We start from the raw sequence: 49,743 nt of genomic DNA on the forward strand, positions 1-49,743 counted from the left end.
GTATTCCTCCTATGTCTAATTTAGTCCAGTTTACTCCATAGACTATTTTAGCTTATCTAATTTAGTCTATGGAGCTGCTTAGACTTTATTATACACCAGATTCCTTTTGGGAGGAATACGTCCTTTATTTGACGCTTACATAAAAAGGCTGGTTTTTGAGTCCAGCCTTTCTATTTTCAGACCTGATCATTTTTTCCTGCGCTCATTGTCAGCTTCTACAGAACACTTCCAGGCTTTATTGAGGCCCTTTTTAGCTCTTACACTGCTTACAGCGCAGCCGACAGCTTCGTAAAGCACTTCTGTACCGCAGCAATCAGCATGATAATCAACTGCATTTTCAGCTCTGATACCGATAGAGCCTGCTGTCTCGGCTGCGTCAATATTAGCTCCGAGGAATACGAACTCCCAGCCCTTTTCCTCCTGCACTTTTTCTATGAGCTTCTTCACATCCTTGTGACTGTACTTTCTGCTGGCGTTCTCCATACCGTCCGTCGTAATTACGAACAGCGTCTTTTCTGGAACGTCTTCTTCACGGGCATACTTATGGATATTAGCGATATGATGAACTGCGTCCCCCACTGCGTCAAGAAGTGCCGTACATCCTGAAGGAACATAGTCTCTGTCGGTAAGCTCGGGAACATCTTCCAGCTTTACTCTGTCATGTATCACTTTTGAATCATTGCTGAAGAATACAGTAGAGACAAGTGCTTCTCCCTCTTCTTTTTTCTGCTTTGCTATAAGTGAATTGAATCCGCCGATAGTATCAGCTGTAAGTCCGCTCATGGAGCCGCTTTCATCAAGAATGAATACCAGTTCAGTTAAGTTCTTTTTCATAATAATACCTCCGTTTTGATTTTTTCGGAACCGCTTTATCGTTTCCTTTACTGTAATTACAGTATACATCATCACGGAGGTATTTTGGTCGCTTCAAAGGCGACAAATCATGAACCTATGAGACTCTGGTCAAAAGCAAACAATGCTTCGTTTATCTCATAGATATTATAATTGCTGCGTTCGATAAAATAACGGATTATCAGATCGAATTTCAGGCTGTCTGACAGGGCAAATCCCGCTTTTTTCAGAAGCTCTTCCGTTTCGCCGAGATCAAGTTCAAGGGCGACAGCAAAAGCAACTGCGGTCTGCTTTTTAGGCTTATAGTTCTTGTCACTGCGTATCTTTGAAAAGAGCTTGCGATCGATATTAGCTTTTTTATAGGTCTCTACATCTGTCATGCCCTTTTCGTCTATGAGTCGGAGCAGCGCTTCCGAAAATGATTCATCATGGGTTTTCAGAATATTTTCAAGATCATCGCTGGTCTCACAGCAAATATCTTCCTCGAGCATGATATTTGCAGCGTTTTCTTTTATGCTTTCCTTTTTTCTGCCGAATAATCCGAGAGGTTTCGCTGCTTCGGCGGTATGGTACATTCCGAGAACTTTATCGCTGTCTCTGTTTCTTCTGTCTCTATCAGCACATTTTCTGGCGTAAGCGTCACTTATATACTGTCTTATCTCACCGACAATACCCGAGCTAACCTCAAATGAGTCCTTATCGAATATGACAAGTGTAATATCCATTTCATTTTCGTCAAGGAAGCTTCTGAATTCGGAAACCGCCACATCAAGAGCTTTATCCTTGGGATAGCCGTATATACCCGATGATATAAGCGGAAAAGCCACGCTCTCACAGCCGTTTTCCCTTGCAAGCTCAAGGGAGTTCCTGTAGCATGAACGCAAAAGCTCTTTCTCACTGCGGTCACCGCCGTGCCACACAGGACCTACGGTATGTATGATATATTTACAGCCGAGAGCATAGCCCTTTGTAAGCTTTGCCTCACCTGTTTTACAGCCGCCAAGAGTTCTGCATTCCTCCAGCAGCTGCGGACCTGCCGCATGATGTATAGCACCATCAACTCCGCCTCCGCCCAGCAATGAGGAATTTGCAGCATTGACGATAGCGTCGGCTCTGACCTTGGTAATATCGTTCCTGATTATCCTAAAAGGCATATAGGCAACCTCCGTTTCAATCTGATTTATCAAATTATAGCATATAATTTAGAAAATAGCAACAATCGCGGCAAAAAGGTGATGCAGATATTTATTCCAGCGCGAAAATGGCGGCGCGGGCTCCGCGCTTATAACATACATGACGCAGCTTATCAATACTTACAGCCAAAAACAAAAAACCTGCCTGTTTTAAATAACAGGCAGGCTTATTAATTACTTTGCAGTAAATTTCAGCATATTCCATGAACGCGGAACAAGGCTTACTTCACCGCTTATTTCCTGCTGTACAGGTGAGACCGCATTTGGTTCATCTGCACTGTTGCAGCGTTTCATATCATTATCTGTCAGAACTGTATGGGATACAAGCTTATATCCGTCAAATCCGTCGAGTTCAAGCTCACAGCTTTCGTCAGCCGAGCGGTTGACTGCAAACAAAGTGACATCACTGCCGTTCGCTACTGCAATACTCTCGATATACGGCACATTGCTGTGATTTTTTGTGTCATATTTGCCGCATTCGCAAACAGTATTCAGAGCCTTTCCGCGTCCGTTCACCGAACAGTGAAGGAACGGATAATAAATGGTCTGGATCCACAGTCTGCCTCCTGTCTCGGTCATGATAGGAGCAATTACGTTGACAAGCTGAGCAAGACAAGCAGTCTTTACCCTATCGCAGTGACGCAGAAGCGTTATCAGCAGAGTGCCTACAACAAGTGCGTCCTCAACATTAAAGATGTCCTCTAAAAGCGGCGGAGCTATCTGCCAGCGGTCTATCTGCTTATCCTGCTCCTTGCTGTGGAACCAGATGTTCCATTCATCAAAGGCAAGCATAATGACCTTGTCAGACTTCTTCTCCTCTTTTATCTCATCGCATATCTTTGCAGTATCTATGATAAACTGCTCCATATTCATTGATGATGCAAGGAAATCCGCGGTATCATCGTCGGTATTGCCGTAATAGCTGTGCATGGAAAGATAGTCTATCTGATCGTAGCACTCGCGCAGTACAGTTCGTTCCCATTCGCCGAAGGTAGGCATTTCGGGGCTCGAACTGCCGCAGGCAACAAGCTCAATGGTGGGATCAGTCAGCTTCATCAGCTTTGCTGTCTCACAGGCAAGACGGGCATACTCCTGCGGAGTTTTGTGACCTATCTGCCATTCGCCGTCCATCTCGTTTCCCAGACACCACATCTTTATGCCGAAAGGTTTATCAAAGCCGTTTTTGCGGCGCATATCAGCATAATATGTATCTGTGTCAAGGTTACAGTATTCTACGAGATTCCGTGCCTCGTCCGCACCTCGTGTACCCAGGTTCACCGCCATGATTATTTCGGCGCCTGCACGTTTTGCCCATTCCTGAAACTCGTCGATGCCGATCTCATTGGTCTCGATACTGTTCCAGGCGAGCTCCAGCTTTCGCGGACGCTTTGACCTGTCACCGATACCGTCCTCCCAATTGTAGCCCGATACGAAATTTCCTCCGGGATAGCGTACAACAGGTACATTCAGCGTCTTAACGAGCTCTAATACGTCCTTGCGGAAACCCATATCGTCAGCGCTTTCATGTGTCGGCTCATAAATGCCGCCATAGACCGCACGCCCGAGGTGTTCGATAAAAGAGCCGTATATGCGCGGATCAATATCACCGATAGCATCCGAGATATTTATCGTTATTTTTGCTTTCATAGCTTAAACTCCAGATCTTATTACGTAATCAATATAATAAATAAGCTGTCCGTTCAAATACAACGATATGCTTATTTAATATCCCCCAAACACGCTTTGATCAGCCCTTTACAGCACCTGCTGTAAGACCGTCAACGATCTTGTTGGAGAATGCACAATAAACTACTATAGTAGGAATGATAGCGATCACAATAGCCGCAAACATCTGCGAATAGTTAGTACCATGAGGTCCGACGAACTTTGACAGCGCTACAGGAAGCGTCTTCTTGGCGTCATCTGAGATGAATACCATAGCCATAAGAAGCTCATTCCAGTTGCCGACAAAGGTCATAAGTCCTGTTACAAAAAGACCTGTCTTACTGAGCGGCAGGCATATTTTGAAGAATATCTGGAAGATATTCGCGCCCTCCATACAAGCACATTCGATAAGCTCGTTCGGGAGTCCCTTAAAGAATCCTGTCATAATGAATATAGTTATTGGAAGTGAACAGGTAAGATAGGGGATTATAAGTCCTAAAAGTGAATTTGAAAGACCTAATTTTGAAAATCTTGTAAACAGCGGGATAAGTACGCAGTGTACAGGTATCATCATACCTGTAAGGAAATAAGTCATTGCGAGCTTTGAGCCCTTCCAGCGCAGACGGGCAATGGCAAATGCAGCCATAGAACCGATGATAGAGCTTAATATAAGAGCAACAACGCATACAATGAAAGAGTTAAGTGTAGCTACGCCAAGCTTTCCTGCTTTCCATGCAACTGTATAGTTCTCAAATAATAGCTTATGAGGAAGTGCAAAAGGATCTGTAAATATCTCCATTTTCGTCTTGAATGATACATTTACCACCCAAAGAAGAGGTAAGATATAAACTAAGCAGATCAGTATCAGAAATACGTATATGACTATCTGGACAGGCGAAAGCTTATTCTTGGAGGTAGGCTCCAGTTCAGCTGCAAATGATTTTGAAGATTTCATCTGACCGTACCTCCTTACATTTCATACTGTTCGGTCTTTATGACCTTATTGATAAACAGTGTTACCAACAGACAGAGCACAAGCAGTACTACACCTATAGCACTTGCATAACCGTATTTGAAGAACTTGAAGCCCTGCTGGTAAAGATGAGTTGCAAGAACCTCTGTTTTGTGGTTTGGTCCGCCCACGGTCATATTCCATATAAGATCAAAGAACTTCAGAGAACCTATTGCATTGAGAGACATAGCTGTAGCAACCATTGGCTTGATGAGAGGGAGAGTTATGTATCTGAATGACATAGGCTTTGTACAGCCGTCGATATAGCTTGCCTCCATGAGAGACTTGCTTATACCTGATATCTGAGCCATATAAAGCATCATTGACTGACCTACATACTGCCAGAGAGCAACAAATGCGATCATCCACATCGGAAGCGGCATAAAGCCTTTTGTAGACATCAGCCAGAGAGGCGGATCTTCAACGCCCCATTTTATAAGGAGCTGATTGATACCGAGCTTCGGATTGAATATGAACAGCCACAACAGACCGAGAGCTGCCGAAGAAAGTACGCAGGGAAGATAAATAATATTCTTGAACAGATTTCTTCCTTTCTTTATGTTTGTCAGTACAGCTGCATAGATAAGACCTAAGATAAGCTGTGACACACATGAGAAAACAAGGAAGAAAAACGAGTTCTTGAGAGCAATGCCAAAGGTCTGATCGTGAAGCAGATTCTTGTAATTATCAAGTCCGATAAAAACCGGTTTGGTCATGCCTTTATAATCACATAATGAATAATACACCGACTGAATGATCGGTATAAAAAGCACCAGTGTGAACAAAAGAAAAGCTGGAAGCATGAAAACAAGCAGTGCTTTCTTGTTCCTGAGCATTTTGTCCATCCTGGACCAACTCCTTTCAGAAAAAAAAATAATAAAAGATTAAAACAAAATAGGGGCGCAGGCTACGCGCCCCTATATTTTTCGGAATTAGTCAGAAATTACTTTCTGCAGTTAGCTTTGTAGAAATCTTCCATATCCTTTGCAGCGTCTGCAGGCTTCATATCGCCGAGGAATACTGCAACCATTGTATCGTCAAAGTGAGAACCTGTCTCAGTTGTAGGTAATGACTCGTTGTAGAAGCCGAATGTACCTGATGCCTTGCCGAATACATCCATAACGTATGAGAGCTGCTTAGGAGCAACGTTTACATCATAGTCAACCTTTGTTACAGGGATCTTACCACCCTTTTCAGCAGTGTACTTCTGAGCTGTGTCATCTGTGAAGTACTTGATAAGAGCTGCTGCGCCATCTGGATTCTTAGAAGATGAGCTCATGCAGAGTGAGTCAGACTTAGCGATGATTCTGTCAACGCCAGGGAACTGGAATACGCCGCACTTTGACTCAAAGCCAGCATTTGCACCGTTTATCTGAGCGATAACCCATGAACCCTGAATAAGTATAGCAGCCTCTTCGTTGTAGAAGTTTGCTGTAGCAACATCGTTTGAATCACCAGCTGCTGACTTCTGGAAGTACTTGGATAACTCAAGGAGCTTATCGCAAGCACTCTCAAGCTTGCCATCTTCCCATGAAGCAGAACCGTCAGCGAGCTTAGCAAGGTCTACGCCCTCTGCCTCGCAGAGATAACCTGCTACCATTGAGAGGCACCATGCAGTACCAGCTGAAATGGATATAGGAGTATAGCCAGCGCTCTGGAGCTTATCACAAGCTGTGATCATCTCGTCCCAGTTTGTTGGAACCTTAGCGCCTGCCTTCTCAAACATCTCTGTATTGTAGAAGCAGCAAGCAGCAGCAGTGTTAAGCGGTATAGCATATATCTTGCCGTCGTATGTCTGCTGTGTGAATACAGCGTCGCTTGCAAATGTATCCTTCCAGCCGTCCTTGCTGAGGTAATCATCAAGTGGAGCTGCAACGCCGGGCTCAACATAGTCTGTGAGCTGTGGACCAGGGCTTACGATAAATACGTCAGGTGTATCGCCTGCTGCAACAAGAGCGTTGAGCTTGTTGTAATATTCTTCGAGGTTTGTTGTGATAGGCTTTACGTGATACTCGCCCTCGTGATCCTTGTTGAATCTCTCGATAGTATCCTTATAGCCGAGTGAGATAAGGTCCTCGGTAGCGTCAAGGTCGTCCCAGAACATCCATGTGAGTTCCTGAGCACCTGAGCTTTTTTTAGAACCGCCGCTGTTGTTTGTAGAAGCGCCGGTATCGCTTGAACTGCTTGATGAGCTGTTACCGCAGCTTCCAAGTGTAGTAGCGAGCATTGCTGCTGTCATAAGTGTTGCGAAAATTCTTCTTTTTTTCATTTCTCTTACCTCCTGGTTAAGTGCCGTATACTGCATACCATTTAAGTTCTACATTATATGCTGCACGGCAAGTTTTACGGTTTTACCGTTTTTGTTCTGGCACCTCTCTGATGCCCTGTGTAAATTTTACCATATTATCTACTGGTTGTCAATAAATATGTGCGATAAAAGCAAAAAAAGATAAGCGGACGGATTTTTTTCATAAAATGATAGCAAAAAATGGTTGGAAAATCTGAAATTTAACCTTTTTGTAACGGTTTTTTAATAAAATCGTCATTATTATTTTGTCGTAAAGGTCAATAAAATCATTCCATAGTGAACGAACCAAGTGACAATGAACAAAGGTCTGAGCTGCCTTTACTCTTGAATGTGAACCATATTGCGTTCACTCCGTCAGGTATCCTTATGTCAGCAGATGACCTCTTCCATACGTTACTGTTTTCTATCTGTATCTCTCCAAGCTCCTCACCGTCCCATGCAGTCTTGACTGCAAAAACTCCGTCGCCGTAGCCGCGTGTAGTAATACTTACCTTAGTTATACCATTGCAGTCAAAGTACTTGAAGCCTATGTTGGTGCCATCTTTGATATTGTAGATATATCCTGTCTCCTCATCGCCGTCTTTGCCGTCCTGCATTATGCGCGGCGCATTGAGGTCGCCGATATAGACCTCGGGCTTTCTGCCGAAGATATTGCAGGCGATATAAGCAGGATATTCGCCCCTGCCCACAAGAGGACCGCCGTTCAGACCGCAGGAAGTGAGCTCAGCCTGCTCGAAGCTTCCGTCAGCATTGAGAGTTAGCTTTTCTGCGCAGCCCTGTCTGGAGAACCATGTACCGTTGGTATGCCTGTGATAGAAGATATACCACTCGCCGTTTATCCCGATTATACTGCCGTGATTGTTTGCACCGCGGTTCGATGGCATATCTGCCGGCTTATATGTGCCGATATGCAGATCGGTATTGCTGACCAGCACTCCGCCGTATCTGAAGCCGCCGAGGGGCTCGTCGCTGACAGCATAACAAAGCTCATGCATGACCTCTGATGAGTATATAAAGTAATACTTGCCGTTCACCTTGCGTATGGAAGATGCCTCGAAAAAGGCGTGTCCCTCGAACTGAGTACCTGCGCTGTAACAGCTGCCGGGGACTACGGTCTGAGGCTCGGTGATAACAGTCAGCATATCCTTATCCAGTGTGACGACCTTTGCGCCTGTTCTCGCCCTGTCTCCACCGGGGCAGAATCCGCTGTACATATAGGTCTTGTCCCCCTCAGTAATGACACCGGGATCAAACTGGGGCTCATCGCCCTCTCTCTCTCCGAGGCGTGTACCGTCCTGATAGTGAACATAGCCGTAGAATTCGTACCTGCCGGCAGGCTCATCACATACAGCAACAGACATAACGCCCACCTTATCAAGCACATAGTAGAGGTAGTATCTTCCGTCGGGACCAACTGCAACATCAGGCGCATAAAGGCACATATGACCGTCACGATTCATAGGATCGGCATTTCTGGGGTATATAATGCCCTCATAGCGCCAGTTCCCGAGATCGTCAACTGGTGCTGACCAGCACACATAGTCGCCCATACAGAATACATAGCCGTTCCAGAGATCGTGAGAACCATAGATGTAAACGCGGTCACCGAATACATAGGGCTCACCGTCGGGTATATACTCCCAGCTTGGGAGATAGGGATTGAACGCCTGTTTCTTGCTCATAAAAATCCTCCTTATTATTCATATCATATCCAGCAGGAACGTAACAAGACCGTTCTGCTCAGCGGATAGCTTTGCACCGTCACCGGTGAACAGCATTTCGCTGCGGTCGGTATCAGTATAGGGCTTCCATTGAGGGAGCTTATTTCCGTTGACATCAAAGCCGTTGGGGTCTCCTGTCCTTATGAAATTAGCCCAGTAATCGCACATCTGTCTTGCAAGATCATAATGTCTGCCCTCAAAATGTCTGCTGGATTTTGCAAGTGTCTCGAAAAAGAACCACAGATCAGAAGAATGGAATGTTCCGGGAGCATCTTCGCCGGGTATATCAGGAATAAAGCGGTAATAGTAGCAGTTTTTCGGCTTATTCTGTCTGTTCTCGCCGAGAAAAGCTGCTTTCACACCCAACTCGGGTGAGGAAACAGGGGCATAACCATGATCTGTTCTGTTTTTTGCTTCTGAAAGCGCCAGAAATTCTTCAGCCCTGCTGCCGAAGTACTCCTTAGCCTTCATTTCCAGCTCGTTGTCATCTGACGCATTGATGAACTCAATGAATTCATCGCCTGTATTGCCGCCCATAACAGGTACACGTATCCGTGTGCCGTTCCTGAAAGCCGCCATAGGGTCCTGTGTGCAGAAGCAGCCGTCCTCAACTATTGTGAAGAACATCTCGCCTCTGCTGCGAAGCTCGGAATATTTGCTGCGTATATAATCAGCGTCCAGCCTTCTTGCTTCTTCAAGAGTATTGACGCCCAGATACTCAAAGAGCCTTTCTCCCTTTTTTCCTGCCTGTTCAAGGCTCTGTGGAAGAAAGAAGTCATTGACCTCATAGGGCGAGCCGAACATACCGCTCATGACCACTGCCCTTTTGAAATCACCCTCATTGTCTCTGCAAGCCATTTGTGCCATTACACTTCCGCCGCCTGCGGACTGACCTGCTATGGTTATATTATCGGGGTCACCGCCGAAATTAGCAATATTGCGCCGAACCCACCTGAGACCTGCCTGCTGGTCGAGACAGCCAAAATTACAAGGCGCATCGGGCTGCTCACTTATCAGCTGCGGGTGACAGAGAAATCCCAGCGCACCCAGACGGTAATTCACAGTTACTACGACGATACCTCTCCTTGCAAGGCGTTCACCGTCAAATTCCATCTCAGCGGTATAGCCCCACTGAAAAGCGCCGCCAAAGAACCATACAAGCACAGGTCTGCGCTCATCTGCGGACTTGGCATTCGTCCATATATTAAGGTAGAGGCAGTCCTCGCTCATGGGTATATCAGGATCGACGTGCCATTCACGGCAGTATATATCATCACCTATGCCCGGGGTATCCTGAACGGATATAGGCGCGAATTCAAAGCAGTCGCGGACACCATTCCAGTTTTCGGCAGGCTGAGGAGCTCTCCAGCGGTTCTCACCCACAGGCGGAGCTGCAAAGGGTATGCCCTTGAACACGGTTATACGCGGATCGGCTGCGGGCAGACCTCGGACCTGTCCGTTTTCTGTATTTGCTGTCCTTAACAAAAAATCAACTCCTTTACCATGAAACGGTTCATAACATACCTAAGAGCATCTCTAAAAACCACTTTTGAGAAAAAACAGCTATGCACAGCATATGCTGCGTCAAACTCCCTCGGAGTGCGTCAGCACACCTTCAGGAGCTTTCCTTGCCTCTGCCGCACCTATCTGTTTTTTCCTTAACCAAATAGTCTTTAGAGATGCTCTGAAAACATTTTAACATTAAAATGTACAAATTGCAATACCAAATGAGAAAAAATTATGTGCGCTTGACAGCTAAACCTCTTGAGATCAGAAAAAAGAATGCGCCGATATTTCCGCGGAAATATCGGCGCTTGTATTATTATGCTGCTTGTCTGCTTACTCGCCCTTTTTATCCTGCTCCTCAGCAAGCTTATCAAGGTCTTCAAGCTTTTCGGTCTTGCCCTGACCAGCCTTTACAAGGACTTCATTGATATCTCCAACAAGTGCGATAATGTCGTTGATAGAATTATTGATAGTCTCTGAGCTCTCATTTGTGATGGTAACATTATCATCAAGAGCGCTGAATGCATCAATGGTAGTCTCAAGGATAGATGTGAGCTGTGATACACTGTCTGCATCCATAGTTGAGTTATCGTTACAGAAGGTAACAACATTCTCAAGAAGGTCCTTAACTACAGCAGCTCTCTCACTGGTAGCTGATGTGGATTCGCCGATATTCTCCATATTATCGGTGATATTTGCAACATTCTCCTTGAGCTTGTCAGAAAGTGCGAGAACTTCCTCTGTAATCTCAGCAAGCTTCTCATTCTGTCTGTTCAGTACAGAGTGTCTTGCAAGGAGTACCGACTTTGCATGAACGATACAGTTATCGGGAGTATTGAGACCTCTGTATATAGCGATAGCCATATCACGGCAGGTGTCATAGCCGCAGGCATGACAGTCGTAAGAACGCTCCTCATCGGTATGCATACCCATTTTCTCGAATATGGGCTGAAGCTGATTGATATTCGGGATAGGGGAGGGCATAGATGGCTTGTAGTTTCTCAGGAAGTCAGCCACACGGAGCTCGTCATCAAATCTCTTGAAGAGCTTGTCGTCGCCTCGTCCCATGATACCGCCTGACTTGCGGCGGCTCTTAGCCTCGTTTTCTACAGCTCTCATAGTTGTCATAGCATCGAAAACTGTCTGCTTTGTGCCCGAAGCAGGTCCGATATTACAGCCGAACTCACATGAGAGAACATCGAATATCCTCGGGTGGTTTGACTCAGGCATTCTGCTGTACATCTCGATCTCGGAATAAACCTTGTGTACGCCTTCTGAGTTTGTGATATTGAGCTCAGGATCGTGGAGCCACATATTGTCTCTCAGTCCGCCGGGACGCGAATAGATAGCGCCCATCTGACCCTGCGGCTCGTCGAACTTATACTCATAGTCCTCTGAGGTGTCTATCGGGATATTGATATCGTTTCTGTCAAAATATTCAAGGAGCTTCTTTATAGTAACGTTGTACTCAAAGAGCTCTGTATCCTGTGACTCATACTTCTCTGCGATACACGGAGAGATAAGAGCGATAGGATTATTTCTTCTCAGGTACTTCTTTATGTATATAGCACTGCACGCAACGGGGCTGTGGATAGGTGAAAGGTTCTGAAGAAGCTTAGGCTGGTACCTCTCTATGTACTTTACGATAGCAGGACATTGCTGAGTAACGATATTGCCTATCTTATCCTGCTCCATTGTCCTTATATGAGCCCATGTGCAGATATCAGCACCGAATGATACGTCAAATATTGTACAGCCCTGTTTCTTGAACCAGTCAAGAACGCCCTTCCACTTGGTAGGCAGAACTGTCTTTATAGCAGGAGAAGCCATGATTATAAGCTTTTCCTTGATAATATCGGAGATACAGTCATCTGTATCGTCAATATAGTCTCTTGCGCCGTGAGTACACTTCTTTACGCACTCGCCGCAGCCGATACACTTGTCATGATTTACCATAGTTATGAAGCGTCCGTCCTCAAGCTGCTTTACAATATTAGCCTCAGGAGCGGGACATTCTCTTACGCAGGCATTACAGCCGACGCACTTTTCTGGTTTTACAATGATCAGTTCACTCATAATTATATAAACTCCTTATGACATTAAAAATCAAACTGCTTTACTTATTCTTCAGAGAATTTGCCTTTGCAGCCAAAGCCGCAAGGTCAAGCTTGCCGCTCTTTTTCTCGCCGTTCTGCTGATTATCGGCTTTCTGCTCTGCGGCATCATCTGAAGGCGACTTATCGCCCTTGTCATTCTTTTCGTCCTTTTTGCTTCCGATCGATTCAGCCATATGCTTGAGCTTATCCAGCTCTTCCTGCTTTTTGCGCTTATCCTCGTCGTCGTGTATCTTTTCGGAAAGACTCATAGGTCTTTCGGGTATATCGGGCTGTACAGCCTCAGGTATCTTGAATACGGGAACTCCGCCCTGCTTCAGAGACTCCTCAGTCTTGTTTAGACATTCATCAGCCTCTACAAGCTTTGTTATGCCCATATTGCGGAAGCCTTCAAGGGCATCTCTTACCTTGCCCATATGTATTTTAAGTGTATTTACGTCCTCAAGCACAGAAGCTCTGAGATTATTTGAAGCCGCGCTCATCTGCTCGGCTTTGGTCTGAGCCTCTGCGATAGTCTCGGCAGCAGTTCTCTCTGCCTCAAAGATTATCTGCTGAGCCTCAACATTTGCGTCCGAAACGATATTCTCAGCCAGTTTTTTAGTCTGGAACTCTATTTCCGCAGCCTTAGCCTTTGCAGCGCCCTCCAGCATAGAGGAGGATTTCTGCGCCTCAATGAAAACATTGCTCAGCGCCATTGCCTCGTCCTGAGCCATAAGAGCTGCGCACTTTGATTCGGTAGCCTTGAGCTGATCCTTCAGACCTGCTATCTCATCGTTGAGGTCTTTTACCTGCTGAACATATTTTTCATTCTCGTCGTCTGTAGCCTTTAGCTTCAAGTTAAGGGTATTATTCTGGACCTGCACCTGAGTGAGCTTTGCGCGCTCCTCTGAAAGCACAGTTTCAAGTGCTTTTTCTGCATCTGTTCCTTTTTTATACGCTTCAAGCAGAAGCTTTGTTTCTCTTAATTCGTTTCTTAGGTCATGCACCTGCTCGTTGAGGTACTCCATGCGTCGTATAACAGATTCTTTTTCATATCCACCGAAGGTGACTGTTTTTATAAATCTTGTTTCTGCCATATCAATATCCTCCTTGAACCACCCGACCGAAACCTAAGTCCGCGCACTTATCGAGTATGATATAGTAATATTATACACCAAAAAGACAATATAGTCAATAAAAAAACTGCACAAAAAAGAGGGCGGTTTTATGTAAACCGCCCAATATATGTCAACTAATTTTTTGCCTTCGGTTTCAATCTTCTTCTCCCAGTATTTTCTGGACCTCTTCATTATAATATAAACCCAGATCAAAGAGCTTATCCGCCTGTTTACGGGTTATAATGCCGCGGTCTGTAAAGACGAACTGTCCATGCTGGCGCTCCTTGCCGTTCCATGAGTCTATTACCTGTAGCCAGCCCTTTTTGTCAAGAGCAGTCTCGGGGAATCTCATATCGGGGTAGAATTTCTGAGCTATCATCTTGGCACATTTTGCGTGATTCGTAAATGCGCAGGAGTAGGTATCGCCCTCGGGAGAGATCCAGCCCAGCTTGAAATCCGGGGAATTCTTGGCAAACATATCCTCAAGCTCCAGCGGAGATTCTTTGTCTGTTTCGACCACTTGCAGGAAATGGGGATCATTTTCACGGAACCTGAAATAACCGCCTCTGCCGTCGAATACTACGGGGAGCTGTTCCTCGGTTATTATTTCCTCAAAGCCTGTGCCTTCAAGAGCTTCTAAAGTATCAGCATACTGATAGCAGTATTTTCCAGTAGCCGATCTGTACACTGCGAACTTTTTCACTCTTAACACCTGCCTTTCCCGATAATAGTAACTCAAACATATCAAGTATATGAAAAGAATAAAAAATCCGTGTGTGTATATTTTACCACCTTTCCGGTTATATGTCAATCTTTTTTACCCGAAAGGTGCAAAAAGCGGCTGTCATTGCTGACAGCCGCCGTTTTACTATAATTCAGATATTCATTACAGTAGTGATCATGTTACCGCCGTTCATCTTAGCGTTTCTCATAGCAGTATCAAGCTTAACGAGAACGGAGTTGACGTTGAGGCAGTCACCCGGCAGGTAGTGGTAAACAGCGCCTGAGCATGGGAGCTGAACCGTAAGGTTGAGCACCTCATACGGGCTGCTCATTACACGCTGGATATTCTGTGCAATACCTGTTGCCTGGCTCTCAGAGATATTCTTATTGAATACGAAGCAGAACTCGTTACCTGTGATGTTGTATATCTCAGCAACATCGCTGAACTCCTGCTTGAGTCTCTCAGCAACAGCTGCAAGGTACTCATCACCGAAGTCATAGCCGTAGGTATCGTTGATGCTTCTGAAGTTATCCATATCGAATACAGCGATCTGGAATCTGCCTGATTCAAGTCTGTCGCTGATATCATTATCAAGAGCATAACGGTTCTTCATACCTGTAAGAACGTTCATAACAGCAAGGTCGCTTGCCTTCTGACGTGTATTCTTGAGCTTTGCATCGACCTCTGCAAGTCGCATCTCTCGCTCCTCCAGCTCGATCCTTGCCTTCTTTGATCTTCTTGCGAACAGCCATACAGCAAATTCAGCGAGAATAGCAACGATCATCATAACTGTCATGAGGATATATGACTTTGCAGTATTCTTTGCGTTCATCTTTGAAGCCTCGATATTTACTATATCAATAGTAGATGTAAGCATCTCTGAAGCTGTGATCTGAAGTGAGTAAAGGTCAAAGTTCATGACATCTGACATTGCGTTCTGATCACCGCTCTCAACAGTGCCTGTACCGAGAGCCTCAAGCCTCTTCTTATAGGTATCGATCATAGCCTTAGCGTAGTTGTATCTCTTGATAGTATCGGGAGATATGCCTTCAAGAGACTCAAACTGCTGCTCAGCGTCCTGTATATTTGCATACAGACCGTCTGTCTGAGCGATGAGAGCCATAGGGTTTCCAACGCCTGCAGCGATACTGAGTGAGTTCTTGTTAAGCTCTGAAAGATAGCTGTTGATTCTGTTAATAGAGTTCATACACGTTGAGGTTCTTCTTGAGTTTTCAGAGTTGCTCCAGTAGATATTCTCAACGAGGAACGTATTGATTACATAAATGACAGCGATAAGGATAGCAGCGAAGACATATCCGCTTGTGCCCTTTTTAGATGTATTTTTTGCCATACTTATCCACCTCCATTAATATTTATCAGGATACAGAAGGAGCTGAATGTAATCATCATTCATGTTTCCTGCGTTTACATAAGTAACGCCTGTATCCAGTGTAGGAGCTGTGCCGCCTCCATTAATGTGCTGCTTAGCATATCTTACGCCAACGTAGCCGATGATGTAAGGGTTCTGAAGGATAACACCGTCGAGAACGCCTCTTCTGATGTAAGCAAGCTCTTCTTCATCGGAGTTATATCCAACAATTGTGATCTTGCCTGTGAGGCCAAGCTCTTCAACAGCTGCACAAACACCCAGTGTTGTGTTTGTATTTGTTGCGAAAAGGATAGAGAAGCCGTTTCCGTCAGTGCCAAGAAGCTTCTTTGTTTCTTCCTTTGCTTCGTCTACTCTTGCACAGCGCTCTGGCTGTACGAAGTTCTTCTTGATCTGAGCCAGCTTGCGCTCGCCTTCAGCCTTTACCTCTTCCTCGTGCTTTGCAACAACAAGCTCAGCTTTTTCGAGCTCTGTGAGGTCCTCTTCATTTACCTGAGCTGCACCTGCATTATCGTTTCCTGCAGGAGCACCTGTCTGTGCGCCGGCAGGAGCACCACTCTGAGCACCTGCGGCAGCACCGGTCTGAGCACCTGCGGCAGCGCCGCCCTGAACACCTGCGGGAGGACCGCCCTGTCCGCCTGCTGCTGCGAGAGCTGCATACGGATTCTCCTCAGGTACCTCGATACCATTGGCCTCTGCAATTTTATTTGTCATTCTGGTTATAAAGCCGTTGATACGGTTCTCTGCTGTACCTGCGGTATGTCCTATGATACCGATCTTGCCAACATTTGCAAGGTCGCCGCCCTTGTTCTTATAAGCAGCTATTGCATTCTTAGCAGCAACGGTACCACCGTCAGACTCTGACGAACCGATACGTGATGCCAACATACTGTACATTGAAGAATCGATCTCTGAGTTGATGACAACGACCTTGATGCCCTTGTCAACAGCCTTTGTCAGAGCCTCATTAAGATCCTTTTCACTGTTAGGAGCTATTACGATAGCCTTTGCCTTTTGGTTTATAGCATCATTGATAGCAGCGATCTGTGTAACGTAATCGTTATCACCATCGGCAACGGTATATACCATATCATAGCCGAATTCGTCGCAGGCGTCCTGAGCGCCCTTCTTTACGTCATCCCAGAAACTGAGCTGCTGCTTAGTGATAACAGCTATTGTGCCGCCTCCCTGTGAACCGGGAGGGCCCGTCGGACTCTTTCCGCAGCCGCCTGTTACGAGCATTGCAGCAGCAAGTAGACCGGCTGCAACTGACTTGAACGTGCTTCTTTTTTTCTTGTTCATATGCTGAACCTCCTTATTGATCAATTATACCTGAAACCGCCGCAGGATATCTGCTTGATATTCCATTTACATCCTCATATCATGGAACTTATGAGCGTACGGCTTTACCCCTGTCAGGCTATAGATTGATATCCATAACATATTCTAACACATTTTTATCTGAATTTCAACAACATTTTGTAAAAACATCATTCGCGCGATACACAAAAATATCAAAAAATTTGTATGCATTTTAAACAATTTTATACGACGGGTTTATTCAACAAATAAGTATACAAATATTGGCTCAGCCAATTCCAAGAATAATATTTTTTCCCGATATTACGCTCTGTTATGAACTTAAAAAATTTGCACAAATACAAGCCTCGGTTTTTGTAAAAGATAATTCAATTTTGTTTTTCGACTTTCATTTCCCTTGACATTAAAATAGAAAAGTGTTATACTAAACGTGATAACAATATAAATACGCATATTTAACTTTGCGCTGCTATATTTTTAAGTCAGGAGGAGAGATCATGCAATGCGAGAAATGCAACGCACCACTTGACCCTAAGCTTTCTGCCTGCCCGCAGTGCGGTGCTCCCGTGCCGCAGAATATCGAGGGGTTTGAAAATACTATGGAGTTTCAGCATGAGCTTAGGTCGATCGTTGTAAACGACGGCACCAGAGCCGTTGCCAATAAAGACAGATTCATAGGTCTTCTCAGCGATCATATCCCCGATTACGACAAGGAACGCCGCCTACTTATTAATATGTACAATATGGGTGTGCTCAAGATCCTTCTCGAGGATAAGAACCACGAGATCGCTGTTATGAAAGCTAAAAGCTTTATGCTCGGCGACCTTTTTCTTTCGGAGAATGCCTCCGAGTTTGTTGTTGCCTGTTATACATACCTTCTTGGCTGGCCTTACGAATCGCATCTAAAGGTCCTTCCCGAAGGCGAAGATGACGGCAATAAGAAGACAGAAGAGGTCAAAAAGAAACCGGTCGATATCAACGAAATGGTATTTATGCCGCGTAACGCTCTGAGATACAGACTCAGCGGAAATATCACCATTCCCGACGGCTATACAAAGCTTGAAGCCTTCTGCTTCGATAAGTTCGGTTCGCTCAGAACTATCCAGCTCCCATCTACGCTCCTTGCTATCGGAGAATATGCTTTCTCCTCATGCAAGCGTCTGAGAGGTCTGGACCTGCCCGAAGGTCTGAGAATAATAAAGCAGGGCGCATTCAGCCAGTGCTCTAATCTGGTTGTTGTAAAAATACCCGACGGTGTACTTGAGATCGAGGATAGTACATTCTCATTCTGTACAAGCCTTGAGGTTATCGAGATACCGCCAAGCGTAAGCAGTATCGGCGCAGAAGCATTCTCCGGCTGTGAAAAGCTCAGAAAGCTCTTTTTACCCGAGAGCATCAAGTTCATCGATGCAAACGCCTTCTCATACTGCCCTAATCTTGTTATTTACTGCATAGAAAATTCATACGTTCATAAATACTGTTTAGCCACTGGAATAAGGTTCGCCCTGGTGACCTCGGCTGAAGAATATGAGCTTGACTAATAAAAGAAAGGATGAGATCATATGATAGAGCTTGAAATAGGTCAAGAGGTCGAAATGGAATTCGGCGGCAAAGCCAAAGTGCTCAGCGTTATCGGCAGCGGTGGTCAGGGTATCGTTTACCTTGTCCGCTTCAACGGTCAGAAATGGGCGCTCAAATGGTACGACATCAATAAGATGAGCAAGCCAGCCGCCTTCCGCAAGAACCTTCAGAACAATATAAATGACGGTCCGCCCAGCAATAAGTTCCTCTGGCCGAAATACCTTACAAAGGAAGCAGAGGACGGTACCTTCGGATATATCATGGAGCTCAAGCCCGAGGGCTTTGACTCATTTGTTGATATCCTCAATACCTATAAGCTGGAGATCGACCCGCTTACAGGACGCGGAGTAAAGCGCCCTGTAAAATTCAACACTCTCAGCGCTATGGTGACCTGCGTCATCAATATCGTAAACGCTTTCAGACAGCTCCACCGTGCAGGTAAGAGCTATCAGGACCTTAACGACGGAGGCTTCTTTATCAATGTTAATACAGGAGCCGTTCTCGTCTGCGACTGTGATAACATCGCTCCTGACGGAAGCAACTTCGGTATCGGCGGTAAGCCGGGATATATGGCGCCTGAGGTCGTAAGAGGCATAGCTCAGCCTAATGTCCAGACTGATAAATATTCACTTGCAGTAGTGCTCTTTAAGCTTCTCTTCAGAGGCGATCCTATGGAGGGCGAAAAGGTAGTCCGCGATGTCTGCCTTACAGAGTCCTCAGAGCTCAAGCACTACGGTCAGAATGCAGTTTTCGTGTACGATCCCGATGACGACTCTAACCGTCCCGTAAGAGGTATCCACGATAACATCATCAAATTCTGGAGAATCTACCCCGATTATATCAAAGACGCCTTTATCCGTTCATTCACAACAGGCGTCACCGATCCTACAAAGCGTATCATCGAGAACGAATGGCAAAAGCTGTTCATACGCCTTAGATCAGAGATCATACAGTGCGGCTGCGGAAGAACAAACTTCAGCTCTATGTTCATTCATCAGAATGAAAAGACATTCAAGTGTCCGAAGTGCGGCATGGAATTCGTGACTATCGGATTCAGCAACCGCGATTACCGCACACCCCTTTATCTTGGCTATAAATTCTATACCTGTGAGATAATCCCCGAATCCGACGACTTTACAGCCGTTGCGGGCGAACTTGTTGAGAATAAGCTCAAGCAGGGCGTTCTCGGTATCAAGAATTGCTCCGACAGACAATGGAAGGCTAAGATGCCCGACGGAAAGTTCTATGACATAGCTCCCGGCAAGGGATTCCCTGTTTGGCAGGGGCTTGAGATCGATTTTGGCGAAGTAAAGGCACAGATATAATCTGCTTAGCTAAAGCAGTAATACTGAAAGGATGTATTAAATTATGAGCAATGAACGTGTTACAGAGCCAGAGGTAAACGCTAATCCTCTGGATGATTTCGATACAAAAGAAGCTGTATCTGCAGCTCCCGAGTCTGATAACAGCATTCTCGATTTTGACGACGATCCCCTCAGCGCTACAAGTGTTTCTAAAAAAAGCCTTGTAATATTCTTCCTTATCGATACATCAGGAAGTATGAAGGGAAAGAAAATGGGCGAGCTCAATACCGTTATGGAAGAGCTTATCCCCGAGATACGCAGAGTCGGCGAAGCTGATACAGAAGTAAAGGTCGCTGTTCTCACATTCTCTACCGAGGTAAGATGGATGTACTCCAACCCTATCCCGATAGAGGACTTTGAGTGGGCAAGACTCCGTGCAAGCGGCGTTACCAGCATGGGCGCAGCCTTCAAGGAGCTCAACCACAGAATGTCAAGAAACAGCTTCCTCAATTCACCCTCGCTTTCTTTCGCTCCCGTTATCTTCCTCATGACTGACGGCTATCCGTCAGATGACTATAAGGAAGGTCTCAGAGAGCTCCAGACAAACAGCTGGTATAAATTCGGACTTAAAGCCGCTCTCGGTATCGGTCAGGAGGCTAACGATAATATCCTCGCAGAGTTCACAGGCTCTAAGGATACAGTTGTTCACGCTTATTCAGGCGGCCAGCTGGCTCAGATGATCAAGATCATCGCTGTTACATCATCACAGATCGGAAGTAAGAGTATGACTCTCTCTGACGATACAGGTCATGAGATCGGCGAAGAGGACGTTTTCGCTGCAAAACAGAAGCTCCTCGGTCAGCAGATCCAGGAGCTGGTAAGCACCCAGACAGACGGAGACGACGTGCCCTTCGATACAGGCTGGTAATATTTCAAAACTTCTGAGGAGGACTGAAAAATTATGTTCAACGGCTTCAGCCATTCGGTCATGGGCGCAAGTCATGAAAAAACCAATCTCGTTTGCCAGGACAGCTCTGCTTTCAAGGTGGGCGATCACTACGCTATCGCTGTAGTTGCTGACGGACACGGAAGCAAAAAGCATTTCAGAAGCCATATGGGCTCTAAATTCGCTGTCGAAGCCGCTATCGAGGCTATAGACAGATTCTATGAAGACCGCGATGCTTTTGAAAAAAACCTTCCCGTCAATAATAAGCTCATCATCAAAAATATCGAAAAGCAGATAATCTCTAACTGGAATATGAAGATCGAAAAGCATCTTGCTGAAAATCCCGTTACCGATGAGGAGAAAAGTAAATTTACTCCCGAGGAATTCGAGGCTATTCTGCCTGAGTCTTACTACGGCTCTACTCTCGTTGCCGCCGTTGCAGGAGATGATTATACATTCGGCGTACAGATCGGCGACGGAAGCCTCGTAGCTATCTTCGATGACTGTAAAGCTGTTATGCCAATGGAATATAACGAATCTGCTCCTGCCAATGTTACTGCTTCTGTGTGCAATTCAAATGCCGCAGGTATGTTCAGCAGCTTTTATGCACCCAATAAGAAGCTTATAGCTCTTTACGGCTCTACCGACGGACTCTATACGTCCTTCGGCAGCGAGTACGATTTTCTCGATTATCACACTATCATAACAAGCCAGCTCGCTAATCTTGAGACCTTTAAGGAGGTAATCAAGAATAATCTGGCTAAACGTTCCCGTTTCGGTACAGAGGACGATATTTCCCTCTCTTGTATCTATAATGAGGAACTGCTCAACGCAAAGCTCGACATTCTGAAAAAGAAGGTCGAAGAGAATAAACAGGCAGCAGCCGACCGTAAGGCAGCTCTGCTCAATAAAAAAGTATGACATAAGCCTTGATCTTCCTAAACGCTTAGGCAGCGTTTAATAAATTAAGAAAAGTGGTGTTTTTTATGGAAATAGGTTCATTCTACAACACAGCTAAGAATTTTGCGGAAACTCTAAAGGAAAAAAGACCTGAGCTGGTGAATTATGACGCTAATCTCTGCCTCATAATCGCTGATTCGGACGAAATCTATTCGGGAGTATCCACTGTATCCATAAATGAGGGCACAGTTGAAGAGGTTTCCGCTGAAAAGATCGCAGTTATGTCCATTATTACTGCAAAGCACGTTATCGCAAAGCAGATGATCGTCATTTCTCTTGATGATTACAGCTATTTCAAGCCGGATGAAGAGGCTCTTTCTCTTCTCGTAAATTCAAGTGTTGACAACAGCAGCTGTAAGGTAGTTCTTTCTCCCGATGAGGAGGTAATTGCTACTACTATCGTTCCTGCTGATGCAGCTCCTGATTTCCTCAGCGGCTACGACGAAGCAGAGTTAGGCGCTCCTGCTGATTTTGCAAGCGGTATCGACGTTGATGACTCTAATCCATTCAATAAAGAGACTAATAATCAGGACACAGCTAATTCCCTCTATGAGAATACTGAGGCAGCTCAGCAGCAGGGCGCAAGCGGTTTCCCAAATGTCTACGGACAGCAGGGTTATCCTCAGCAGCAGGGCTATCCGCAGCCGGGCGGCTTCCCTCAGCAGCAGGGCTACCCGCAGCAGGGCGGCTTCCCTCAGCAGGGCTACCCGCAGCAGGGCGGTTTCCCTCAGCAGGGCTACCCGCAGCAGGGCGGTTTTCCTCAGCAGGGCTACCCACAGCAGGGCGGCTATCCTGCACACGGCGGTTATCCGCAGCAGGGCGGCTATCCACAGCCGGGCGGCTTTAATAACGGTATGCCCAACAGTATGTATCAGCAGCCTATGAATGCTGCTCCTTACAGACAGGGTTATGCAGGTCCTTCCGTTCACGGCGGAAATATGAGAAGCGTTTATCAGCAGGCTCAGAGCCAGAGCGTAAGCGTTACCCTCACTTCAAAGTCAAACGGCGAGAGTGCTTACAAAAAGAGACTCAGCAATTTCCTTGACGATGATGATGCGGATTCAACAGGTGCAGCAGGCGGCGATGAAATGTCCAAGGAAGATATGCTCAAGCAGGCTAAGGACAGAAAAAAAGTCGCAAAGGCTAACTTAAACTTTAAGAAAAAAATGTGAGTTTGACCAATATTACCATATCATTTTTATAAAGGTTTAGGTATTGCTTTTTTTGTTCACATATGTTATAATGTTTTTATCTAATGATAAACTTTTTTCCGAAAAATCAAACCTTACGACATTTTCTGCGCATATTCGCAGAGTCGATATACTAATCCGCGTTAAGGAAAGGGATTGCTATGAATTATTTGCTTAATATTGATGAAGCGATAGACCGAAAGTTCCTTGTGACCAAGGCAATGAGAGGTCAGGCTGACATCGGTACCATTATCCACGTAATGGATGCCGAGCAGCAGGGACAGGCTGTAATAGTCTACTACCGCGTCACAAGATATAATGAAAAATTCCATGATTATCAGGATTATACGGCAAAGTTTGAAAATCTTGCCGCATTCTGCAAATGGGCTCAGCCCGATAACTTTATCGCTCGTAATTACGAGTGCTTTAGCATCAGGGACATTCAGCACTACATAAAGGTAAAGAACAGAAGCTTTACTTCATTCTGTCTGCCTATAATACTTGTAGCTGCTCTTATCATCTGGGTAGCATTAGCACTGCTGATGTTCAAGACAAATCTTATAGTCGGCGTCGTTATTGGTGCTGTACTTACTCTGCTGGTTATCATACTGGCATTCTCACTGCTGAAAATGCAGAAGAAAAAGGAAAAAATGCGTTTGTACCGTAAGGTCAGCGCAGGCTGGGGCGTAGTTTTTGAATAAGCTCTGTGCCTGACGCAAAATGCTTCATCACCAGAAACGTTACAATACGCTTTCCCTTTAAATCTAAAATGACAAAGCCCTTTGAGACATCTCAAAGGGCTTTTTTATATGCAGTGCAGACTGAATCATATTCAGATCTGAAAAAGGCTGTTTATATCTACCACAGCCTGAACCTGAAATGCCCCATGAAATCACAGGGAATAAATACAGATAAGATATCTTTAATCCATACCCAATTCCTCTTCTGATATTACATTTCATTTGTTCAGACTATGGCTGTAATTATTTTACTACTGTATAGCATATAAGTCAAGGGTTTTTTTGCGTTTCATGGAAAAACATCGTTTCAATCAAGGGACGCCTTCACTTGCAAGGCGTCCCTCTTTTCAAAACAGTCCACTGGACTGTTTTGGAAATTCACCCTTGCGAAGCGCCTTCGGTTTTTGGGCTCTGCCCAAACCCGCCAGAGGCGCCGCCTCTGGACTCCGCCTAAGGAACACGTCCCTTAGGAATCCCGTTCATATTCTAAATAAGCTAATTATAAACTCTAATATGCAAAAAACTCCGCTTGCGCGGAGTTTTAGGGAGAAATAAACCCGAAAGAGGAGGATCGGGTTATTAATTTTTATGAGCTGTACTCCGAATACAGGGAAGGGAACGGATCACAGCCCATGAAGCCTGCAATTTTATCTTGCACCCATTTCAAGGTGCTTGTAGGTATCAAGCCAGATATTTCTGCTTGTATCGTATTTTCCATCAGGATCAAAATAGCTTGTGAACTCTGTGAGCTTATTGAGAAAACTGTCGTTATACTTTTTCAGCATTGAGTCAAGATTGCTTTTCCAGTCGCTGAATCGTCTGCTGTCGTATCTCTCTTTCTCATAGAGGTGAAGCACTGCTACCTGTGAATTATACACTATATCCACGTTATTCTTCATCATGCGGTAGCCGAACTCCCAGTCCTCGACTTCCTCTCCGCGGTAGCTCTCTTCAAAGCCGCCCCAGCGCCTTATGCACTCCATAGGAACAGAAAGGTTAGAGGTCTTGGTGAATATCATTTTATACTTGACTTTATCGAAGTCATATCTGTATGGTTCAAGCATTTCAAGGCGTATATCCTTGATGTAGTAATAGTTTTTCTGCTTATCCAGACCGTATCTTTCGGGCTCTGTGAGCCAGTAGCGGATACCGTTTCCGATAAGCTCCTTTATCTCATAATAAAACCTGTCGTTTTCCTCAAAGACCTGCTTTGTAAGACCAAACTGCATAACGGGCTTTTCAGCCTGCTTATAGCCGTTATAGTGTCCCGATACAAAGCTCTCAGAGGCTATCTCATCTCCGCTCAGGAAGATAACAAGCTCTCCTTCAGCCTTCTTAATGCCAATATTCTTAGCCTGACCTGCTCTTCCGTCAGGTGCTTTAAGACAGACCGTTCTGACCTTTGCACCATGCTCGTTTATATATCTTTCAAGCTCGTTATTATTGCCGCAGTTCACGAATATGAGCTCATATTCGCTCTCGTCAAAATCCTGTCTCTCCAGTGAATCAAATAATCGGATAGTTTTGTCTGACTTAGCTGAATATGGGATAATAATACTGCATTTCATGTTTTTTCTGAATTCTCCTTTTGGAATTCCCCTTATAAAGCTTTCCTTGCTCCTGAATGCTGAATGGAGCAGCTTCACTCTTCTGATAGTATTATACATCAACTAAGGGTTATATTTCAAGAAAAAATCGCAATTCGTATTATTTTTCTTTGTATTGCATATATACCTACCTTGTTTTTTACAAGCTTTATGTCAATAATACACATATACAGCGACAAAAAAGGACGCATTGCGTCCCTTTTCGTCATTATTCAGTCTTACTGTCCACTATAAGTGCAGGTATATTGTATCTGCCGAAGTCTCCGCGCTGATAGAGTTTTTCCTTATGCTCATTTATCTCCTCGGCAGTTGCCTCTCCCTCGTCAAGAGCTACAAGGAGTGCATCATCTGACATTTCGAGTATGGCGTCTATGTCAAGCTCGTCAAGATATCCGGATTTGAACATCTCGATATTGTATCTTGCTATAATAGCCTCGGGGCGTGAGAAACAGAGGATCGCAAACATTATAGTAAACATTATTGAAAAATGCTTTGCAAACTGCATATCAAATTTAAACTGCTTGATTATGACCATTACAAAGGTTATCGCAAGAAGCACCATAAACCAGCTTGTGTAAACTCTCAGATTTGTGAGACCATAGTTGTCAATATACATCACCATTTTGCTCATGGCTGTGGATATGAGTATTATTGTGAATACGCTGATGATAATGCTGTAGAATTTGAGCGCTTTTGTCTTTTCTCTGCCTGCTTTCTTTGAAAACAGACTCATAAAGCAAATTACTCCGAGATTAATGAGAGCTACTGCAAAAAGCTCAAAGAAGCCCTTCCTTGCATAGTCGGCATAGGTATAGCCATCAGGCAAATTTCCTGCGAAGGCTGAAAGAAAATAGCTTGCCTGTGAGATGAAAAACAGCACATAGAGTATGCATATGGGAGTTACCGCTGTGTACACGATGAGGTTGCTTACAAAGCGCATATTGAAAAGGCTCTGCTTGCAGCGGTTTTCGTCAAGTGGAGTTACTCCGCTGCGGTAAGTGTTTGTATAGAACATACTAAAAAGATACAGTGAACAGGGGATAGCTAAGCCGAGCTGTAATATAATGTTCCAGAGCTCCTCGCGGAATATCCTGTCAAATATCTTCGTGAGCATACGCTCCATGCCGTCATCTGCGGACATGAGCAGAGCTGCTACGACAGCTGTCAGCGGCACTGTTATAAGAAGTCCTATAATGATGTATTTTACATTTGCGCCAGCCTTTGATTTTGAGACAGAGTCAGAGGTTATAGTTGCCTGCTTTTCAAAATTAGAGAAAGGATACTCAAATATCGCCTTGCACAGTGCGAAGGGCAGAAAGCGCTCGACGTTCTTGTTATCCGCACCTACGGAGTATATAAGGTAAGCTCCTGCGCCGAAAAGGAACAGTGCATCAAGAGTCTTGATAAAGTTATTTGCGGTTATTGAGAATACTATAGTGAACGCATACAGCACTCCTGTAAGGACCTTATTAAAGAGTGAGAAGCTGCATTCCTTTTTTCTCAGATAGATTATTGCCGCGGTAATAATAGCGATGTAAAGCCCTGTTGTAATAAAGCCCATTGCATGGAACACAACGTATCTCATAAAGCAGAAAGCCGCTATAAATACAAATACCGAAAGAATGACCTCTGCCTTTGAATATACAGGCTTTTCCTTGATCTTTTCTGTTACAGGCTGAGGAATGTACTGAGCCTGCGGTCCGTTATAGATGTTGTTATTCATTGTTATGTCCTCCTTCTTTTTTATCCTTGTCTTTGCCGCAGAAATACACCACAGCAGCCATTATCAGCAGAAACGGCACATATAATAATACTATCATGAAAGCTCCTGCGACTAAAAACGAATTGCCGTCGGAAAAATTAATATCAGAGCTGTAGATCATCGTCACTAATATCGCCTGTAGCACAGCCGCTATCGAAAACGGGATATAAGGCCTTGCGTCCTTTTTTACTGTGATTGTCAGCGAAGCTGCCAGATAGCATATAAATACCATTGCCGCATAGACTCCAAAAACAAAGCCGAATGGTATAAAAAGCAGAGCAAGGGCTGCTGCAAGCCATATCAATGTTCTTTTCCAGCTTACCTTCATATCATACTCCTGCTATGAGAAAATAGTCGATACCGTAAAGTATAAGTCCGACCTGCGCTATCCTGTATACCGCCATTATTATCTCCACAGATCTTGGCGTAGGCTCGTCCTTGCAGTAAAGCCGTTTAAAGCCTATTGGAAGTATTGCTGTAACAAATGCTATAACTCCTGCGATATTTAGCCATTCGCTGCCCCCTGCACAGAGCACGGAGCATATGAGAAAATTGAACACACACAGTGCAATATCTATGCCGTATGTGTACTTCAGTTCACGCTTGATAACCTCATTCTTTTTCATAACAGCACCACCTTTATTTATTAAAAATATATGCATAATAGGCATTATATTTACCACGGTACGGCAGAAGCTCTTTCTGCTTCCCCATATCCGTTATTTCCGGCTTTGCTTACTCTCGCTTGTATTCCAGTATATCTCCGGGCTGACAGTCAAGCTCGTCGCATATTCTCTCCAGTGTCGAGAAGCGCACTGCCTTTGCCTTGCCTGTTTTCAATATTGAAAGATTCGCGGTTGTGATACCCACCTTTTCCGCAAGGTCCTGAGAGGATATCTTTCGCTTTGCCATCATTACATCAAGATTTACTACGATCGGCATGAAAAACACCTCCGTTATATGGTAAAGTCGTTTTCCGACTTTATTTCTACTGCCTTTTCAAATACATTCTTTAGAACTCTCATTATAAGTCCGAACATCACTGCACACATACCAAAAAAGGCGAATATTGAGCTCCAGAGCCCGAACACCATGAGGGCTGCTCCCACGCCCATACAGATCCATGAGATCCACCTGAGACAGGCTGTGTTCTGTTCGACGAAAACCTCGTCCCTGCTGATATTCCTGAGAAGCACATGAAGCTTCCACAGTGCTGCAAGTGCCAGTATATCGCATATATACAGTGTCACGCACATAGGTACGAACATTGTATCCCTTGATAAAATACTCTCTGCTTCGGAAGCCATTTCGTATACGTACCAGTCAGACATAGTAGGGATAAAGAACGCTATGAAAACAGCTGCAAAGGCTGCTGTAACAGTCAGTATCCGCGATAAAAAAAGTGATTTATCCTTGTTCCACATAAATACGCTCTCCCTTTTCTGTTTTCTTACTGTGACTATAGTATAACACACAAAATATCATTTGTCAATAGAAAATTATCGTTTTTCAATAATTTTTTTCTGTTTCTCATGGAACTTGTATTTTTTTCAAAAAAATGCTAAAATATTATGTCTGATTCTTTATATTACTTTCGTCTATATTAGTGAATGCATTCAACAAAGGAGGATTTCCTGATGACAGACAATGAGCTGCGCTTACTAATGGCAGACTCTGTTCAGAAATGCCACAGGGCGGTCTTTGATAAATACTGCAACTACGTCTACACTATCTCATTAAGCGTCCTTAAAAGCTGCGGAAACCGCGAGGACGTTGAAGAATGTGTAAGTGACGTATTTATGAAGATATACAAGCACCTTGATAATAATACGGACTTTTCCGACAATATCAAAGGATTTATAGGAGCTGTTGCGCGAAATACGGCTATCGACGCTTTCCGCAGGATAAGCACCCGAAACAGCCGGACAGCTTATGTTGATGAAAATACTATCAATGATCTCAAAAGCAGCGATGATATTACCGAAAACACCGAACGCAAGGAGCAGTCCAGAATTATTCTCGACAAGATAAAAGAGCTTGGCGATCCCGATTCTACTATTATCATTCAGCAGTATTACTACAACCGCACCGCAAAAGAAATAGCAAAAAGCATCTCTATGTCAGCGGCAGCCGTGCAGAAACGCAGCAGCCGTGCAAAGCAAAAGCTCCGCATTTTGCTCACAGAAGCAGGTATCACAAAGGAGGGCTTGATATGAAAGACAATGATCTTTTCATTAATATCGATGACGAAACTATCGACGAGCTCGCTCAGGATTTCCCCGTACTCACTGATGAAGAAAAGGAGAGAATGTATGCCATGAGCGAGAGAAAGTACAATATAACAGACAGCACAAATACAGATTTCAATACAGAAACAGAGGTAAGCGGCGTTGAAAGATACAAGCGCCCGAAGTGGAGGACTGCTTCCATTGCGGCTTCACTGGCGCTCCTTATAGGCGCAGGAAGCTTCGGCGGATATAATATCTCAAAACAGCTTAAAAACGGTGAAAATGACGTTCCTGACATTCCTGCAACTTCCTCTGAGGATATATCAAACGCTGTTACAGAAATCAGCGAGGATCCCCGTACTGAAGAATACCGTCAGACCGCAGAGAGTCTCCTTGAGGAATATGAGGACTTCCTTGAGCCTTTCGACTACGACATCATGCCTAAGTATCCCGATGAAGATATGAACGATGAAGAGCTTGGTAAGATGTCCGAGGAAGAATATGACGCTTATTTAGATAAAATATATGAAGAGCGCCAAAGAATAGACGAAGAAGCTGGTCAGTCATTTGATTACCTCTATTATGAGCTCGGTAATGGCGATCCCCTCGATTACCCGAATTATACTTTTCTTGGTCGCTGGGAATATCAGCACTACGAAATAGGAATGAAATTCAGCAATACCGATGAGGTAATGGATAAGGCTCTTTCCTTTATGTCACAGAGCCTTATCGACAAGCAGTTCCCCGATCTTATAGGCGAGGAGCTTACAAACTATGAGTCTAACCGCACATACAGACAGGATATTGAGCAGTGCCCTGATTTCGGTACTTACGCCATGTATAACGGAAAGCTCTACTGTTCTTCATTAGGTTGTGACAATGAAGGCAATGATCACATCAATTCCACCTATAAATTCTATAAATACAAGAACGAGCCTGCGGAGATATACGACATCACCGATGATTCATTCACTGCTGTCGTAAAGTACGAATTCACCAATATTCCTAACAAGTACGATATGTCCATGAAGGTGGTAAACAGAGACGGCAAATGGATTATTGACGATTTAGAGCCCACAGGTCCCGAACTTGACCAGCAGAAGCTTGATATTGTAGACAAGATGATGAACAGCGTTGACCTTTATGACAAGATAAGCGCAAAATATGCAATTTTCTATAAAGTTCCCGATGATTCTCCTGCTGAAGTAAAAGACTATTCTGCACATTTCAATGTTATCTATGCAGATAACAGAGCCGCAAGATCATACAGCTATGGATATTACGGCGACAGATACAACGGCAGTGATGACATTACAAGCATGACTGAATATGCTAAAAAGAATATTGATCCCGAACATGAAAAAGAAAGCGAAGACTACTGTGACGGCGAAAAACTCTATTCCTGGTATAATCCAGAGGATCTTGACGGAGATGAATCCAACGGAAAAGAATATGAATGGTCTCACTGGAATAATTACTTTTATCGTGACAGTGACGCCGATAAATACAAAGGCTTTGAAGCGATCAGATTAAATTCCGGACATGAGTCCTTCTATGATTCTCACATGATTAAGAATACTCTTTGCCCTGACGGAGAAGGATTAGTAATCAATTACCTCTATGATTTCAGTACATGGAATATCACAGGCGAGATAAACTTTGAGGGCAGAGACTGCTATATTATTGAAGGCAAGCGTCCCGAAAAGGATTATGATGAATATGAAAGAGATAAGTATCTGCTCTACATCGACAAGGAAACAGGAATACCAATGTTAGATATTTCGTACCTTGAAAACGGAGATATAAATGAGGTTGAAATGTACTTCGATGTAAAGTTCAATGACAAGGCAGAACCTGTTCCCGAACAGGATATGAGCTGGTTCGACACCAGCTTGGAAAACTATAAATAACAGGAAAAGCTCCCGAATTATCGGGAGCTTTTTGCTTTATACTGTGTATCTGTGTATCAGCGCTTCACGCCCTGACATGGGGTCCTTGTTCTTTACGCCGCAGACAATAGCCTCTATAAGCTCGGGCTGAGTCTGTGTAAGGGTCCTGCGGTCAAAAAGTCCGAAGCCGTGCTTGCCGTTGTAGCCGTTATCCCAGTAAACTGGCGTTATGCCGTTCTGCGCCGCTGTACCTGCCACAAAGCCGTCGTAGTAGGCGCGGTTCTCGGCTATCCTGTCGGGAAACTCATTGTGGGTTCTGTCTATACAGCCGAATTCACCCATAACTACAGGTATGCCCTTGTCGATGTATTTTCTCTTGAGCATAGAGAACTGAGACTTGATGTGTTCCTCATCGCCCCAATCTGCCATATTGCAGGGATCGGCGTGACTGAGCTCTATTATCTCATGTCCCTTTTCGCCCCATAGGTATACCTTTTTCTTGTCATCACCGCAGTATTCCCACGGGTCATAGCAGTGAACGGACAGTATGAGCCTGTTCTCGTTTGCAGTATTCAGGTCATCGTCGGGAAGCCTGAATCCATAGCCTCCGCAGGTGTAGCTTATATCAGTGTTCCAGCCTGCCACCAGCAGCCAGCGGTGAGTATTATTGCCGCCTGTACTGCGGACAGTATCCACGAATATCTGCGCGTAGTCATTGATATTCTCATAGTATTCGGGTACCGGCTCGTGGTATACTCCGTCAAAGACCTCATTCATGTTCTCAAAAATAAGGTGCTCGTCGTAACCGGCAAAACGCTCGGCTATCTGCCGCCATACCGCCGCATATTTTTCCTTGATGAAGCTCTGGTCTTTTCCGTCACAGAGAAGCCAGCTGCCGTCGATCGTATGGTATCCGTCGCCGTGGATATTGATAATAACAAATAGTCCCCTGTTGTAGCAGTAATCCACTACCTCGACAATACGCTCAAGCCAGTCTGTGTCTATTTTGAAGCCGTTGCTGTCGTCTATTTTGTTAAGATAGGAAATGGGTATTCTCACCGTGCCGAATCCAGCGTCCGCAACAGCGTTGACCATTTCCTGAGAAGCCTTTGGATTTCCCCATACAGTCTCATCGGGCACACCGTCAAAGTTTGCCTCAAGAGTGTTCCCGTAATTCCAGCCGGCTCCCATTTTTTCAGCAATATCCGCAGCTGAGACCTTGTAATCCCCATAGTCATTCTTTCTCATATATAGGTCTCCTCCACTATTTTGTTATGATAATTATATCATATGAGATAGTCCCATTTCAACTGAAATAGGCACAAATGAGATTATATGCAATAAAAAAGCGGCTTTTTTTCACCATAGCCAAAACGGGTACATTATGTACCCGTCTATTTATTCTATGGTAAGCATTACAGGACAGTGATCGCTGCCCATGATGTCGGTAAGTATCTCGGAATCCTTAACTCGCTCCATAAACCTATCAGACACCACGAAATAATCTATACGCCAGCCTGCGTTCTTCTCACGGGCTTTAAAGCGGTATGACCACCATGAATATGTTACTGTATCGGAATAGAGCTTTCTGAATGTATCAGTGAAGCCTGCACCTAAAAGCTCCGTGAACTTGCCGCGCTCCTCGTCGGAGAAGCCTGCATTGCCGCGGTTGGTCTTGGGATTTTTCAGGTCTATCTCGTTGTGGGCAACATTCAGGTCGCCGCAGTATACAACAGGCTTCTTCTTGTCAAGGTCAGAGAGATAAGCTCTCATGTCGTCCTCAAATTCCATGCGGTAGTCGATACGCTTGAGACCGTCCTGAGCATTTGGCACATAGCAGCACACGAAGTAAAAATCCTCGTACTCGCAGGTGATGACACGCCCCTCGTCAAGGTGAGTGCCGTTGATACCATAGGTCACGCTTATGGGCTCAGTCTTGCTGAAAACGGCAGTTCCCGAGTAGCCCTTCTTTATAGCGCTGTGAAAATATATGTGGTAGCCCTCGGGGTTGAAGTCCGCCTGATCGGGCTGCATTTTTGTTTCCTGTAAGCAGAATATATCAGCATCCACAGCCTTGAAGAAGTCCTCAAAGCCCTTTTGCAGACAAGCACGAAAGCCGTTTACGTTCCATGATATGAGCTTCATTGTTATACCTCCGAAAAAACTTCTCCGCAGCCATACCGACTGCGGAGACTTTCTCTAATTATAGCATATCATAATAAAAAATGCAACTTTCAAATGTTCTTTATTCGCTCTTTATCTCTATATACTTATCCAGAAGCTCACAGAGCTTCTCAACGTCGCTTTCATTTTTAAGCTTATATGCGCACTGATGTGTGCCTGCGCTCTGTGGGTATATATAGCCATTTCTGCTTATGAGAGCGCCTGCAACATAGAAATTTTCATATATCTGCGGCTCATCAATTCTACAGGTCACCCATTTAAGGTCTGCAAGCTCATTTTTCAGGCTTTCAATATCAGTTACGATACATTTTGTATCGCCTGTGAACTGTCCGCTGTCAAGGCGGAACTTGGCTTCTCCACCGTTATACTCTTTATTAAACGCATCAAGTACCTCTCTCCTTGAAGCAACTCTTCCAAAATTTTTAAATTCAATATGCCTATCAAGGATACTTCTGAACATTTCAAGCTCAATTTCATTTTTAAGTTTAATAACAGCATTATATTTGCTTCTGCTCTGAGGATAAATATAACCGCTTAAGCTTATTCTGACTCCTGCAATATAGTCATAGTAGTAATCATTGAACGCATCATTTTCATCTCTTTCACCAATGTATACTATCCATTCAAGGTCTGAGAGTTCATCTTTCAAGCCTTCGACATTAGTTACGGTGCATTCTTCTTTTTCTGTGATCTGTCCGTTGAAAAAGCTATACTGAGCTTTGCCGTCAGTGTAATTATCATCAAACATATCAAGCACATATTGCTTTGAAAGGGTAACATTATCAAATTCAGTAATTGCGGAGAGATGCTTTTTTAGAACAGCTCTGAATGCTTCAAGATCGCTGTCGTTTTTCAGCTTGTAATTATTCTCCATATCGTCAATGTATATCTGCATATAGCCGTCTACATTAATTGTAAAGCCCAGATAATAGAAATCAACATCACCTGACGGTATACCTGCTCTTTCCCATTCAAACTTCCAGAGCTCGTCCCTGAAGCCGCTGCGGTCGCCGACAATACAATCTATGGGCTCGTTTGAGTTTGCAGGATAGTAATAAGCTTTGCCGTCATTATAGTTGTCAAAGCCTTTTTGGAGAGCTGTCATCATTTCTGTCTTTGAAACTGTGTTGATACGCTCAAGCATTTCATCGTCAACATACATCTCAAGAATATCATTGAACACCTTTTCTCCGTCGGTAAAACAATGATATGTGGTTCTGTTGTATTCATTATCTGTCATTGTATAACAGCCATTATTATAAAGCGTAAAATTATAGCTTGCTTCATCGTAAAGGCTTATCATATTTATTGTCTCGTCGGCAGCTGCCTGCTCGAGCTTAGCCGCAAACTCTTCATCGCACTTTTTTTCGTAGAAATCTATGGTTATGCTTCTTCCGGTCTCATCGAAATCCTCCGCATCTATCATATTATCTGTATCGAACTTATCCATGTAGTTTATGAATGGTTCAATATCAAGACTGTCAGTGCGAAATCTTACTTTTTGATCTTCCTTAAAAATTATACTGCCATGGTACAGTTCCTTATTTGCTTTCAGCCTGCTGTATATGGAAGCATATTGTACTGCTTCTGATATATCTGAACTTTCTTTTGTTGTATTATTGACATTTGCAAGGTGATATGCTCCGCCGCCCACAGCTCCGCATACAAGCACGAATGCTGCTGCAATGGCTGCAAATCTGCCCCAGCTGTGCTTTGCTGTAATGACGTCTGTACCGCTTACGCTTTCACCGTATTCTGTAATCTCATCGGGAGCTGAGCTCAGCTTTTCCTGCATACTTTTGCGGAAATCATCACTGCACCTTATCTTTTTCAGAAGCTCATTATACTCATTAGGTCTCATAAATATAGCCCTCCTTTTCAAGCTCTGTTTTCAGTTTCTTTCTTCCGCGCTGCAAAAGCGAGCTCACCGTATTTTCATTCTTTCCAATAAGCTTTGCTATCTCTCTGACGTTGTACTCCTCGAAATAATAGAGGAATATCACAGATGAATACTTCTCGGGAAGCCTTGCTATCATCTCTCTTATCTCGTTGTCTCTCGGCGTGAATTCACAGCTGAGAGTGTTTTCGAGAGACTCGTCAAGGGGAGAATTTTTTATCATACGGGCACTTTTTCTCAGGTTTTTGCAGCGGTTTATGGCTGACCTCAGCAGCCATGCTTTCATGTGTTCATCGGACTCAAAATCCTGCGGTCTTGCATGGAGGTTCAGAAAGACCTCCTGCGTGATGTCCTCTGCCTCGGTGTAGCTTCCCGTCATGGCAAAAGCGGTCCGCAGGACAGTATCGCCGAATTTATTGAATGCGTACAGCGCTGAATTATCATTCATGGGTATTCCTCCTTTCCGTCGGAAGCGTCGCTTCACTAATATATACAATCATGAGGAGCATTTCCGTGCAAAATAAAAAATAATTATTCCGAAAAAATCAAAGCTCACTGATATATAGTCAGTGAGCTGAGTTTTATTTAATATCGTATCATCAAACGTTCCTGAACATATCAACTATGTCCTCTTCAGGGCGAAGTCCTACTGCCTGATTAACTATCTGTCCGTCCTTTAATACTGCAAGCATAGGAATACTGTCAACTCTGAATGCCGAAGCAAGCTCGGGCTGCTCGTCAACATTTACCTTGCCGACCTTTACCTCGCCGTCATATTTATCAGCGATCTGTTCGATTATCGGACCAAGTGCCATACACGGTGCGCACCACATTGCCCAGAAATCAAGCAATACAGGTGTATCCTTATAGTTCAGCACTTCCCTCTGAAAATTTTCCTTTGTGATAACTACTTCTCTCATGTTTTTACCTCCTGTTTATTAAAGTTCCTTTGCGTAAAGGCGGTCTGTTCCGCCGCCGTAATTGATTATGTCATGGATATATTCATATCCGTACTTCTCATAAAGTCCTGTATATTCCGTGGGTATATAGCTCCTTGTGAAGCCAAGCTCCCTCGCGTATCCGTTGGCGAAGTCTATGAGCTGTCCGCTGATACGGTGTCCCCTTGCGCTCTCCGTGACGAAGATACAGGATATCCACGGGTATATATCAGGCAGAGGGTAATAGTCCGTTTTCATTATTGAAGCCATACCAACTATTTTTCCGTCCTGAATTGCGGCAAACATACACTCCCAGTCTGTGAACTCCCACGACCTGAGCATATCAGCGATGTGCTCCTTTACCTCATGCCATGAGCATTCCTCAACGAATTGCATGAGCTCCTGAGCAAGCGGAGTGTCCTTATATACCTTGCTTATGGTCAGCATAATCAGTCTTCCAGTGATTTGTAATAGAGCATACAGTGACAGAAGCCCTCAAAATTCGGGTCTGCTATCTGGTCGCGGAACTCCTTGCACATACACTTGTTTTCAGGAGTCTTTTGCAGTCTGCACGGGCAATAGCCGTCCTTCTTTTTAAGACCATCTTTTATTCTGTCAACAACTTCTTTGTCGGGATTGAGTGTAATTTTCATATTCAGTCCCCCTTTGAACTTTTTATTTCATCAGCTCATCTGCAAGAGCGTCTAACTGCTCTATATTTGCAGCCTTAACAGCTGATTTTATTGATACTGTTGTGTCTGTCCATGTAATGTTCTTTGACTTCTCGAACATGGACTTTATAACCTTAGCAGCAGTAGCTGCCCAGCTTCCGTTCTCGATGATACCGATAGTGCGGTTCTGGTAATTTCTCTCGGTGAGGTCGAGAATAAAGTGCTTCATAAACGGGAATATATCCGCATTATAAGTTGTAGTAGCGATAACAAGCTTTCCGTAGCGGAATGCGTCCTCAACTGACTCAGCCATATCCTCTCTTGCAAGGTCAGCGATAGCTACCTTAGGGCAGCCCTTTGCTTCAAGCTTTTCCTTGAGAAGCTCGGCAGCCTTCTTGGTATTGCCGTAAACCGATGTATAAGCGATGAATACGCCCTCGGACTCTATACCATAGCTTGACCATGTGTTGTAAAGACCGAGATAATAGCCTAAATTCTCGTTGAGAACAGGTCCGTGGAGCGGACATATAGTCTGGATATCAAGTGCAGCAGCCTTTTTCAGAACACCCTGAACCTGTACGCCGTACTTGCCTACGATACCGAAGTAATAGCGGCGAGCCTCGCAAGCCCAGTCCTCATCAGTGTCGAGAGCTCCGAACTTTCCGAAAGCGTCAGCTGAGAAGAGTACCTTGTCTGTACTGTCGTATGTGAACATTACCTCTGGCCAGTGTACCATCGGAGCAAACACGAATGAAAGCTCATGTTTTCCCAGTGAGAGCTTATCACCCTCCTTGACCTCAAGCTTGTTTGCAATAGTAAGTCCCTCAAAGAAATTTTCTATCATAGTAAATGTCTTAGCGTTGCCTACAACAGCAGTCTCGGGGTATTTTTCAAGGAAGCTCTTTATGTTTGCAGAGTGGTCCGGCTCCATGTGCTGAACAATAAGGTAATCAGGCTTGCGGTCACCGAGGACCTCAGCGATATTGCCGAGCCACTGTTCAGTGAAATTACAGTCAACTGTATCGAATACAGCTGTCTTGTCGTCAACGATGATATATGAATTATAAGCCATGCCGTTGGGCACGTCGTACTGTCCCTCAAAGAGGTCAAGCTCATGGTCGTTTACTCCGATATAGTAAATGTCATTGGTTATTTTATTCATTGGTAATACCTCTTTTCAATTATTTACGGATATTCCGTATTACTTATTAAGTATAACATAAATAAGCATTATTGAATAGTGGCATTTGCAACAAATTTAAAGTTTTTTTCTTTTATTATGCCGCACAAAACAAATAATATTCCTGCACGGATTTGATTATATAAAAATAAACTGAGCATAATAATATCAGAAACAAGCGGCGTACGGAGTGTCTCCGCTGCCGTCATATGCTATTCATGCAAAGGAGTAACTCATGCTTAGTTTTATTTTAGGCAGTATATTCGGCGGAAGTATGGGCGTAGTAACGATGTGCCTCTGCACTGCGGCAAAATGGGGTGATGAACACATCGACCGCCGCTGACGCAACTTACAACAAAAAAAGCGGTACAGCTGAACTGTACCGCTCATTATACTAATTACTTCTTCTCAGGGACCTTGATTATGTCCTTGCGCATATATGGCTGAAGTGCCTTTGGAATACGGATAGAACCGTCCTCATTAAGATTGTTTTCGAGGAATGCGATGAGCATTCTCGGAGGTGCAACAACTGTATTGTTGAGCGTATGAGCGAAGTATTTGCTTCCGTCAGCAGCCTTTACTCTGATTCCGAGACGTCTTGCCTGTGCATCACCGAGGTTTGAACAGCTTCCTACTTCGAAGTACTTCTTCTGACGAGGAGACCATGCTTCAACATCAATAGATTTAACTTTAAGGTCTGCAAGGTCACCCGAGCAGCATTCAAGTGTACGTACAGGAATATCAAGTGTGCGGAAGAACTCAACTGTATAGCTGTAGAGCTTGTGGAACCAGTCCATAGACTCCTCAGGCTTACATACAACTACCATTTCCTGCTTCTCAAACTGGTGGATACGGTATACACCGCGCTCCTCGATACCATGAGCGCCTACCTCCTTACGGAAGCAAGGTGAATAGCTTGTGAGAGTCTTAGGAAGCTCCTCCTCAGGAACTATAGTATCAATGAACTTTCCTATCATAGAATGCTCGGAAGTACCGATAAGGTAGAGATCCTCGCCCTCTATCTTGTACATCATGCCTTCCATTTCTGCAAAGCTCATAACGCCTGTAACAACGTTGCTTCTTATCATAAATGGCGGAATGTAATATGTGAAACCCTTATCTATCATGAAGTCTCTTGCGTAAGAAAGAATACAGCTCTGGAGCTGTGCGATGTCTCCGCAGAGATAGTAGAAACCGTTGCCGCTTGTCTTACGTGCGCTGTCGATGTCGATACCGTTGAGCTTCTCCATGATATCAACGTGGTAAGGAACCTCAAATGCAGGAACAGCAGGCTCGCCGAATCTCTCGACCTCAACGTTCTCAGTGTCGTCCTTTCCTATCGGAACACTGTCGTCGATTATATTAGGGATAACGAGCATAATCTCGCGAATGTCAGCCTCAAGCTTAACTTCAAGCTGCTCCTTCTCCTCGAGCTCCTTGCCCATTGCAGAGACCTCAGCCTTTACCTTCTCAGCCTCGTCCTTCTGACCGTTCTTCATAAGACCGCCGATCTCTTTACTCTTTACATTACGTGTATTTCTCAGGTTATCGCAGGCAAGCTTAGTTTCTCTGTACTGCTTGTCCAGCTCGATTACCTTGTCAACGAGCTCCAGCTTTTCGTCCTGAAACTTCTTCTTGATGTTTTCCTTTACCATCTCCGGGTTAGTTCTGATAAGCTTAATGTCGATCATTTTTTTCTTCTCCTTAGTCCTCTTTTGCAAGCTTGTCTGCTAAAGCTGCGAGGTCATTTTTATCATAAAATTCAAGGATGAGTGCTCCCTTGTTCTTACCGTAATCAACCTTGACCTTTCTGCCGAGGCGCTCGTTAAGTGAGAGCTCCATTTCCTTGAAATAATTGTCGATTTTTTTGTTTGAAGCATTTACAGCCGCTTCATCACTGTGCTCTGCTGACTTCTGTGCAGCCTTCTCTACCTGACGAACTGTAAGTCCGCCGTCAGCGGCTCTCAGAGCCGTTGCAATCAGCATTTCCTCGTCCTCAAATCCAAGAAGTGCTCTTGCATGACCTGCTGATATATCCCCGTTTTCAAGCATTTTGAGCACTCTTTCGGGAAGTGAGAGAAGTCTCACCGCATTTGCTACAGCAGAACGTGAGCGTCCCACCATTTTTGCGACCTTTTCCTGTGTCATGCCGTATTTATCTATAAGCTCAGCATAGCCTGCTGCTTCTTCAACGGGATTGAGATTCTCACGCTGAAGGTTCTCAATAATAGCTATCTGCATGGTCTCCAAATCGGAGAGCTCGCGGATATTTACGGGAACCTCGTCCAGCCCTGCCATTCTTGCCGCGCGCCATCTTCTCTCGCCTGCTACTATCTGATAGCCGCCCGTACTAATAGGTCGGACAAGTATTGGCTGGAGCATTCCGTGCTCACGGATAGAATCCGCAAGAGCTGTTATCGCCTCATCGCTGAATACCTTACGCGGCTGGTCACGATTTGGCTCTATTTCAGATACGCGCAGAGTTTTCTTGACCTGTACCTCATTGCTGTTATCATTGAACAGCGAGTCAAGACCTGCGCCTAAACCGCCTTTTGCCATATGTTATCCTCATTCGTCAAGACGAACGTTTTCCTTTCCTGTTTTTCTTGAAAGAGAAGATCTTTTTCTTTTTTGGAAGCTCCAGCGGTTCGCCGAGTATCTCATGGCAAACGAGCTCATAGGACTCCGAACCCTTTGACGCTTTATCATAGTACATCACAGGCTTGCCGTGACTGGGAGCTTCGGAAATACGAACATTTCTCGGCACCTTTGTCTTGAACAACTTATCGGGGAAGTACTTCTCGACCTCAGCTACAACATCATTTGCAACATTAAGTCTGCCGTCAAACATGGTAAAAAGTATGCCCTCTATCTCAAGAGCAGGATTATAATTATTTTTAACTATTTTAATGGTATTCACAAGCTGTGAAAGTCCCTCAAGAGCATAGAACTCCGCAAGCATAGGTACTATAACACTGTCACAGGCGACAAGACCATTGATAGTTATTGTTCCAAGAGCAGGCGGACAGTCTATAAAAATATAGTCAAAGTCGTCTTTACAGGTCAGTATCTGCATCTTCAGCCTGTTGACTCTGTTCTCATACTCAGCAAGCTCTATTTCACAGCCAGCCAGAGCCTCAGTTGCCGGAACTATTGATACATTCTGAAACTCGGTCTGAACAGTAGCTTCCTGAATACGAGTCTTTCCTGTGATAACATCATAGGTCGATGCACTGACGGACTTTTTCTTTATTCCAAAGCCTGTAGTCGTATTGCCCTGTGGATCGGCGTCCACACAAAGGACCTTGAAGTCTCTTGAGCCAAGATAAGCAGCGATATTTATAACGGTTGTAGTTTTTCCAACGCCGCCCTTCTGGTTAGCAACAGCAATTATTTTGCCCATACTATCTTCCTTTCAGATTTACTTATAATATTATACCACTTTTTTCTTATAATGTAAATATGAAACGAGAATTTTTATAAAAAATGTTTCACATGAAACAATATACGTTTATTTCTTTTGAATTGGTATGCGTACACGATACTCAATATAATCCTCGTTCTGGATCTTTCGAGAATCAGCAGATATACCCGCAGCCTGCATAGTCTCAACTGCCTTGTTTATAGTGTTTACAAACATTTTTACATTTTGAAAAACAAGTGAACGTTTTTTGTAGCTTGCTTTATCGCGGTGGCTTCCAATAAATTCATCTATTAATTTCTCAGAACGTTCAACATTTAAATTATTTTTTATTATTTTTCCAAGTATAAACAACCTATCCTCAGAACTACCAAGACGAAGCAGGGAACGTGCGTGTCTTTCTGTAAGCCCATATTTAGTTATAAATTCTCTTTCCTTTTCCGTAAGTCGAAGCAGTCGAAGCTTATTTGCAATAGTGCTCTGAGCTCTCCCAAGCTTTGCAGCAGCGTCCTCCTGCGTCATACCATAGTGAGTAATCAGCTTTTCTATTGCACAAGCCTCATCAAAGAAAGACAGATCCTGACGCTGAATATTCTCAACAAGGGCAAGAACTGCCGAATGGCGATCGCTGACCTCATGTATTATACAAGGTACAACTGTAAACTGACACATTTTTGCAGCACGCAGTCTACGCTCACCGGCAATAAGTTCATAGTGATTATCCTTTCTGCGAACTGAAAGGGGCTGTAAGATACCGTTCTGTGCAATAGACTCTGCAAGTGACGTTATATCCTCGTTAAAATCAGTTCGAGGCTGATGCGGATTTGGAACTATTTCGTCAATATTGATCTCAACAACTTTGTTTACCAATTTTTCTTTAGTAAAATTTAAAAAACCTGCCATTTTATGACCTCCGTAATAAATTCTTACTTTATAATAACACTCTCTGGAAATATTTTCTATACAAAAAAACCACAGTTTTTCGAGCAAACTGCGGTTTTTTTGACAATATTTAGTTTTATTAAAGCTCTTTCTTCTTTATCTGAGCGCTATTTCTCGGATATTTTATCGGAGTTTGCGATATTTTTCTAACAGTAATGATACGTCGCTTTTCATCGAAAATACTGTAATCTGAGATATTTTCTAATTTTCCCCCAAGAATTTCTATTGCATTTGTTCCACATGAAACATCTTCGTTTGGACCCTTCATTGAAATAAAAGATCCTCCAACCTTAACAAATGGTATACAAAGCTCACTCAGAGTACTGAGATTTGCTACAGCACGGGCACATGAAAAATCAAAATTTTCACGGTATTCTGCACTCTTTGAGAAGTCCTCAGCTCTTCCATGAACGAAATTTGCCTGAATATCAAGCTTTTCACAGAGCTGAACAAGAAAATCAATCCTTTTATTCAGACTATCAAGAAGAGTGAGTTTTATATCCGGACGAAGTATCTTTACCGGAACAGAAGGGAAACCTGCGCCGGTTCCAACATCAATAAGCGTAGAATCAAGGGGAATATCTATATATTTTAGTAAGCTTGCAGAATCAATAAAATGCTTGCAAAGCACCTCCATAGGCTCTGTTATAGCGGTGAGATTCACTTTTTCATTGTATTCAACAAGAAATTTAGCATAAACCTCAAATTTATCATAAGCCTCACATGAAAGTTCAATACCGCATTGTAAGAATTTTTCGCAAGATAATGCATAATCAGGTAGCATTTTTTTCTCCTTTCTCATGCATAAGCCATACAGCAAGCATTGATACATCAGCAGGAGATACTCCGGAAATACGGGAAGCCTGGCCGATTGAAAGCGGTTTGATCTTGTTAAGCTTCTCTACAGCTTCAAGACGAAGCCCGTAAATCAGGCTATAATCCAGATCTGGAGGAAGTTTCTTTGATTCCATTTTTCTCATCTGTTCAATCTGAGCAAGCTGTTTCTGTATATATCCCTCATATTTGATCTGGAGCTCGACCTGCTCACATACTTCCCAGTCAAGATCAGGCCTATCTTTATCAAAAGAAGCAAGATCGTTATAATTTATCTGCGGACGACGAATAAGATCAGTCATTTTGCAGCCTGTAGTTAAAGGAGAAGTACCCTTTTCTGCAAGAAAATTATTTAAGCTTTCACAAGGAGAAACATTTAGTTTAGATAATCGTTCAATCTCAAGAGCAGTCAAACGCTCCTTATCACGAAGCTTTTCATAGCGTTCAGGAGGAATAAGCCCGATCTTATAACCGATAGGAGTCAGTCTTTGATCAGCATTGTCCTGACGTAAAATAAGTCTGTATTCGCTGCGTGATGTCATCATTCGGTATGGATCCGCACAACCTTTTGTTACAAGATCGTCAACCAAAGTACCTATGTAAGAGCTGGCTCTGTCAAGTATCATCGGTTCTTTTTCTTTGATTTTTAATGCTGCATTTATACCTGCAACTATACCCTGTGCAGCAGCCTCCTCATATCCTGAACTTCCATTGAACTGTCCTGCACCGTAAAGTCCACTTAAATTCTTGAATTCAAGGGTTGGAAGCAGCTGATTTGGGTTGCAGCAGTCATACTCTATTGCGTATGCAGGACGCATGATCTCTACGTCCTCCAGTCCGTCTATTGTTCGCAGAAATGCAAGCTGCACGTCCTCTGGCAGCGACGACGACATTCCCTGCAAATAGTACTCTTCTGTTGATAATCCCATTGGTTCAACAAAGAGCTGATGTCTTGGTTTGTCTGAAAACCTTACAATTTTGTCCTCAATAGACGGACAGTATCTTGGACCTACTCCCTCTATTCTTCCGGAGTACAATGGTGACCTGTCAAGGTTTGAGAGTATCACTTCATGAGTTTTACTGTTGGTATATGTAATATAACAGCTTACTTTATTATCAAGCCCCTGCGCTTCTGTTTCAAACGAGAAAGGTACAATTTTTTCATCGCCGTCTTGCCTTTCCATTATATCAAAATTAATACTTCTTTTATTAACACGGCACGGAGTTCCTGTCTTAAATCTGCGAAGCTCAACTCCGTTTTCTTCAAGACTTTTTGATAAATATTTACTCGGCAAAGCCGAATCAGGACCGCTTTCATATGAAACCTCTCCGATGTGAATCTTTCCTTTGAGGTAAGTACCTGTTGCAATTATGACAGATTTGACAGCATATTCAGCACCAAGTGAAGTTCTAACACCGACGATCTTATTATCTTCAGTTATTATTTCAGAAATCTCAGCCTGCTTTATATAGAGTTTTTTTTGATTTTCGCAGACATTTTTCATGTACTCATGATACTTCACACGATCTTCCTGTGCCCTAAGGCTATGTACTGCCGGACCTTTTCCACGATTCAGCATACGGCTCTGAATAAAGCATTTATCAGCTGCTTTGCCCATTTCTCCGCCTAAAGCGTCTATTTCACGTACTAAATGACCTTTTGCAGTTCCGCCTATGGACGGGTTACAAGGCATATTTGCAATTTGATCCAGCGAAATTGTGAACATAACAGTTTTACAGCCAAGCCTTGCAGAAGCAAGAGCCGCCTCCACACCGGCATGACCAGCGCCAACAACTGCAACGTCAAATTCACCCATTTTATATGTCAATTTTCTCCCTCCTTGTGTTTCACATGAAACATTTCATTTACCGACGCAGAAGCGTGAGAACACTTCGTCCACAACTGCGTCCGTGACTTTTTCTCCAGTAAGCTGTAACAGCGATTGCTCAGCTTCATCAAGAAGAATATTTACAGCGTCAAGCATTTCACCAATTTCAAGTGATAAAATAGCACTTTCAATACCTTCGAGTGCTTTATCGATACACTTTTTCTGACGTTCATTTGCAGCAGTAGCAGTACCAAAATCAGCTTCATTCAGCTTAAATATCTCCTCAATACAATCATGAAGCTGTTCTACTCCGGTATTTTCCTTAGCTGACAAATATACGATATGTTTAATTTTACTTTTCAGCAGAGAATCATCTATAGCTTGTTCAACGTCATTTTTGTTTATCACAGCTATTGTATTATTTTTATTAATTTTATTAATTAAATATTGATCGTCCTCCGTCAGCGGACAACTTCCGTCAAAAACAGCAATGACCAATTCAGAAGAACCTATCATTTTTTCAGCCATGTCAACTCCGATACCCTCAATAACATCGTCAGTTTCATGTATTCCTGCTGTGTCTGAAAGTCTCAGCGTAATATCACCTATCCGAACTGACTCCTCAATTATATCACGAGTAGTACCTGCTATCTCAGTAACGATGCTCCTCTCACAGCCGCTGAGGCAATTGAAAAGCGTTGACTTTCCTACGTTCGGACGTCCTATAATAGCCGTAGCAACACCCTGACGAAGTATCCTGCCGCTGTCGTAGTTCTTCACCAGTGAGTGAAGGTCGTCCCTTATCTCTTTGAGCTCATCAGAAAGAACATCAGGTCTGACCTCGGGAATATCCTCCTCGGGATAATCAGCCCATGCCGCAAGGTCTCCCAGTATTTTCATAAGCTTATCCGAGCACTTTTTAGCTTTTTTATAAGCAGCACCCTCACGAAGATTCTCTGCCATTTTCATTTCGCGTTCGCCCTTTGCCGAGATTATATCCATGACCGCCTCGGCTTTCATAAGGTCAAGCTTTCCGTTGAGGTAAGCTCTCTTTGTGAACTCACCCGCCTCAGCATTGACAGCACCATTTGCCAGAGCTGCACGCAGCACCCTCTTTGTAACATAAAGACCGCCGTGACATGAGAGCTCCGCAATGTCCTCGCCTGTATAGCTGTGAGGCGCACGGAACACTGTCAGTATACAATCGTCCAGCTTTTCATCACCGTCATGAGCAATCCCGTATGCGCAGGTGTAGCCTGCCATGTCAGCTACTTTTTTATCGCCGTAAGGGGAGAATATCCTCTCTGCAACCTTTATTGCGTCCTCGCCAGAAATGCGTATAACAGCTATTCCTCCCATTGCATTCGGAGTTGAAACAGCAGCTATAGTTGACATTTTATCACTTCCTAAAAAAACAACGGCATAATGCCGTTGTCAGCTTATCGAAAAAGTTGTTTTATCCAATGAAAGGGATTCCAAAGGGACTGTGTTCCTTTGGCAGAGTCCAGAGGCAGCGCCTCTGGTAGGGCGTGGGGCAAAGCCCCACAAGTTATCAAGCGCCTCGCAAGGGGTGAATCAAAAAACAGTCCAGTGGACTGTTTTTTGAGAGGGGACGCCTTGCAAGTGAAGGCGTCCCCTAAAAAATACTTTTTGCGATGAAATTACAACAGAATAAAACTATTGTTTCCAGCGATTATAACTCTATCTTACCGTAGAGACCGCCCTGTATCTCGTCCTCAGGCTTTGGTCTCTTATAGTCCTTTTCAAAGCTTGTTGAGAGGTCAACGCTTCTGCGCTCCATGTTTACCTCTCTGTCGCGGTTTCTTCTTTCTCCGCCGCGTCTGTCGTTTCTTCTGCCGCCGTCACGGCGATTATCGCGTCTTCCGCCGCCTCTTCTGGGGTTATTGGAAGAAATGATTATCTTTCTGTATGGCTCTTCACCAACTGAGCGTGAAGAAACTCCCTCAATATTTGAGATAGCAGAGTGTATAACTCTTCTCTCATATGGATTCATAGGCTCAAGGGGCTGTGATCTGCCTGTTCTGAGAACAGATTTAGCCACCTTAGCTGCAAGCTGCTCAAGAGTTTCCTTTCTCTTGCTTCTGTAGCCGAGACAGTCAATTGTGATCCTGTAGTAGTCCTTGTCACCCTTGTTTGCGATGATAGAGCAGAGATACTGGATAGCATCGAGAGTCTCTCCGCGTCTGCCGATTATAGCACCGTTATTATTGCTTTCGATATTGATAACTGCGCCTGTTTCATTCTGATATACCTGAAACTCAACATCAACGTCCATAGCTCTGAGGATACTTGTGATATAGTCCTTTGCAAGCTTTACCTTTGGATTTACAAGAGACTCGTCCTCAATAAGAGTAAAGTTATCAAGTGAGTAAGCCTCCTCGTCGTCTACAGCCTCAGCAGGATTCTCAGCCGGTTCAGCAGCTGTTTCCTTCTTTTCCTCAGCAGCCTTTTCCTCTGCCTTTGTTTCAGTAGTTACAACGGGCTTTGGCTCTGCGACAGTCTTTGTTACAGGCTCTTCAGTCTTAGGTGCAGGAGCAGTTGTTACAGGAGCCTTTGGAGCTTCAGCAGCTGCCTTAGGAGCAGCAGCAGGTGCAGCATCTGCAACAGTAGCCTTTACCTTTGCTTCCTTTGAGCCTATGCCGAAAAGTCCCTTTTTACCTTCATCGAGTATCTCAAACTTGATCTCACTGATACTTTTTCCGAATTTCTTAGCTGCCATTTCTTTTGCTTCTTCGATTGATCTTGCTGTGAAAATTTCAGTCATACTTATACCTCCCTGAGGAATCAATCCTCATCATCATTGTCCTCATAAGAATCGCCGTATTTTTCAGCCATGCGCTTTCTTGCTTCCTTGAGCTTGTCACGGTTCACCTTATTCTGCTCTGAGCGTGAAACGCCATTTGCCTTGCCTGATGATGAACCGCCGTTCTGCTGTTCGAGAGCAGCCTGCTGCTCAAGCATTTTCTGCATGAATGATTTCTTATTCGGATGTTTTTCTGCGTATATTCTTGCTTTTTCTTTTTCCTTTTCATTTATCACCTTTATACGCTCGGGAGTAAAGTAGCAGTTAAGCGCAAAGGTTACGACGAATGAAAAGATTGATGACCATATCCAGTAGAAGCCGATACCTGCCGGAACCTGAAATGCAAACCATATAGAGAGGAGAGGAAGTCCGTACATCATAACTGACATACAGCCGCCGCCTGCCTGCTGCATTGTCGGGTTAGTTTTCTTCTGATGTATCTGACTGTAAACAGATACAAGAAGCTGAGAAAGACCTGCAAGGAAGGGGATAGTCACAAGGATTATGGCTTCCTTAGTCCAAGAATCGGGATGGATAGTAGGTGTTTTTCCGAGATTAGCACCGAAAAGGGTGAATTTCTCGTTGAACTCAGTTACCTTTGAGAAGAATTTCTCGCCAAGAGAAACATACTTGTCGCCGTTATCTCTCAGGTGCTCCATAGTCATGAGCTCGCATCTGAGGTTTCTGGTATCAACACCTGCAATACCACAGGCTTCATCAATGATATTCTTAGAAATATCAAGGATATGTGTCACAGGCTTATAAATAACGTCAATAACGCCAAAGAGGAGGAACATCTGGATAAATGCGGGGAGACAAGAGCCCATAGGGTTCACGCCCTCCTGCTGATACAGCTTCTGCTGCTCTTCCTGTAATCTCTGCGGATTATTGGCGAAACTTTTCTTTAATTTTTCCAGCTTCGGGCTAAGAAGCTGCATTCTTGCCGCGCCCTTCTGCGTCTTGTAATTGACAGGCAGCAGCAGTATTCTCGTAACTACCGTAAACAGAATGATAGCCACGGCATAGTTATTGCATATCGAATAAATAAGTCTCATCAGATAGCCGAAAGGCACACCGATAATATCATAAAGTGCGTTCAATATTAATCCCTCTTAATTCATTTTGTTGTCATCTTCCGAATAATCAGGATCGATATAATCATACTTCCTGACTCTGAAAGTAAATTTTTCGGGGACATGGTCTATACCGCCCATTGACCATGGGTTACAGCGGAGTATCCGCCATACAGCAAGAGCCGAGCCCCTTATTGCACCAAAGCGCTCAACAGCTTTCAATGCATAAGTGCTGCAAGTAGGATAATACTTGCATTTAGGGGGAAAAAGGGGAGATATGAATCTTCTGTAAAATTTTATCAGCCCCAGAACAATATATTTCATACACGCTTATTCTTGTTATCGAAGCTTCTGAACATCTTATTGATGTCATTAACCCCGTACTTGTTCATATAGCCGCAGTATTCGTCTGATTTTATACTGCAAATAGCAGTTCTTGCCACTATAACTATATCCATGCCCACAGGAAGATTTACCTCAGCATTCCGATAGGCAAGGCGTATAAGCCTTTTGGCTCTGTTGCGGCAGACGGCATTGCCCACTTTTTTTCCTGCGGTTATACCGAGGCGGTTAAAGGGCTTTCCGTTTGGTCTTACATATATGACCGAGTATTTTGAAGCGGCATACCTGCCCTTTTTGTAAAGAGCAAGGAAGTCCTTATTATCGTTCAATATTTCCGTATAAAGCATAATTGCACCTGCATATAGCCGTCCTAACAAAAAAGACCACAAAATAAAGATTTTGTGGTCAGCCTCGTCAGTGAGTTAATCTTGCTCTGCCCTTAGATCTTCTACGAGCTAAAACCTTTCTGCCGTTCTTAGTAGCCATTCTCTTCATGAAGCCG

At 44.0% G+C, this 49,743-nt stretch carries 48 protein-coding genes; 9 read left to right on the forward strand and 39 right to left on the reverse strand.

The window, feature by feature from the left end; translation table 11 throughout:
• Positions 1-186: 186 nt before the first annotated feature.
• From K5677_RS04750 to K5677_RS04810, 13 genes are all read right to left on the reverse strand, one after another.
• A complete protein-coding gene (locus tag K5677_RS04750) occupies positions 187-834 on the reverse strand; it encodes a VWA domain-containing protein (protein ID WP_296725283.1) in 648 nt (215 codons plus the stop codon).
• A 107-nt stretch (positions 835-941) separates the two neighbouring features.
• Complete coding sequence (locus K5677_RS04755) at positions 942-2,006, reverse strand: O-acetyl-ADP-ribose deacetylase (RefSeq protein ID WP_296725286.1); 1,065 nt, start codon at positions 2,004-2,006, stop codon at positions 942-944.
• A 213-nt stretch (positions 2,007-2,219) separates the two neighbouring features.
• The gene (locus K5677_RS04760) at positions 2,220-3,692 is read right to left on the reverse strand and encodes an alpha-N-arabinofuranosidase (protein WP_296725289.1); all 1,473 of its coding nucleotides are present in this window, start codon (positions 3,690-3,692) and stop codon (positions 2,220-2,222) included.
• A 100-nt stretch (positions 3,693-3,792) separates the two neighbouring features.
• On the reverse strand, positions 3,793-4,665 hold the full coding sequence (locus K5677_RS04765) for a carbohydrate ABC transporter permease (RefSeq protein ID WP_296725291.1): 873 nt from the start codon (positions 4,663-4,665) through the stop codon (positions 3,793-3,795).
• A gap of 14 nt (positions 4,666-4,679) precedes the next feature.
• Positions 4,680-5,567, reverse strand: a complete 888-nt coding sequence (locus tag K5677_RS04770; RefSeq protein WP_296725293.1) for a sugar ABC transporter permease — start codon at positions 5,565-5,567, stop codon at positions 4,680-4,682.
• Between the two features lie 98 nt (positions 5,568-5,665).
• Positions 5,666-6,991 (reverse strand): extracellular solute-binding protein, encoded by a 1,326-nt coding sequence (locus K5677_RS04775; protein WP_296725294.1) that lies wholly within the window; start codon positions 6,989-6,991, stop codon positions 5,666-5,668.
• 305 nt (positions 6,992-7,296) lie between these two features.
• Positions 7,297-8,712, reverse strand: a complete 1,416-nt coding sequence (locus K5677_RS04780) for a family 43 glycosylhydrolase (RefSeq protein WP_296725297.1) — start codon at positions 8,710-8,712, stop codon at positions 7,297-7,299.
• An 18-nt stretch (positions 8,713-8,730) separates the two neighbouring features.
• Entirely contained in the window at positions 8,731-10,236 is a 1,506-nt protein-coding gene (locus K5677_RS04785; protein ID WP_296725299.1) for a carboxylesterase family protein, read from the reverse strand.
• A 354-nt stretch (positions 10,237-10,590) separates the two neighbouring features.
• On the reverse strand, positions 10,591-12,333 hold the full coding sequence (locus K5677_RS04790; protein WP_296725302.1) for a [Fe-Fe] hydrogenase large subunit C-terminal domain-containing protein: 1,743 nt from the start codon (positions 12,331-12,333) through the stop codon (positions 10,591-10,593).
• A gap of 40 nt (positions 12,334-12,373) precedes the next feature.
• A complete protein-coding gene (locus K5677_RS04795; RefSeq protein WP_296725305.1) occupies positions 12,374-13,447 on the reverse strand; it encodes a plectin in 1,074 nt (357 codons plus the stop codon).
• Positions 13,448-13,622: 175 nt separating this feature from the next.
• The gene (locus K5677_RS04800; RefSeq protein ID WP_296725307.1) at positions 13,623-14,171 is read right to left on the reverse strand and encodes a hypothetical protein; all 549 of its coding nucleotides are present in this window, start codon (positions 14,169-14,171) and stop codon (positions 13,623-13,625) included.
• Between the two features lie 172 nt (positions 14,172-14,343).
• On the reverse strand, positions 14,344-15,543 hold the full coding sequence (locus K5677_RS04805; protein WP_296725310.1) for a GGDEF domain-containing protein: 1,200 nt from the start codon (positions 15,541-15,543) through the stop codon (positions 14,344-14,346).
• Between the two features lie 15 nt (positions 15,544-15,558).
• Entirely contained in the window at positions 15,559-16,881 is a 1,323-nt protein-coding gene (locus tag K5677_RS04810; RefSeq protein ID WP_296725311.1) for a substrate-binding domain-containing protein, read from the reverse strand.
• A 515-nt stretch (positions 16,882-17,396) separates the two neighbouring features.
• Here K5677_RS04810 and K5677_RS04815 point away from each other — a divergent pair.
• The 6 genes from K5677_RS04815 (at position 17,397) to K5677_RS04840 (ending at position 23,581) form a co-directional block, all read left to right on the forward strand.
• On the forward strand, positions 17,397-18,440 hold the full coding sequence (locus K5677_RS04815; RefSeq protein ID WP_296725314.1) for a leucine-rich repeat protein: 1,044 nt from the start codon (positions 17,397-17,399) through the stop codon (positions 18,438-18,440).
• 21 nt (positions 18,441-18,461) lie between these two features.
• The gene (locus K5677_RS04820; protein ID WP_296725316.1) at positions 18,462-19,805 is read left to right on the forward strand and encodes a protein kinase; all 1,344 of its coding nucleotides are present in this window, start codon (positions 18,462-18,464) and stop codon (positions 19,803-19,805) included.
• A 43-nt stretch (positions 19,806-19,848) separates the two neighbouring features.
• Entirely contained in the window at positions 19,849-20,712 is an 864-nt protein-coding gene (locus tag K5677_RS04825; protein WP_296725319.1) for a VWA domain-containing protein, read from the forward strand.
• Between the two features lie 33 nt (positions 20,713-20,745).
• Positions 20,746-21,651: a PP2C family serine/threonine-protein phosphatase gene (locus K5677_RS04830; RefSeq protein WP_296725322.1), complete on the forward strand. Its 906-nt coding sequence runs from the start codon at positions 20,746-20,748 to the stop codon at positions 21,649-21,651.
• Positions 21,652-21,716: 65 nt separating this feature from the next.
• Entirely contained in the window at positions 21,717-22,862 is a 1,146-nt protein-coding gene (locus tag K5677_RS04835) for a proline-rich domain-containing protein (RefSeq protein WP_296725324.1), read from the forward strand.
• A 179-nt stretch (positions 22,863-23,041) separates the two neighbouring features.
• Positions 23,042-23,581 (forward strand): hypothetical protein, encoded by a 540-nt coding sequence (locus K5677_RS04840; RefSeq protein ID WP_296725327.1) that lies wholly within the window; start codon positions 23,042-23,044, stop codon positions 23,579-23,581.
• Positions 23,582-24,267: 686 nt separating this feature from the next.
• On the opposite strand, the gene K5677_RS04845 is transcribed toward K5677_RS04840, so the two are convergent.
• From K5677_RS04845 to K5677_RS04870, 6 genes are all read right to left on the reverse strand, one after another.
• Positions 24,268-25,188: a glycosyltransferase gene (locus K5677_RS04845; RefSeq protein WP_296725329.1), complete on the reverse strand. Its 921-nt coding sequence runs from the start codon at positions 25,186-25,188 to the stop codon at positions 24,268-24,270.
• A gap of 247 nt (positions 25,189-25,435) precedes the next feature.
• A complete protein-coding gene (locus K5677_RS04850; protein WP_296725330.1) occupies positions 25,436-26,950 on the reverse strand; it encodes a DUF4173 domain-containing protein in 1,515 nt (504 codons plus the stop codon).
• Positions 26,943-27,317 (reverse strand): hypothetical protein, encoded by a 375-nt coding sequence (locus K5677_RS04855; RefSeq protein ID WP_296725332.1) that lies wholly within the window; start codon positions 27,315-27,317, stop codon positions 26,943-26,945. The genes K5677_RS04850 and K5677_RS04855 overlap by 8 nt, the downstream gene beginning before the upstream one ends.
• Position 27,318: 1 nt before the next feature.
• Entirely contained in the window at positions 27,319-27,615 is a 297-nt protein-coding gene (locus K5677_RS04860) for a hypothetical protein (protein WP_296725334.1), read from the reverse strand.
• 109 nt (positions 27,616-27,724) lie between these two features.
• A complete protein-coding gene (locus K5677_RS04865; RefSeq protein WP_296725336.1) occupies positions 27,725-27,931 on the reverse strand; it encodes a helix-turn-helix transcriptional regulator in 207 nt (68 codons plus the stop codon).
• 14 nt (positions 27,932-27,945) lie between these two features.
• A complete protein-coding gene (locus K5677_RS04870) occupies positions 27,946-28,413 on the reverse strand; it encodes a DUF2975 domain-containing protein (protein WP_296725338.1) in 468 nt (155 codons plus the stop codon).
• Between the two features lie 213 nt (positions 28,414-28,626).
• On the opposite strand from K5677_RS04870, the gene K5677_RS04875 reads away from it, so the two are divergent.
• Together K5677_RS04875 and K5677_RS04880 are read left to right on the forward strand one after the other, a co-directional pair.
• A complete protein-coding gene (locus K5677_RS04875; RefSeq protein ID WP_296725340.1) occupies positions 28,627-29,205 on the forward strand; it encodes a sigma-70 family RNA polymerase sigma factor in 579 nt (192 codons plus the stop codon).
• Complete coding sequence (locus tag K5677_RS04880) at positions 29,202-31,127, forward strand: hypothetical protein (RefSeq protein WP_296725342.1); 1,926 nt, start codon at positions 29,202-29,204, stop codon at positions 31,125-31,127. Before K5677_RS04875 ends, K5677_RS04880 begins: the two co-directional genes overlap by 4 nt.
• A gap of 36 nt (positions 31,128-31,163) precedes the next feature.
• Here K5677_RS04880 and K5677_RS04885 read toward each other — a convergent pair whose 3' ends face one another.
• From K5677_RS04885 to K5677_RS04920, 8 genes are all read right to left on the reverse strand, one after another.
• Positions 31,164-32,354: a glycoside hydrolase family 5 protein gene (locus tag K5677_RS04885; protein ID WP_296725345.1), complete on the reverse strand. Its 1,191-nt coding sequence runs from the start codon at positions 32,352-32,354 to the stop codon at positions 31,164-31,166.
• 150 nt (positions 32,355-32,504) lie between these two features.
• A complete protein-coding gene (locus tag K5677_RS04890) occupies positions 32,505-33,251 on the reverse strand; it encodes an exodeoxyribonuclease III (protein ID WP_296725347.1) in 747 nt (248 codons plus the stop codon).
• A 100-nt stretch (positions 33,252-33,351) separates the two neighbouring features.
• Positions 33,352-35,151 (reverse strand): hypothetical protein, encoded by a 1,800-nt coding sequence (locus K5677_RS04895; protein WP_296725350.1) that lies wholly within the window; start codon positions 35,149-35,151, stop codon positions 33,352-33,354.
• Entirely contained in the window at positions 35,141-35,635 is a 495-nt protein-coding gene (locus K5677_RS04900; RefSeq protein WP_296725352.1) for an RNA polymerase sigma factor, read from the reverse strand. The genes K5677_RS04895 and K5677_RS04900 overlap by 11 nt, the downstream gene beginning before the upstream one ends.
• Before the next feature lie 151 nt (positions 35,636-35,786).
• A complete protein-coding gene (gene trxA, locus K5677_RS04905; protein ID WP_296725358.1) occupies positions 35,787-36,107 on the reverse strand; it encodes a thioredoxin in 321 nt (106 codons plus the stop codon).
• 18 nt (positions 36,108-36,125) lie between these two features.
• Positions 36,126-36,572: a GNAT family N-acetyltransferase gene (locus K5677_RS04910; protein WP_296725360.1), complete on the reverse strand. Its 447-nt coding sequence runs from the start codon at positions 36,570-36,572 to the stop codon at positions 36,126-36,128.
• A 2-nt stretch (positions 36,573-36,574) separates the two neighbouring features.
• Positions 36,575-36,778: a ferredoxin-thioredoxin reductase catalytic domain-containing protein gene (locus K5677_RS04915; protein WP_296725362.1), complete on the reverse strand. Its 204-nt coding sequence runs from the start codon at positions 36,776-36,778 to the stop codon at positions 36,575-36,577.
• A 22-nt stretch (positions 36,779-36,800) separates the two neighbouring features.
• Positions 36,801-37,958, reverse strand: coding sequence for an FprA family A-type flavoprotein (locus tag K5677_RS04920; protein WP_296725364.1), 1,158 nt, complete (start codon positions 37,956-37,958; stop codon positions 36,801-36,803).
• Positions 37,959-38,211: 253 nt separating this feature from the next.
• Here K5677_RS04920 and K5677_RS04925 point away from each other — a divergent pair, with 253 nt between their 5' ends.
• Positions 38,212-38,319 (forward strand): DUF3789 domain-containing protein, encoded by a 108-nt coding sequence (locus tag K5677_RS04925; RefSeq protein ID WP_296725366.1) that lies wholly within the window; start codon positions 38,212-38,214, stop codon positions 38,317-38,319.
• Positions 38,320-38,374: 55 nt separating this feature from the next.
• Here K5677_RS04925 and serS read toward each other — a convergent pair whose 3' ends face one another.
• The 12 genes from serS to rpmH form a co-directional block, all read right to left on the reverse strand.
• The gene (gene serS / locus K5677_RS04930; protein ID WP_296725368.1) at positions 38,375-39,667 is read right to left on the reverse strand and encodes a serine--tRNA ligase; all 1,293 of its coding nucleotides are present in this window, start codon (positions 39,665-39,667) and stop codon (positions 38,375-38,377) included.
• 13 nt (positions 39,668-39,680) lie between these two features.
• Positions 39,681-40,535 carry a ParB/RepB/Spo0J family partition protein gene (locus K5677_RS04935; RefSeq protein ID WP_296725371.1) on the reverse strand — a complete coding sequence of 285 codons (855 nt, stop codon included), beginning with the start codon at positions 40,533-40,535 and terminating at the stop codon, positions 39,681-39,683.
• Between the two features lie 16 nt (positions 40,536-40,551).
• Entirely contained in the window at positions 40,552-41,379 is an 828-nt protein-coding gene (locus K5677_RS04940; protein ID WP_296725373.1) for a ParA family protein, read from the reverse strand.
• A 108-nt stretch (positions 41,380-41,487) separates the two neighbouring features.
• Positions 41,488-42,300, reverse strand: a complete 813-nt coding sequence (locus tag K5677_RS04945) for a ParB/RepB/Spo0J family partition protein (RefSeq protein WP_296725375.1) — start codon at positions 42,298-42,300, stop codon at positions 41,488-41,490.
• Between the two features lie 118 nt (positions 42,301-42,418).
• Entirely contained in the window at positions 42,419-43,123 is a 705-nt protein-coding gene (gene rsmG / locus K5677_RS04950; RefSeq protein ID WP_296725378.1) for a 16S rRNA (guanine(527)-N(7))-methyltransferase RsmG, read from the reverse strand.
• Positions 43,113-45,002: a tRNA uridine-5-carboxymethylaminomethyl(34) synthesis enzyme MnmG gene (gene mnmG / locus K5677_RS04955; protein WP_296725379.1), complete on the reverse strand. Its 1,890-nt coding sequence runs from the start codon at positions 45,000-45,002 to the stop codon at positions 43,113-43,115. The genes rsmG and mnmG overlap by 11 nt, the downstream gene beginning before the upstream one ends.
• Positions 45,003-45,035: 33 nt before the next feature.
• Positions 45,036-46,397, reverse strand: coding sequence for a tRNA uridine-5-carboxymethylaminomethyl(34) synthesis GTPase MnmE (gene mnmE, locus K5677_RS04960; RefSeq protein WP_296725381.1), 1,362 nt, complete (start codon positions 46,395-46,397; stop codon positions 45,036-45,038).
• A 298-nt stretch (positions 46,398-46,695) separates the two neighbouring features.
• A complete protein-coding gene (jag, locus tag K5677_RS04965) occupies positions 46,696-47,787 on the reverse strand; it encodes an RNA-binding cell elongation regulator Jag/EloR (protein WP_296725384.1) in 1,092 nt (363 codons plus the stop codon).
• A gap of 20 nt (positions 47,788-47,807) precedes the next feature.
• Positions 47,808-48,926 carry a YidC/Oxa1 family membrane protein insertase gene (locus K5677_RS04970; RefSeq protein ID WP_296725387.1) on the reverse strand — a complete coding sequence of 373 codons (1,119 nt, stop codon included), beginning with the start codon at positions 48,924-48,926 and terminating at the stop codon, positions 47,808-47,810.
• A 12-nt stretch (positions 48,927-48,938) separates the two neighbouring features.
• Positions 48,939-49,223 carry a membrane protein insertion efficiency factor YidD gene (yidD, locus tag K5677_RS04975; RefSeq protein ID WP_296725390.1) on the reverse strand — a complete coding sequence of 95 codons (285 nt, stop codon included), beginning with the start codon at positions 49,221-49,223 and terminating at the stop codon, positions 48,939-48,941.
• Entirely contained in the window at positions 49,220-49,588 is a 369-nt protein-coding gene (gene rnpA / locus K5677_RS04980) for a ribonuclease P protein component (protein ID WP_296725393.1), read from the reverse strand. Before rnpA ends, yidD begins: the two co-directional genes overlap by 4 nt.
• A 67-nt stretch (positions 49,589-49,655) precedes the next feature.
• The coding region (rpmH, locus tag K5677_RS04985; protein WP_296725395.1) for a 50S ribosomal protein L34 at positions 49,656-49,743 on the reverse strand (88 nt) is incomplete at its 5' end.

The organism is Ruminococcus sp. (assembly GCF_024684275.1).

Bases quoted from the DNA above. Each gene is read 5' to 3' on its own strand.
- K5677_RS04750 (WP_296725283.1), bottom strand. From the start codon at position 834: ATGAAAAAGAACTTAACTGAACTGGTATTCATTCTTGATGAAAGCGGC.
- K5677_RS04755 (WP_296725286.1), bottom strand. From the start codon at position 2,006: ATGCCTTTTAGGATAATCAGGAACGATATTACCAAGGTCAGAGCCGAC.
- K5677_RS04760 (WP_296725289.1), bottom strand. From the start codon at position 3,692: ATGAAAGCAAAAATAACGATAAATATCTCGGATGCTATCGGTGATATT.
- K5677_RS04765 (WP_296725291.1), bottom strand. From the start codon at position 4,665: ATGAAATCTTCAAAATCATTTGCAGCTGAACTGGAGCCTACCTCCAAG.
- K5677_RS04770 (WP_296725293.1), bottom strand. From the start codon at position 5,567: ATGGACAAAATGCTCAGGAACAAGAAAGCACTGCTTGTTTTCATGCTT.
- K5677_RS04775 (WP_296725294.1), bottom strand. From the start codon at position 6,991: ATGAAAAAAAGAAGAATTTTCGCAACACTTATGACAGCAGCAATGCTC.
- K5677_RS04780 (WP_296725297.1), bottom strand. From the start codon at position 8,712: ATGAGCAAGAAACAGGCGTTCAATCCCTATCTCCCAAGCTGGGAGTAT.
- K5677_RS04790 (WP_296725302.1), bottom strand. From the start codon at position 12,333: ATGAGTGAACTGATCATTGTAAAACCAGAAAAGTGCGTCGGCTGTAAT.
- K5677_RS04795 (WP_296725305.1), bottom strand. From the start codon at position 13,447: ATGGCAGAAACAAGATTTATAAAAACAGTCACCTTCGGTGGATATGAA.
- K5677_RS04805 (WP_296725310.1), bottom strand. From the start codon at position 15,543: ATGGCAAAAAATACATCTAAAAAGGGCACAAGCGGATATGTCTTCGCT.
- K5677_RS04810 (WP_296725311.1), bottom strand. From the start codon at position 16,881: ATGAACAAGAAAAAAAGAAGCACGTTCAAGTCAGTTGCAGCCGGTCTA.
- K5677_RS04815 (WP_296725314.1), top strand. From the start codon at position 17,397: ATGCAATGCGAGAAATGCAACGCACCACTTGACCCTAAGCTTTCTGCC.
- K5677_RS04820 (WP_296725316.1), top strand. From the start codon at position 18,462: ATGATAGAGCTTGAAATAGGTCAAGAGGTCGAAATGGAATTCGGCGGC.
- K5677_RS04825 (WP_296725319.1), top strand. From the start codon at position 19,849: ATGAGCAATGAACGTGTTACAGAGCCAGAGGTAAACGCTAATCCTCTG.
- K5677_RS04830 (WP_296725322.1), top strand. From the start codon at position 20,746: ATGTTCAACGGCTTCAGCCATTCGGTCATGGGCGCAAGTCATGAAAAA.
- K5677_RS04835 (WP_296725324.1), top strand. From the start codon at position 21,717: ATGGAAATAGGTTCATTCTACAACACAGCTAAGAATTTTGCGGAAACT.
- K5677_RS04840 (WP_296725327.1), top strand. From the start codon at position 23,042: ATGAATTATTTGCTTAATATTGATGAAGCGATAGACCGAAAGTTCCTT.
- K5677_RS04845 (WP_296725329.1), bottom strand. From the start codon at position 25,188: ATGAAATGCAGTATTATTATCCCATATTCAGCTAAGTCAGACAAAACT.
- K5677_RS04850 (WP_296725330.1), bottom strand. From the start codon at position 26,950: ATGAATAACAACATCTATAACGGACCGCAGGCTCAGTACATTCCTCAG.
- K5677_RS04855 (WP_296725332.1), bottom strand. From the start codon at position 27,317: ATGAAGGTAAGCTGGAAAAGAACATTGATATGGCTTGCAGCAGCCCTT.
- K5677_RS04860 (WP_296725334.1), bottom strand. From the start codon at position 27,615: ATGAAAAAGAATGAGGTTATCAAGCGTGAACTGAAGTACACATACGGC.
- K5677_RS04865 (WP_296725336.1), bottom strand. From the start codon at position 27,931: ATGCCGATCGTAGTAAATCTTGATGTAATGATGGCAAAGCGAAAGATA.
- K5677_RS04870 (WP_296725338.1), bottom strand. From the start codon at position 28,413: ATGTGGAACAAGGATAAATCACTTTTTTTATCGCGGATACTGACTGTT.
- K5677_RS04875 (WP_296725340.1), top strand. From the start codon at position 28,627: ATGACAGACAATGAGCTGCGCTTACTAATGGCAGACTCTGTTCAGAAA.
- K5677_RS04880 (WP_296725342.1), top strand. From the start codon at position 29,202: ATGAAAGACAATGATCTTTTCATTAATATCGATGACGAAACTATCGAC.
- K5677_RS04885 (WP_296725345.1), bottom strand. From the start codon at position 32,354: ATGAGAAAGAATGACTATGGGGATTACAAGGTCTCAGCTGCGGATATT.
- K5677_RS04890 (WP_296725347.1), bottom strand. From the start codon at position 33,251: ATGAAGCTCATATCATGGAACGTAAACGGCTTTCGTGCTTGTCTGCAA.
- K5677_RS04895 (WP_296725350.1), bottom strand. From the start codon at position 35,151: ATGAGACCTAATGAGTATAATGAGCTTCTGAAAAAGATAAGGTGCAGT.
- K5677_RS04900 (WP_296725352.1), bottom strand. From the start codon at position 35,635: ATGAATGATAATTCAGCGCTGTACGCATTCAATAAATTCGGCGATACT.
- trxA (WP_296725358.1), bottom strand. From the start codon at position 36,107: ATGAGAGAAGTAGTTATCACAAAGGAAAATTTTCAGAGGGAAGTGCTG.
- K5677_RS04910 (WP_296725360.1), bottom strand. From the start codon at position 36,572: ATGCTGACCATAAGCAAGGTATATAAGGACACTCCGCTTGCTCAGGAG.
- K5677_RS04915 (WP_296725362.1), bottom strand. From the start codon at position 36,778: ATGAAAATTACACTCAATCCCGACAAAGAAGTTGTTGACAGAATAAAA.
- K5677_RS04920 (WP_296725364.1), bottom strand. From the start codon at position 37,958: ATGAATAAAATAACCAATGACATTTACTATATCGGAGTAAACGACCAT.
- K5677_RS04925 (WP_296725366.1), top strand. From the start codon at position 38,212: ATGCTTAGTTTTATTTTAGGCAGTATATTCGGCGGAAGTATGGGCGTA.
- serS (WP_296725368.1), bottom strand. From the start codon at position 39,667: ATGATCGACATTAAGCTTATCAGAACTAACCCGGAGATGGTAAAGGAA.
- K5677_RS04935 (WP_296725371.1), bottom strand. From the start codon at position 40,535: ATGGCAAAAGGCGGTTTAGGCGCAGGTCTTGACTCGCTGTTCAATGAT.
- K5677_RS04940 (WP_296725373.1), bottom strand. From the start codon at position 41,379: ATGGGCAAAATAATTGCTGTTGCTAACCAGAAGGGCGGCGTTGGAAAA.
- K5677_RS04945 (WP_296725375.1), bottom strand. From the start codon at position 42,300: ATGGCAGGTTTTTTAAATTTTACTAAAGAAAAATTGGTAAACAAAGTT.
- rsmG (WP_296725378.1), bottom strand. From the start codon at position 43,123: ATGCTACCTGATTATGCATTATCTTGCGAAAAATTCTTACAATGCGGT.
- mnmE (WP_296725381.1), bottom strand. From the start codon at position 46,397: ATGTCAACTATAGCTGCTGTTTCAACTCCGAATGCAATGGGAGGAATA.
- jag (WP_296725384.1), bottom strand. From the start codon at position 47,787: ATGACTGAAATTTTCACAGCAAGATCAATCGAAGAAGCAAAAGAAATG.
- yidD (WP_296725390.1), bottom strand. From the start codon at position 49,223: ATGAAATATATTGTTCTGGGGCTGATAAAATTTTACAGAAGATTCATA.
- rnpA (WP_296725393.1), bottom strand. From the start codon at position 49,588: ATGCTTTATACGGAAATATTGAACGATAATAAGGACTTCCTTGCTCTT.